This is a genomic window from Bacillus cereus group sp. RP32 (assembly GCF_040459735.1).
Lineage (GTDB): Bacteria > Bacillota > Bacilli > Bacillales > Bacillaceae_G > Bacillus_A > Bacillus_A wiedmannii.
On the sequence record NZ_JARVHO010000001.1, the window covers coordinates 4,553,630 to 4,595,000 of the forward strand.

Genomic DNA, 41,371 nt, shown 5'->3' on the forward strand with positions numbered 1-41,371 from the left:
GAAACCTCCATTGATTCTATTTATATAAATTATTATTTGTACTATACGGAATATAGTCAATTTGATTGACTATATTCCGTATAGTACAATAGGTTTCACATGTAGTCAACTTAATTGACTATAATTACGGAGGTTATATACATGGATCATTCAACATTTAACGAACTAGACCTTACTTCACTTTTATCATTATCTTTCAGTACATTAATTACTGAACTACATGAAAAATTAAGTGAATTAGGATTTGAAGATATTAGGCCAGCACATGGTTTTATGTTCAAACGCATTCTTCCTAATGGAGCAACTGGTATAGAACTCGCTGAGTATTTAGGGATTTCCAAACAAGCTGTAAGTAAAATGGTAGATTCTCTTGAGAGTAGTGGTTACGTTACACGTAAAACGCATCCTACTGATAAAAGAGGTAAAATCATTGTTTTAACCGAACGTGGTTTGTCAGTAATGAAAGCAAAAGAAGAAATAATAGCTGAAATAGAACAGCGATGGATTGAAAACATAGGTGCAGAACGAATGCAAATGCTTAAAGAAGACTTAACAACATTCGTTACTAAAAAAAATACAGGAAAATTATCATCAAATATACGCCCTGTTTGGTAAACAAAAACTCCATATAAAAAACGAATCCATTTTGATTATTCTTTTTCAAAATGGATTCGTTTTCTACAATAATATATTTATTACTCTCATTTCATCTCTAGCATTAACTCTAACTATTTGCGTCTCACCATTTGGCAAAAATATGATATAATTTCCCTTCCTCACATTCCTCCAAATAACTTTTCCTTCTTCATCCGTTCTCCCTATGGAAATCCCAATTTCTTTACTGGGCTCAGGTGATGCATCTTTCATAAGTATAATTTCAAAATCTTTTACCGACTGTTTCTCTTTATTTTTAACATGAAAAGTTACGGAATCAACAACCTTACTACCATTCTCCTCATTATGCACTATAGTCCGATAAGGATACAAAGTTGTATCAATAACTCTAATTCGATCATCTCTTCCTATTACAGAATGTGTAAGGATATTAGATGAATATTTAAAGTTAGTGTCTCTTAATAAATATCCCCAATCCTCTCCTCGATGTTTACGACCTTCAAAAGGATCTGAAATAAGCTCTCTCCTATCTTCATCCTTAATACGCAAAGAATGTTCTTCAAACAGTACCCTGTCTCCCTCATTTGAAACTGATGTCCACGGTACATCTTCTGCATAAACCTTCTGATTCACCAAAAATACTGTACAAAAAAAGATAAAAAGAACACCAAAACTATAAAGAGCCAACCTACATCTTATAGAAATAAAGCTATCCAACATAACTTATCTCCTATACAAATGATAGCGAACAATTGAAGATCTCTTTATAAATTCTAGTTTTTCTTTTTTTAGAAGTCAATGTAATTAATAATGATTATCATTATTAATTACATTGACTTAATAAAACGATAAAATTATTTACATTCTTTACTTTGAGTTAAACATAAAACTTAGATTTTCCAAATAAAAAGAACGGACAAGAAATTCTTTGTCCGTTCTTTTTATTACATCACACATACTTCCGATGCACCATCTTCCCATCATAAGAAAACACAACGCCCTTACTCTCCACAATGGACTCCATATGCACCGTTCTTCCCCATAGCTGATGAAGATACGGTAATACTTTTTCTAAGTATTTTAAATCTAGTTCAATTCCTTCATAGCTATGTTTAATGTACAATTCCCCATTCTTTAAGTAGTCTCCATCTTCTACTACTAAGTACGGGAAACCTCCATTAGTACGCATATTTACAAGTTGATCACGCACATGCTCCCATTCTTTATCAATCACTTTATATTCTTTTCCTTGGCGCTGGAATAAGTACATATCTTCTCTCATTACGAGGTCTTTATTTAAGTAGTTTCTTAAGAACGATACGTCCCACTCAATTTCACGTACTTCAAAAATTTTGTCTCGACCAGATCCTGGTTTTACACCGCGTCGCTTCATTTCTTCTGTCGGGTTATTGTAGCGTTCTTCAATATCTTCGAACATTTTAATACCGAGGTAGTATGGGTTAATGCTTGTTTTTGATGGTTGAACTACACCTGCATTAAGCTTTGCGAATTCAATCGCTTCAGAAGATGTTAAGTCCATTTCACGAAGTATGCGTTGATGCCAGAAGGAAGCCCAGCCTTCATTCATAATCTTCGTTTCAAGCTGTGGCCAGAAATATAACATTTCCTCGCGCATCATCGTTAATATGTCGCGCTGCCACTCTTCTAGCTCACGGCTATATTCTTCAATAAAGAGGAGTAAATCTTTTTCTGGCTGCGGCGGAATTTTCTTCTTTTTATGCATATTAGGTCGTTCCCTCTTTTTGTTTCGATCATCTAAATTCCATAAATCATCGTACTGTGATATCTTTTTCTTTTCTACATCCTCTTCTAAATCTCCAATACTCCAAGCAAGTTTCGGACGCATAAGCGATGGATCAATATGTTCTTGAATGGCAAGTACTGCATCCAAGAACGTTTCTACCTCTTCTCTTCCATACTTATGTTCATACGCCTTCACACGATCTGCTGTCGCTGCCATACTCTCCACCATATCGCGTTTCGTATTAGAGAAACGAATATTATTTTTGAAGAAATCACAGTGCGCTAAAACGTGCGCCACTATTAATTTATTTTGAATTAAAGAATTCGTATCTAATAAAAAGGCGTAACATGGATTAGAGTTAATAACGAGTTCATAAATTTTACTAAGTCCTAAATCGTATTGTAATTTCATTCTGAAAAATTGCTTTCCAAAACTCCAATGCGAAAACCTCGTCGGCATCCCATATGCACCAAATGTATAAATAATTTCCGCTGGACATACTTCATAACGCATCGGATAAAAATCAAGCCCAAATCCAGTCGCAATTTCCGTAATTTCCGCAATCGCATATTGCAGCGCTTTATCTTCACTTGCTCTCATTATTTTCCCTCCTTACACTTTCCCTTAAGAAAGTGTATGATGAGGAACAAGCTTTCATGAGGATTGATTGCATAATAAACAGCATTGTTCATTCATTTTACAAATAAACTTAATTTTCATTAAATACCATTTATTCACAGAACACTAGTATTTTAAATATCCTAAAGTTATACTATTAAATTATTAAAATATTATACAACAAGGAGTTATATCATGAAGAAATGTTATATTTTATTTCTTACTTGTTTCCTTATTCTCTTAACAGCATGTGAAGGAAACGCAAAAGAAACAACACAAAAAACAAATGAAACAAAAAAACAAGAAGAAACAACACAAAATTCTTCTGAAGCTAAGGCAACTACAACTACTGATACAGCAAAGCCCGAACCCAAAAAAGATGAAAGTATTAAATCTGGTATGTATAAAGTTGGTACAGATTTACCTCCTGGTGAATATTTCCTCTTAGCTGATCAAGAGCAAAGTGCTTATTTTGCAGTTCTAAAAGATAGTACTGGATCATCTAACAACATTTTACAGAATGATAATTTTGCAACCTTTAGATTTCTTACTGTAGAAGATGGACAATATTTACAACTAAAGCGTGCTAAAATGTTACCAGCAACTAAAGTAGAAAAAATCCCATTAGACGGTAAAGAGCTAATTCCAGGCATGTACCGCGTAGGAATTGATGTTCCTGCTGGTGAGTATAAGTTGGTCCCAAATGATGGAGCAACAGGATACTACTCCCTACATGCAAATAGTACTGTAAATGGCTTAAAAAACATCATTAGCAATGATAACTTTAAAGAAGAGCGCTATTTAACGATTCAAGAAGGACAATATTTAAAATTAAACCGCGCTTCTCTATTACTATCAAACTAATACATTCCAATAAAATATAAAAAGAAGCACATTCCTAAAATTAAGAATGTGCTTCTTTTACAAACAAATATTAAATTAACCTTCAATAATCTCCATCTTCTCAGTAATCGGTGTACGAGCTTTTCCTTCTGGTGCTTTATCGAAATAGCCAAGGTGAAGAATTCCAACGATGCGTTGACCTCTTGTTAAACCAAGTCCTTCTATAAATAATGGATTGTAGTTTAATCCGCCTGATTTCCAAACACAACCTAATCCGCGTTCCCAAGCAAGCAGTTGGAAGTTTTGCATAAATGCACATGTTGCAGCGTAATCTTCGTCGCGTTGAATTTGACGTGGATCTTCATTAATATAAACAACAATTTGTGCCGGCGTGCTTAAGAAACGATCTGATAAAATTTTGCCGCGTTTCGCTCTTTCTTCTTCTGTGAAAGAGTTTAATACTGCATCTACTAATTTTTTGCGGCCTTCTCCAATGTATAATTTACAATTCCATGGTTCACGGTGTTTATGATTCGGTGCCCACGTTGCGTCGTTTAATAGTTCAATTAATAACTCTTTATCTACAGCTTTATCTGTGAATGTACGTACAGAGCGTCTTTCTTTAATCACATTTGCGATGGAAGTATATGTAGTCATATTTTTCTCTCCCTTATTTTCATCTATATGTATACATTTGTTATTGATATTGATTTTCAATTTCGATTATACCTTAGTTTTTTACTATTAATCAATGTTTTATGTTGGAAAACTTCCAAAAACGTCATTTTATACTGTGAATAAAAAAACTTAACTTGTTCACAAGTATTTCACATTTTATGGAAATGATATGTGTACAGTTTTCCACATTATCCGTCTAGGAGGAGTTTATATGTACAAAAAAATCGCAGTAAGTATGACTATGGCAACATTATTATTCGTGGCAACCGTCTTCCCTACTTTCGCCGCCACGCCAAAAGAAATAACATTGCACCATCATAAGCCTATTTCAGAAGAAGAAATGCAGTCGCTCGAAAAACTCGGCTATAATAAACATGAAATTTGGAAAGCTGCTCACATTGCAAGAATCGGTAAAAAAGAAATAAAAGACGTTTTAGCTTACTATAAACAAAATAAATCTTGGGAGAAAACAGCCGAGCATTTCGGCGTAGATCCAAGTAAGTTGAAAAAGCATCATATGAATAAAGAAACGAAAAAAGCACTACTGCAACAATTAGCAAATATGCAAAAATCTACACCAGACGGACTAAAACAAAAAATGAAAGAATACAATATCGGATTACGTCAGCTCACAGTATTAACAATCATCTCTCAAAAAAGTAATACCCCTCTTGACGATGTACTAAAAATGAAAAAAGACGGAATGGATATGAAACAGATTGCCGAAAAATTAAATGTAAAAAAAGAAGATATACGAACTGAAATGATTAAATTAGTAAAGTCTATTAAGGAAAAGAAAACAACTTAATACGCCAAAAAGGAAGAGATTTTCAATACTCTTCCTTTTCTTTATGAACTTTCAATTTTCAAGTATAAATTCCTGTCTTTCCCAAAAACTAACATAAGCACATGATATATGTTAGGGGTGAGAAAATGTTCGGTTTATCATCTAAGAAATCCAAAAAGACTAGTACAAAAACAATTTGTTCTATTCCAGAATTTATAAAAACCATGAAAGAATCTAGCGATTTTGTCTCTTATAACGTACTTGAAGATGAAACGTTATGCTTGTTTTATTATAAATCTGTCGTGGAAGCACTTATTATTAAACAGTTTATTTTAACTCCTCTAAAAAAGGAATCAGAACATATTCAAAATATCTCTGACCTATGTAATATTGTCTCCATTGAAGATATTATTATTTCTCCCTCTATTGATGATATTCGTGAGAAATTATTAGGCGGATATATTTTAGTACGCTTAAAAAGCAATTCGAATCCCGATCAATATGCTTTAATTCGTGCCGAAAGTACTGTTTTAGGAACACGATTATATAACGATACAGAAAATGAGTATAGCGTAATTGGACCTAAAATCGGTTTCGTTGAAAACCTCGATACAAATATACACTTATTGCGCCGAAATATTGTAACGGAGCAACTCATTTTCAAAGAAGTTATCGTTGGATCTATGTCAAAAACGAAAGTAGCAGTTGCTTATATTGAAGGGGTTACAAATGAACAATTTATCAACACTGCAATACAACGACTAGAAGACATTGACTTTGATGTTCCATTTGATTCGACTATGATTGAGCAATTTATTAGTGATAATAGCAATTCACCATTCCCTGTTCTATTACCTACAGAACGATTAGATCGAGCAGTATTTGCATTAATTAACGGGGAAGTTTTAATTTTAACAGATGGCTCTCCATATGCTTTATTAGGACCGACAACATTACTAGATTTTTTCATTTCACCAGAAGATTATTATTTACCGTGGATGATTGGATCGTTCTTTCGCGTTATCCGTTTTTTCGGAGCTATATTTTCTCTTTTTTCCTCCGCTATTTATACAGCGGCTTTAACATATCATTATCAAATGATTCCTGCTGATTTACTAGGACCTATTATTTTCTCGAGAGCGAACGTACCTTTCCCGCCTATTCTAGAAGCACTCTTTCTAGAGATTACAATCGAATTGCTTCGTGAAGCGGGAGCACGTTTACCGACGAAAGTCGGACAAACAATTGGTATTGTTGGCGGGATTGTAATTGGGCAAGCATCTGTTGAAGCCGCTTTAACGAGTACGATTTTATTAATTGCAGTTGCTTTATCCGCTCTTGCATCTTTCACAACGCCGACTGTAAAAATGTCTTCTACTATTCGGTTGTTACGATTTCCGCTTATTCTTTTAGCTGGTGCATTTGGTGGATTAGGTCTTATTGTCGGGTTTGTGTTTATTTTAGCTCATTTAATTAAATTAAAATCACTTGGATCACCTTATTTATTACCTTTATATCCATTTCGTGGTTTAGGTACAGCGGAAGGTTTTTTCCGTTTACCGTTTAGCCAAACTGCACAAAGGCCTTCTTTCCTTAGACCAAAATCTAAATGGCGCTATAATCCGAACAAAGCGAAGCAAAAACGTGATGGTGATAATGAATGAAAAAACTCTTATTGTTCCTTATTATAACCCTTTTTGTTCTACAAACTGGCTGTACACAAACGTATATAGTGGATACACAGCGTATTATTCATATTGCTGGATTTGACATCACAAAAAACAAAAGATTCCAAGGAACGATCTTATTTCCAGAGTATACACATGGTGTAAAATCGAAACCAGAAACTCAATCAACATCTGCCCGCTCACTTGAAACAATCGCTTCACGATTAAATGCAAAATCCCCCCACAATGTTGTTGTAGGTCAAATGCGTGTCGTTCTATTTGGAAAAGATCTAGGAGAACAAGGAATGGGGGAAATTATTACTAACTTACAACGTGACCCAAATATCGGGCGTGATGTACAACTAGCAATTGTAGATGGATCGGCTGAAGAGCTTTTAAATTATGGAAAAAAAAATGGTTCGTTATACATTGCTGATTTACTTGAACAAAATATACGAAACGAGAATATTCCACAAACCACATTAAACATTTTTTTATATAATTACTACTCTTCTGTATGTGATGCTTATGTTCCTTATATTAAAATGGACGATAATCATTCCGTGGCTGTCAAAGGACTTGCTTTTTTAAAAGGTGATAAAGTCGTTATGTATACAGATAAAAGACATTCTGTTTTAGCAAAATTACTTATTAACCCTACGAAAAATGGACGTTACGAAGCAGCGATAAAGAAGAACAAACATAAAGGTATGGTTGTCATACAAAACTTAGCTGGGGAAAGTAAGTATGATATAGATCAAACTGGTGACATACCAAAAGTGAAAATTCATTTGAAACTAAATGGATTAATTAAAAACTCTCCTACTTGGATTGATTTAAGAAAAAAAACAAATATCAATTATATAAAAAAACAAATTGAAAGAAATGTTGAACAAGACTGTGAAAAATTAATAAAACAATTTCAACAAAAGAAAATTGATCCTTTAGGAATACGCGATGAAATTAGAAGTCATACGAGAAAATGGAATATAAACCAAATTCGAAATATGTATCCGAATGTAGCTGTGGATATAAATCTAGACATTAACATTGTACAATCTGGAATCGGGGAATAGTGAGGTGAAATAAGCAATGAATACAATGAATAAAACAAAAACTGTCTCACCATATTTTGCATTTATTTTATTGCATTCTCTCCAGATCGGTATAGGAATTCTCGGATATCAACGTGTAATTTTAAAAAATGCTGGTTATGATGCTTGGATTTCTCTAATCATAGCAGGCATTGCAACTCACATTGTACTGTTTTGCATGCTAAAAATGTTAGAAAAAGATGGAGATTTGATTAGCATTCATACGACGACCTTTGGAAAATGGATGGGTTCTATATTTTCCGTAATTTTTACTCTTTATTGCTTATTATTCTGCCTTACTGTTCTTCGTACATATATGGAAGTAATACAAGTTTGGATTTTCCCTACTATTAAATTATGGAAACTTACCCTTATGTTTTTATTAGTGACTTACTATATTATAAAAGGCGGGTTCCGCTCTGTAACAGGGATATGCTTTTGGGGCATTGTACTTCCTATTTTCGTTGTGTTCTTTTTAATTTATCCGCTGAAATATGCACATTTCCGTAATATTTTACCTATTTTTACACATTCACCTTTTGACATGCTCATATCAGCAAAACACTCTGCTTTAGAATTTCTTGGTTTTGAAGCAATCCTAATCTTCTATCCATTTATTGAAAAAGGAAAATCCTTAAAAAGATGGGCCCATGCCGGAACTGCTTTTACTACCTTAATCTACGTGATTTTAGCCATCGTATCTTTTATGTATTACAGCGAGGGGCAATTAAATCACACGATTTGGCCTACTTTAACAATGTTAAAAATTATTAAGGTTCCTTTTATTCAACGCTTTGAATACATTATTATTTTTGTTTGGTTTTTAATTATTTTGCCAAACCTTTGCTTAACCATTTGGTCATCATGTCAAACGATGAAGCGTTCATTCCATATTCCCTTTACATTCACATTACCATTTTTTATTTTCATGGTCTTTACAGCTTCCTTATTTTTCACAAACCGTGAAAGTATCAATACATTAAATACGGTACTATCTCAAGCTGGTTTATATATTGTATACGCCTATATCCCAATTTTATTTCTATTTCATTCCGTGCGATGGCGCCTCAAAAATCAGTCGAAAAAATCTTCAACCGATACACCGTAATCTTTGATACAATTTGAGTAATACATTTGTAAAGGGGACAAGCGTATGAAAAAATATGTATTTTCTTTACTTGCAGTACTAAGTTTAATTCTTGCTGGATGCGGAGCTACTAGTACAAATGAAAAAAAATCATCTGAATCAAAGGAAGAGCATGACCACGCATCGCATACTCAGCAAGCTGATATTCAAGAAAAAACAAAAGGAGTCGACACACTTCCTACCTTCTTAGACAAGCTTGATCCACAAATGAAAGATATCTACACTGTCGCTGGACAAAATGCAGAACTATTAGATTGGATTCCATGTTACTGCGGTTGTGGTGATAGTGTGGGACATAAAAATAATAAAAACTGCTTTATTCGTGAAATTAAAAAGAATGGTGAAGTTGTTTGGGATTCCCACGCAACGACTTGCGTCAATTGCTTAGAAATCGCAGTTGAATCTGCTTCCATGAAACAAAAAGGAAAATCAACGCTCGAAATTCGTAACTATATCGACAATAAATATAAAGAGGGCTACGGCAAGCCAACACCTACGCCAATGCCAAAAGCTTAAAAACGGGGACATTCCTCGTTTTTTCTTTTCATTCGCTTTTTTTCTTAACAAATTCTTTCAAGTGTATTTCTCCTTGCTTGTCACACACTATATATAACTCCTCAGTAAGGAGGGTACACAGTGCAAACATATAACGACTATGATAAAGCTCTCTATTACACGTATTGCTGTAATTGGGATAAATTACTCGTTCTTATGGTTCAAACGAACGATCAATTATTTTCTAAGCGTATTGAACACTTTTTACACGCTTATCAATACAGTAAAGAACTACCAGAAGTTGATAAACAATTGCAGCTCCTATTTCAATATATTGACCACGCATCCCAAAAGTCACATATAGATGAATTAGAGCAAATTCAAATGTAAAATATAGCGCTATTCTCTTTATGAGAATAGCGCTTTTTTAAAATGTTTATATCAATAAAAGTTTCCCCTTATAAAACTTTTATTGATAAACATATTTTTTCTTTCTTTTCTGTACTACTTCATACTATAATTTAGTATGTAACTATTATAAGAGAGGTATAAAATATGGGACGAGAAAAAAAGCAAGAATATGCTTTACTTACCGCATGGGGAGCTTCTTTTATCGCTACACTAGGAAGTCTTTATTTTTCCGAAATCATGAAATTTGAACCTTGTGTACTTTGTTGGTATCAACGTATTTTTATGTATCCATTCGTTTTATGGCTTGGTATCGCTGTAGCAAAGAAAGATTATCGCATCGCAAGTTATTCTTTACCAATTGCAAGTATTGGGGCTTGTATTTCTTTATATCACTATGCAATTCAAAAAGTCCCAGCATTTTCAGCTGCTGGAGCAGCTTGCGGCCGTGTACCCTGCACCGGAGAATTCATAAACTGGTTTGGTTTTATTACAATCCCGTTTTTAGCACTTATCGGCTTTATTACAATCGCTGTATGTAGTTTTATTGTAATAAAAAACAAATAAGGAGATGAAACAATGAAAAAAATGCTTATATTTGGTGGTATTATTATCGCCTTATTTGCAGCAATTTTCGCTGTCACACAAATGGAAGAAAAAAATGCTACTAGTCAAAAAATTGATAATGCTACTGATAGTAAAACAGATGGTCCTGACTACTATACAAACAAAATCTCTCTTTCAGATCTTCAAAAGAATTTAAAAGAGAAAAAAGAAGAAACAGTATACTTTTATCAAACATCTTGTGTTCATTGTCAAAAGCTATCTCCTGTCGTAGTACCAATGGCTAAAGACTTGAACGTTGATATGAAAGTGATGGATATTGAAAAAATAGATGCTCCTTGGGATGAATATAAAATTAAAGGAACTCCAACAATCATTCACTTTAAAGATGGCAAAGAAGTAAGTCGTATTAGTGGTGAACAGCCGAAAGACAAATTAAAAGAATGGCTTGAACAAACGAAAAAATAACGAGAAAAGGAAACTCCTTCTACACATGAAATGGGCATAAAGTCCCAAACTAATGTATAAGGAGGGGGTTTTATGCCAGAAGTAAGATGCTCTGTTTCCAATTGCTCATTTTGGGGACAAGGTAACTTTTGTCAAGCAAGTGCGATTATCGTTCAGCCAGATGCGGATGAAACAGGTCAAACTGAAAATGAATCGTATACAAGTGCAGTTTTAACAAACGAGACGCTAGAAAGTTCTGTAGCAACGAGTGTAGAAACTTGTTGTCATACATTTAAGCCAAAATATTAAACATAAAAAGCATACGATTATTCGTATGCTTTTTTACATCCCCCTCCAAAAATCATGCATCATAAAAAAGTACAAAATAACGAGAATAGCTGTCCCGCATAGGGTAATGCGCCGATATATACTCTTCTCACCTTCTCTTGCTTTCACAAATGCCAAAATAAATCCGAAGAACAATATTAAATCAACATATGGAACATAAAAAGAAAAAACGAGAAACGCATACAAATACACGATAAATAAACAGGTCGTTACTAAGAAAACTTTAAAAGCAAATTCACTTTTCATAATGTAACCGCCCCCCTATCTGTACTGTATTATATTCAGCAAAATACAATAGTTGCAGTTAAACTCGAAGTAGAAATAAGCTACCGTATATAATACGGTAGCTTATTACGGAACATTATATTTTCGTTTATATACATTACTTAAAACCGAAGAAGGAATTTGCTCATAACGAATTTTCTCTCCAGTTTCATCCACCATATACAAATTTTTTCCTATATAATATATTCCATCTTTTCGTTTTGAATACACTGAATATCTTTCATTCGGCAATACCGTTTTCACTTTCGTTAACTGCCCATTTGGTTCTTGCCAATATATATCGGCACGGTCTACTAACGTAAGCACGCCAATTTGCTCTTCCTCTACTTTACGACCATTCCAGCTCACAACGCGGTAACCAAGTTTATTCGCTTCATATTCAGGGCTCGTATGAAAACGGGAAATGATTACTTTTGTTTGTAATTGGACTCGGTCATATAGCCACTGTATATCTCTGTCATGCATACGAATACAACCATTTGATTCCCTACTTCCAATTGTCCATTCCCGATTTGTCCCGTGAATCGCATATTCATTTTTATCTAGTCCAAGCCATCTCGTACCAAGAGGATTATTCGGTGCACCACCAGCTATTTTTTTTCGATGGTATTCTTTATTTTTATATTTAGTTATAATACAAAAATTACCTTCAGGCGTAGGGGTACGATCTCTTCCAGTTGTTACGGGGAATGTTTTTGTATAATTTCCATTTTCAAAAAAAGATAATTGGTTTGTCGTAAGGTTCACTAATATTAGATGATCTGTGTCAGCAAAGGCACTAACCGGTAGGATGAAAAATAATAGTATGACGAAACATAATTTTTTCATCTATCTCTCTCCCCTAGCGCTCACTATAATAAGTGGAATTAACTTTACTTTGCTCTTATAAATGAAAACTATCCATTTACAATAACGCCTCCATTTACATGTATCATCTGCCCAGTAACATAGGATGAATCGCCAGACGCTAAGTATACGTATGCTGGCGCTAATTCATACGGTTGACCAGGCCTTTGCATCGGAACATTGCTCCCGAACTGAGCAACTTTTTTCTCATCAAAGCTTGATGGAATAAGTGGTGTCCAAATTGGCCCGGGCGCAACACCATTTACACGAATCCCTTTCTGCACTAACGATTGGGAAAGTGACCTTGTAAAAGCTACGATTGCTCCTTTCGTTGCGGAATAATCAATTAACGTTTCATTTCCTTCATACGCAACGATAGATGCCGTATTGATAATGACATCCCCTTGCTTGAAATGAGAAAGTGCTGCTTTCGTAACGTGAAAATAAGAAAAAATATTAATACGAAAAGTCTTTTCTAGCTGTTCTGCTGTAATATATTCTAGCCCTTGCTGCGGATATTGCTGCGCGACATTGTTTACTAAAACATTTACACTACCTAGCTGCCGGACAGTCTCTTCTACAATATCTTTACAATGCTGTTCATCGCTTAAATCCCCCGGTAACAACACACACTTTACACCTTCTTGTTCTATACGTTGCTTCGTCTCATTCGCATCTCCCTCTTCATCTAAATACGCAATCGCAATATTCGCTCCCTCTTTCGCAAAAGCGATGGAAACAGCACGTCCAATCCCGCTATCCCCTCCTGTAATTAATATATTTTTTCCTTTTAACTTTTCGCTTCCTTTATAGTTTGGATCTTCAAACTGCGGTAGAGGGTTCATTAACGATTCAATACCAGGTTGTTTATTTTGATGTTGCGCTGGCATTGTTACAAAGTTTTTTTGCTGCGGCATATCTTCTTTCAACTCCTTTTCCTTATAATATGTGCACAATAAAAACTGAAATTCACACTTCGTTTTACGATTAATATTCGAATTTAAGACACAAAATATGAATTGTTGTAAACTTTTTATGCAAAACTATTGCAAAATAGTTAAAAAACGAATATTATATATAACTGTTGTGAAAATTATTCGTAAACAGAAAGGATGTTTATATGTTTAACCTTTCAAAACATAAAACTTCTATTAAAACTGAAATTATGGCAGGTATTATTACCTTCTTAACAATGGCATATATCATTGTCGTAAACCCTGTCATCCTTGGGGATGCAGGAGTTCCATTTGAACAAGCATTTACAGCAACCATTATCGCTGCTGTTGTCGGAACATTATTTATGGCGATCTTTACAAACTTACCAATCGCAATTGCACCAGGTATGGGATTAAATGCTTACTTCTCTTACTCTGTTGTAAAAGCTCATGAAGGCATGAATTTCGCAATTGCATTCTCTGCTGTATTCGTAGCAGGTATGATTTTAATTTTGTTATCATTCACATCTTTCCGTACAAAATTAATGGAAGCAATTCCTGAAAACTTAAAACATGCAATTACTGCTGGTATCGGTCTTTTCATCGCCTTTATCGGTTTACGCTTAACAGGTATCGTTACAAAAAACGATGCAAACTTAGTTGGACTTGGTGATCTTCACTCTGCTCCAGTACTACTAGCATTAGCTGGACTTGGAATTACAATTGTCCTTATGTCTTTAAATGTAAATGGCGCACTATTTATCGGAATGCTATTAACTGGTATTATCGCTTTCTTCACAGGACAATTATCATTCTCAAACGGCGTTACATCAATGCCTGGATTACCAGAAGGAATCATCGTTTCAAATCCAATTACTGCTGTATCTGATGTAATTAACTACGGATTATACGGCGTTGTATTTTCATTCTTCCTTGTTACATTATTCGATACAACAGGTACATTACTTGGAGTTGCTCAACAAGGTGGATTTATGAAAGATGGAAAGCTTCCAAAAGCTGGACGAGCTCTTCTATCTGACTCATTCTCAGCAACAATCGGTTCTATGTTCGGAACAACACCATCAACAGCGTACATTGAATCATCTGCTGGTGTTGCAGCTGGTGGTCGTACTGGTTTAACAACTGTTACAGTAGCTGTTCTATTTGCACTAGCAGCATTCTTCGGACCATTAGTAAGCGCCGTTTCTGGTGTATCAGCTATTACTGCACCATCATTAATTATCGTTGGTAGTCTTATGATGGGATCAGTTCGCCACATCGATTGGGACGCATTTGATGAAGCATTCCCAGCATTCTTAGTAATATTAAGCATGCCACTTACATCAAGTATCGCAACAGGTATCGCACTTGGATTTATTTCATACCCACTTATGAAAGTGGCAAAAGGTAAATTCCGTTCTGTTCACCCACTTGTGTATGTATTCGGAATCTTGTTCGCTTATCAATTGATTTTCTTACCACATTAAAATCCCTCATAAAGAGGGATTTTTTTATACATAAAAAAGTAGCGCATCGAAATTCGATGCGCTACTTTCCATTTGTAACAATCCAACGAACTACTTTCAATGCAAGAAGTAAAAGTACCTTTGTGTGTATCTTCTTGATAGTCATTATTCTCATTAGCATAATGCTCTTCCAGATTCATGGGATCCTAATTTGTCCGAAGCGCTTTCAATATATGAATTATTTCCATTTGATTTAATAAAAGAAATTGCTACTGAACAACGAGATGCATTTTGATTCGTAGTTGTTTGAGCTCTGTAAGATAGTAGGTTACCGCTTTTGTGACCGCTTAGAGTTGGATAGAATGCACTTGTTGAGATTGATGTTGCTAATAACACCAAAGTCGTAATCGAAAAAACTTTCCCTTCATTAACAATCACCTCATAAATTAAATAGTTTTGTAGCGCTACATCGTCATAATACCTCTCAAGTAAATTCTCCTCAATAAGACACCCATATGTTTTACAAACTCTTTAAACACTTAAACATTCATACATTTTTAAAAAGTAACGGATAAGCAAGCAATACAAAAAAGACTGCAGAGAAATTCTTCTCCGCAGCCTCATACTTATTTTTGCAAAAACGCCTGCAAATCTGCAAACTGTCTCTTTGCATCTTCATAGCCTTGCTCATATAAACTTTGTAATTTTGCTGTATCTTTTTCCATACGATCTACTTGAAGCGGCACTTCTGGGCGAATAACAAATAAATTCCCGGCTTGCTCTTCTTTTTCAATGTAGTGAAGTGTTTCATTATATACTTCATAACGATTCAACATCGTGTTTACAAGGTTCGGATATTTTTTATATGCTTTCGCTGCCACCCAGCCAAATTTTGATTTCTTTTTTGCATAACCATGATTTCTCGTCAAAATAACGACTGATTTTTTAAACCCATCTTCCTGTGCTTTACGAACTGGAATTGGATCAGAAATCCCGCCATCTAATAACTGCTTACCACGGTAATTTACTACTGGTGCAATGAAAGGTAATGAACTAGATGCTTGTAATAAATTTAGTGCATCATCATTCGTTCCTTCTTTTTCAAAATAAATAGACTTTCCTGTTTCACAATCTGTTGTTCCTACAAGGAAACGCTCTTGGCTATTAAAGTATGTTTCAAAGTCAAACGGTACATGCTTTTCTGGAATTTCATGAAAAATGAAATCCATATCAAATAGCTGACGTTTTCTCCATAAGTTTTTATATGATAAATATTGTGGGTGTGATGCATAATCAATATTGACCGTTTTATTTCTATTTCTTTGTCTGGAAAGATACGACGCTGCATGACAAGCACCAGCTGATACACCAATTACATATGGAAAATATAAATCTTGTTCCATAAAGTATTCTAATATCCCGCCCGTATATACACCACGCATACCGCCGCCTTCTAATACTAACCCCGTATTTTCAAGCATGTTATTCTCTCCTCTTTATATATTGACTCTTTAATTATTCACCATGTTAAGTATCTTTTTCTATTATATATGAGTTCTTTTAGAAATTATATTCAAAAGTCTTGAAATAAAGGAGTTTTTTCTTCCAATTATATTTCCAAATGACCGGAGACATCCTTTATAAACCTTTGAATAAAATCTTGTTCTTCTTTCGTATATCCATCTAAAAGTAACAACCACTTTTCTTCAGCTTGTTTATGCAATTTATCATGAGCTTTATATATTTCATTTCCGCTTTCCGTTAAGCGGAAGAAAATTTCTTTTTGATTATCTAACATTTGCATCTTCTCAACGAATTGCTTTTGAAACAACTTTGTACAAATTTTAGAGATTGCACCCTTCGTCATTCCCATTTCTGTCGTAATAGCAGTTACATTCATCAGAGCATTTTTTCCGATACACTCGATCACATGTAGTTCAGATAAAGACATACCACTTATACCTGTCTCACGAAGAAACTTCTCATTTTGCCCTTTCAAATGTTCTTCTTTTTTATGCAAAAGTGTACGAATGTCCGAAAGTATTTCCATTTGTTTCGTTGCATAATCCAATCCGTTCGCCCCCTAAGTTTCCAAAGAAACAATTTAACTATATACCATTTTAAAATCATTTTTTCATATTTACAAGTGAGAAAAACATGTTAAAATGAATTTAGTTTCCTAGGAAACTAAACGATAAGGAGGTTACATAATGAAAAAATCCAAACTACATTTCATTTTATATGTTGTCTGTATAAGTGCCTTACTCGGTTCCTTCGCTCAAAATATTTACACACCTATCTTGCCTATGATTCAAAGTTCTTTTCACACTTCTCTTTATCTTATAAATTTAACAGTTTCACTTTTCACATTCATTCTTGCGATTATGCAGCTCATATATGGACCTTTAATTGATACAAAAGGGAGAAAATCTGTCCTTATTCCTAGTTTGATCATTAGTACAATTGGTTCAATCGGATGTGCTTTTTCGGCCAACATTTATTTATTTCTATTTTTTAGAGCTGTTCAAGCTATAGGAATAGCGGCTATACCTGTAGTCGCAGCAACGATTATTGGCGATTTATTTGAAGGAAAAGAACGAGGAGAAGCAATGAGCCTGTATCAAATGTTACTTGCTCTCGCACCTGCGATCGGCCCTCTCATTGGTGGTTATCTAGGCAGTATAAATGGCCACGTATCCGTATTTCTCTTTTTATCTATACTTGGCATTCTCTTATTAATGATAAACATTTCACTACTTCCAGAAACAAAACCAACTGTAATTAAACAACCGCAAGCAAAAAAGAATTACTGGTTTATCTTAAAAAATAAAACTGGATTTTCTATTACTCTTATTGGCTTTATTCAATTTTGTATTTACTTTTGTTTCCTCGTTTTTTTACCGAGCATTTCAACAAATTTATTTCACTTAACTGCAAGTAAAATTGGTCTTATGTTTGTACCTATGTCCCTTTCTATTATGTTAGGGAGTTGTTGCTTCAAGCTTTTGCAAAAACGCCTCACAACAAAGCAAGCTTTATTCATCACTAGTTTCTTCAATATTATATGTGTCACTTTATTCTCTTTCACATATAGCATCAATATCTCATTGATCATTATCGTTACATCTTTATATGGTTTTAGTATGGGACTTTCTATGCCAACTCACACTACTTTATTAACAGAAGAATTCGTACAAGAACGCGCAACTGCTATCGGTATGTACAACTTTATTCGCTATCTCGGTATGGGAACAGGACCACTTGTAGGTGGATTTTTTTTATTTAATCAAAATTACTTTTGGATTTTCTTCATAGGTGCAATTATGTTTCTACTCATAATCTTATATGCGATGAAACTGCTACGCTTCCCTGCCACACAAAAAGCAAAATAGAGACCTACAAATGGTCTCTATTCTAAACTCTTTGATCCGCAACGATATGAATATCAATATACTTCGTTTGCCTCATAATTTCATTTACAATTGAACCTTTTCGAATTTCTTCCCATCTTGTTCTTGCTGATTGTCCGAGTAAAATTTGCGTTACTTGTAGCATTTTCGCGACTTCAATAATAACATCCGCTGGCTTTCTTCCTTTTGCCTCTTCTAAAACAAAACTCGCATCAAATTGATTCGTTAGCAACTTCCACTCTTCAATCGTTTGCTTTTTCCTTGCTGAAAGGGACTCTATATTTTCTCTTTCAACATTTAATACATACAATTCAGCGTTTAACCGATCCGCCATGCGCCATCCCCGTCTTATTAATTTCTCTGCTGTTGAACTGTATTGTACACAAACGAGAATTTTTTCTTTTACGCCAATCGGTTCTATAACGGTTTGACTAATTTTCTCGTCCATATCATCTGCCACTTCACGAAGCGATAATTCTCTTAGTGCCCCTAAATTATTAAGCGTAAAGAAATTTTGTAAGCTTTGCTCTATTTTTTCTTCCTTATATATCTTCCCATCTATTAATCTCTTCCTTAATACTTCCGGCGTTGCATCAACGAGCTGAATTTCATTTGCTTTTTGTAAAATAAAATCTGGAATACGTTCTCGCACTTTAACATTCGTAATTTGAGCTACAATGTCATGTACGCTTTCTAAATGTTGAATATTAAACGCTGATAATACGGATATACCAGCATCTAGCAATTCCTGTACATCCATATAACGTTTCTTATTTTTAGATCCAGGAATATTACTATGCGCTAGTTCATCCACAACAACTACTTGCGGTGCACGTTTTATAATTCCTTCTACATCGAGTTCATAAAACACTTTCTCTTTATAATCTATTTCTTTTAAAGGAACCTTTTCTAAATCAGCAATTGCGTCTTCTGTCTCTTTTCTTCCATGCGTTTCAATTAAACCAATTACAATATCCATACCGTCCTTTTTCATCTCTCTTGCATCAAGTAGCATTTTATAACTTTTCCCTACTCCTGGAGCCGCTCCTACGTATAGCTTTAACTTCCCGCGGTTTTGCTGACGAATATATTCTAAATACTCTTCTGGTGTTCGCCTTTGAAACGTTGGTTTATAGTCATCCGCATACAACACACTCACAACCTTTCTTTCGAAACAACACTACCTCAATCCATTAGATTGAGGTAGCACTGTTACTATTTCAGTAGTTTCTGCAATTCTAAATTTAACTTTAAAACGTTTACGCGGTTCTCTCCAAATAAGCCAAGTGCAGCACCTTCTGTTTGATTTTTAATCAACTGATTTAGCTTTTCTTTCGGAATATTCGTTAATTTAGAGATACGATCCACCTGCACAGAAGCTGCCTGCGGACTAATATCAGGATCTAGCCCTGAACCTGAATTCGTCACTAGATCAATCGGCACTTCTGTTACCGGAACAGCCCGATTTTGTTTCTTCCACTCTTCAATACTTTTCTCTACTCGTTTCTCTAAATCTGGATTAGACGGTGCATAGTTATTTGAACCAGATGCTTCTGCCTTATATTCAATACTAGAAACACGCCCATGAAAATAACGTGGATCTGTGAAATTTTGACCGATTAATTTAGAACCAATCACTTCATTTTTATCATTATATATTAGACTTCCATCCGCATTATCCTTCATTACCGCTTGTGCAATACCAGTTACAATAAGCGGGTATACAAGGCCGCACAACACTAAAAATGTAAAAGTAATACGGACAATCGGTGATAGTATACTTTGTTTCTTCGCCATCTTTTTCCCTCTCCCTTATATGAACAAGCCGACAATTATATCAATTACTTTAATTCCAATGAACGGTACAATAACCCCGCCAAGTCCATAAATAAGTAGGTTTCGGCTAAGTAGTGCATTCGAACTCATCGGTTTATATGCGATACCTTTCATCGCTAATGGAATGAGTAATGGAATAATAACTGCATTAAATATTAATGCTGATAAAATCGCTGACAGTGGTGATGTTAGTTTCATAATGTTTAATGCTTCCATTTGCGGAATCGCAAGTGTAAACATTGCTGGAATGATTGCAAAATATTTTGCGATATCATTCGCAATACTAAACGTCGTTAACGCACCACGCGTCATTAACAATTGCTTACCAATCCCTACAACCTCAATAATTTTTGTCGGGTTCGAATCTAAATCAATCATATTCGCTGCTTCTTTCGCAGCTGTCGTACCACTATTCATCGCTAATCCAACGTCAGCCTGCGCTAATGCCGGCGCATCATTTGTACCATCACCCGTCATCGCTACAAGTTTCCCTTTATCTTGCTCTGCTTTAATAACCGCAATTTTATCTTCTGGCTTACACTCAGCAACAAACTCATCTACCCCTGCTTCTTTTGCAATCGTTGCTGCTGTTAACGGGTTATCACCTGTACACATAACCGTTTTAATCCCCATTTGGCGCAATTGCTCAAAACGCTCACGCATACCTGGCTTTACTGTATCCTTTAAATAAATTAAACCGTAAATACGATTATCCACTGCAACTACAAGTGGTGTCCCGCCCTCTTTGGAAATGGAATCTGCTTTTTGATTTACATCTTTCGGAATCGTTCCACCTTGTGACCTAACCCATTCAATTACGCTACCTACAGCACCTTTTCTCACTTTCGTTCCGTCCTGTAAATCAACACCACTCATTCTCGTTTCTGCTTTAAACGGAACAAACTCACCTTGTTCTGCAATTTCTCGATTATATGATATAGATTTCATTTTTACATATTCTATAACTGATCGACCTTCTGGTGTTTCATCTAAAACTGAACTAATCGCAGCCCATTTTCCTACTTGCTCAATCGTTTCATTTCCTACAGGAAGCAATGTATGAGCCATTCGGTTCCCGAAAGTAATCGTACCTGTTTTATCTAAAATGATTGTATTAATATCACCCGCAGCTTCTACTGCTTTACCCGACATCGCTAACACATTGAACTTTGTCACGCGGTCCATCCCGGCAATACCAATTGCTGATAATAAACCACCAATTGTCGTTGGAATTAAACAAACTAACAACGCTACAAGTACAGCTGTATCAATTTGAAACCCTAAATAGTTTGTAAAAATCGGCAACGTCACAACAACGATTAAGAAAATAAGCGTTAAACTCGTTAATACTGTATTTAAAGCAATCTCATTCGGCGTTTTTTGACGAGCAGCTCCTTCTACTAACGAAATCATTTTATCAATAAATGATTCACCAGGATTACTCGTAATGACAATTGTAATCTCATCACTTACGACCATCGTCCCGCCTGTTACGGAACAAAAATCGCCGCCCGCTTCTTTTATTACAGGAGCTGATTCCCCTGTAATCGCAGATTCATCAACAGACGCTAATCCTTTAATTACTTCCCCATCACTCGGAATCATTTCTCCTTGTTTTACAATAACAACGTCATCTTTTCTCAGATCAGTTGCTGAAACTTGAACAATGTCTCCATTTTCTTTTACAACATTTGCAAACACATCTTTCTTCGACTGTTTTAAAGAATCGGCTTGCGCTTTCCCCCGTCCTTCCGCTAAAGCTTCTGCAAAGTTAGCAAATAAAACTGTAAATAAGAGAATGAGAGAAACTGTTATATTAAACCATCCTGGTACACTACTAGAATGACTTGGAAGAAACGATAAAATGAACGTAATGACAAACCCAATTTCTACAACGAACATAATCGGATTCTTTATCATAACTTTCGGATTCAATTTCGCAAAGGATTGTTTCATCGCATGTTTCACGATATCACGATCCATCGTTTTCGCTTGTCTAACCTCATCTTCTATAGCATGTATTTGTGACTCATTTACTCTTTTTTCTTTTACTACTACCGGTCTCATCATTTACCCTCCATTACTTCAATGTAAGAAATTCTGCAATTGGGCCGAGTACTAACATCGGGAAAAATGTTAATGCACCGACAATTATAATTGTTCCGATGAAAATGCCGCCAAATAAACTATTATCCGTACGGAACGTTCCGACTGTTTCTGGCACAACCGTCTTTTCTTTCAAAGAAGCTGCAACAGCTAGCATCGTAATTAAACTGAAATAGCGCCCTAAAAACATAACTAAACCAGTTGTAATATTCCAAAACGGTGTATTATCCGCTAATCCTTCAAATCCAGATCCATTATTCGCAGCTGACGAGGTGTATTCATATACCACTTGCGTTAAACCGTGGAAACCGGAATGAGAAATAGCATCTGTTCCTAAATTTGTTGAAAGCGCTAATGCCGAAAATCCTAAAATAAGCAGTGGATGAAATAGTATTGTTACCGCAATTAATTTCATTTCCTTACCTTCAATTTTCTTACCTAAAAACTCTGGTGTCCGCCCAACCATCAATCCAGATATAAAGACTGCGATAATCGCATACATAATAATGTTTACAAATCCTGCTCCAACGCCGCCATACACTGTATTTAACATCATATTTACAAGTGGTACTAACCCGCCAATTGGTGTTAACGTATCATGCATCGTATTCACAGCTCCTGTTTCCGCAGCTGTCGTTACTGTCGCATAAAGGGAAGAAAATACTGTTCCAAATCGTACTTCTTTTCCTTCCGTACTTCCTTGTACATGTTCGATACCCATTCCATTTAACGTTGGATTCCCATGTAATTCAGATGTCGTAATCGTTATAAACCCTAGCAGAAACACCATGAATAGTGATACGAAAAGGATACGACCTTGTTTTTTATTTCCTACCATTCGTCCGTACGTAAATGGAAGTGCTGTTGGCAATAACATCATAAGCATCATTTGCAAAATATTACTCATTTGCCCTGGATTCTCGAATGGATGAGTAGAGTTTGCTCCGAAAAATCCACCGCCGTTATTTCCGAGTTCCTTAATTGCTACGAATGATGCAACAGGTCCGCGTAAAATACTTTGTTTCGCACCATCAATCGTTTGTGCGGTAACTGCACCGTCTAACGTTTGTGGTACACCAAGTGCGACAAAGACTAGTGCCGCAATAAATGCGATAGGAAGAAACACTCTCGTTAATGCTCTCGTAAAATCAACGAAAAAGTTACCGAGTTCTTTTCCAGCGAGCCCTCTTATAAATGCCATAACGAGTGCTAACGTCGTTGCCGGTGCTGCAAACATTAAAAATGTAATTCCAATTAATTGTGATAAATAAGATAAACCATTTTCACCGCTATAATGCTGTAAATTTGTATCGGCCATAAAACTAATTGCTGTATTAAAAGCGAGCGTAGGCTCCATTCCTTCAATGTTTGCTGGATTTAATGGCAATACTCCTTGCAGTCTGAAAATGAAGTATACGACAACAATCATAAATCCATTTAATAAAACTAATGATAGTGCGTATTGTTTCCACGTTTGATTGTATTCTTTCACACCCATAATTTTAAAAATAAGTTTTTCAAAAGGCCCGAATACTTTCTCTAGCTTTTTACTACCTTGAAAAGCTTTCTCTAAATAAATTCCCGTTGGCTTTGCCACAAGAATAAACAACAGCATTGTAATAACAACTGCGACCCAGATCATAATGAATGACTCCCCCTAATTAAAACTTTTCCGGATTTAATAATGCATACACTAAGTACACCGTAATTGCTGCAACAATAACCGATAAGGCAATCGTCATGATTGCTTCCCTTCTTTCACAACTTTATCTGACCAACTTGCAAGACTTACCATCGATGCGACTAACACAACAACAATCCCGATCATTACAACATCTAACATAGCTATCCCTCTCTTTTGTAAAAATTTACCATTAAATGATCAAAAAAAGAACACTAAGCTCTACTTAGTGTTCGAAATGAACAACACAAAGTAAACCTCCTCTCTAAACGCTTACGAGGTTAGCTGTCGGATTCGGGCCTAAAGAGTAGCCCTACTTTCAAAACTGAAAGATTCACCCCAAGTGACGATGCACAAAATTGGTTCCCCCGCTCCATTTCTGGAACTCAGCGATTTTAGGTTTTTTTGGAAATTTTATGAATGATTTATGAGAGTAAATATACTCCTCTATATTTAACTTGTAAAGAGTCAAATTACTGAAAATAAGAAAATATCCATCTATTTAAACGCTTACATTGAGTGTTATTAATATTATTTCATCTGTTTTCTCGTCTTTTCTTTCTTTTTCACAGAAATGATCTTTTCAATACAAAACAAAAAGAGCGAATGACATGAAGTGCATAGCTTGTTGCACTTAGCATTCGCTCTTTTTTTTTTTTTCACTATTTATTCTCCACGCAAAAACGCGCGCAAATTTCTCCCACGAATATAAACTTGTGACAATTCTGCATGTAGCTGCTCATATTCGATAACATCTGTTTTTAAATATAAAGCGTCTTTCGATGGCAATATGATATAGGGCCTTGGAAAAATGGGATCAAGCACCACCAATTCTTGAACTCGCTCTACTGATACCGCCCAACGATTCGCTATATCTCCTAGTAACAACACCTTCATCTTTTTTCCCCCGCCCTATTCAAAAAATAAAAAAGAAATATTATCACAATTCGTAAACACGACAAATGTAGCTCCAATTGTTTCATAGAGCCTCGCTGGATATCGTTTATTCCTTGTAACAACAGTAATAGGTGCTTGAAAAGAAAAGTGAATGTGTTCTGTGAAGAAACTAATGATTGGAAGCTCATCCCCTAGTAAAATCACCTTCTTAATACACTCACAAATACTAGTAAAATCTTGCGCCTTACTACAGCTATAAGTCCAATCAAACCCACAATTCCTAACTTCAGCAGCTATCTCTTCATTTGCTGTAAAAATAATTAACTCATGTTGAAATGCTACTAAATCTCTTAAACTATTTACCTTGCTTTCTTCCCCAACACAAATAAGTGTTAATTCCATGTACCTCATCCTCCTTAGCATAAAAGAACTCAAACATAAATTGATATTCTCCTATACTAATCAGATCGATGAAGTGATGTATTCATCATGGCACCGTCCTCTCTCAAGACGCTTACGAAGTTAGCTGTCGGATTCGGACTTTGAGAGTAGCCCTACTTTCAAAATTGAAAGATTCACCCCTAGTGACACTGCACAAATTGGTTCCTCCGCTCCATATACTTGGACTCAGCGTATTACAAAAAATATATTCTGGCTGATATATTACTCCTGTATTTGGAAAAAGTAAACAGAAAAAAAGCCAGTTATACAACTGACTTTTTTCTACTTATACATGTGCTTTATTCAATTTATATGCAAAATGATTCGTCGGCCCATGACCACTTCCAATATTCAAAGGCTCTTCAATTGCTATACTAATAAATCGTTTAGCTTCTTGAACTGCCTGTTCAATCGAGTATCCTTTCGCAAGTCCTGCTGTAACTGCAGACGCAAATGTGCACCCGCTTCCATGCGTTTGCTTTGAAGGAATTCGTTCACTTCTAAATTCGATAAATTGCTCACCATTAAAGAGTAAATCAATTACTTCATTACCTTGATACTCTGCATGTCCGCCCTTCATAAGTACATATTTCGCACCTAGTTCATGCAGTACTTTCGCAGCTTCCTTACTATCTTCAACATTATGAATCTCCATCCCGGTTAACACTTCTGCCTCAGGAACATTCGGTGTTACAACCGTTGCTACTGGTAATAAGTATTCTTTTAGTGCTTGTACTGCTTCTTGTTGTAATAATGATGCACCGCCCTTAGCAATCATAACAGGGTCTAGTACAATATTATTCCAGCCAAACTTATTAATATGTTCTGCTACAATTTGAATAATTTCACTGCTAAATAACATTCCTAGTTTCACAGCATCTGGTGTTAAATCCGTACCAATTGAATTCAGCTGTTCCTTAATACCTTCTACTGGAACTGGATATACCCCTTGAACACCAAGCGTATTTTGAGCAGTAATTGCCGTAATTGCCGTCATCCCATACACACCAAGCTCTTGGAATGTTTTTAAATCTGCTTGAATACCGGCACCGCCGCCGCTATCCGATCCTGCAATTGTTAAAGCTTTATTTACTTTCATCCCACTCATCCTTTTCTATCCAAAATAGCGATGATAAATTGTTTTTGCTTCACTTATATCTTTAGTTCCATGTACGAGTACACGTCCATCTTTGAAAGCAACTAATCTCTTTTCTTCAACTGAAAATGATAATAAATATGGATTTACATTTAAATCATTTACGCGATCTTTCAGCAGCTCTTTGTATCGTTCAAAATCCATTTCCTCTTTATGAGGTGGTCTAATTTGAACTGTATTTCTCCCGCATAAAACTGCTGTTTTCGATGTGTTTTCTTTATTTAAATACGGGTATATCGCATTCTCTCCGCACGAAGGACAATTATGCTTACGAAGCTTTTGCACATTCATACATGAATATTCATTCTTCCACACATCAAACGACACAAGTCCATCTCGAAGTGATTCATAATCTTCCACTAACAATTTAAGAGCTTCCGTTACTTGATGAGAAACGACGAGAGATACAGCAGGTGATATAATGCCCGCTGTATCACATGTCGCCCCGCCCAGCGGAATCGATTGTAATAAACAAGATAAACATGGCGTTTTACTAGGAAGAATTGTGTAAGAAAGGCCGTAACTCCCTACACATGCTCCGTAAATCCATGGAATAGAATGTTTTTGCGCTATATCATTCACAATAAAACGTGTTTCGAAATTATCAGTTGCATCAATCATTACATCTACGTTTGTAACAAGCTCTTCTAATTCCTCAGCTGTTACATCTTGAACGAGAGCCTCTACTCTTACTTCACGATTGATCTCTGCTAGACGTTTTTTTGCCGCTACAGCCTTTGGAAGATTATTTTCCACATCACTCTCTGCGTACAATTGTTGCCTTTGTAAATTACTCCAATCGACATAATCTCGGTCAACAATCGTTACTGTGCCAACACCTGCTCTTACAAACATCTCTGCATTTGCACTACCTAATGCACCTGCACCGATAATGAGTACATGCTTTTCTCTTATCTTTCGTTGCCCCTCTTCTCCAATTGGAGAAAATAATTCTTGGCGAGAATATCGATTATTCAACTACGCTCATTCCTTCTAAAGGACTGCTTGCTGTTGCACAACGTTTACGTACAATACGACCTGCTTCAAATCCTAATCGTCCTGCTTCAATACTTAATTTCATTGCTTGTGCCATTTTTATTGGATCTTTTGCTCCCGATACAGCAGTATTTAATAACACACCATCCGCTCCTAATTCCATCGCAAATGCTGCATCAGCCGGGCTACCGATACCAGCGTCAACGATAACTGGCACTGTCGCTTGTTCAATAATGAAACTTAAATTTAACGGATTTACAATACCAAGCCCTGAACCGATTGGTGATGCTCCTGGCATAATTGCATGCACACCTAGTTCTTGTAATTTACGTGCTAATACAACATCATCAGATGTATACGGAAGAACGATAAATCCTTCTTCTAGCAACATTTCAGATGCCTTTAACGTTTCTACTGGATCAGGTAATAACGTTCTATCATCACCAATAACTTCTACTTTGATCATATCGCAAAGCCCCGAAGCTTTTGCTAATTTTGCAATACGAACAGCTTCTTCAGCATTTTTTGCTCCAGCTGTATTCGGTAATAACTTATATTTTTTCACATCAAGTTTCTCTAATAAATTAGGCTGCTTTGCATCAAATATATCCATACGACGTACTGCGAACGTTAAAACCTCAGCCTCAGATACATCAATTGCCTTTTGCTGTACATCAAAATCAGGGAATTTCCCTGTTCCTAATAAAAGTCTAGAATGAAATGAAAATGGTCCAATGTTTAACATAATCAACCGCCTCCTACGAAAGTTACAATCTCAATTTGGTCTCCATCAAAAACAGATGTATCTTTATGATCATCTTTTTGTAAAATATCTTTATTACGCTCTACTACTACAATTCTGTTATCTAACTCTAAATGTATAAGTAGCTCAGCCACTGTTTTTACACTCTCTGGCACTTCCATTTGATTACCATTAATTTTTAAATTCAAACTTCCATCCCCTTTCTAAACTGTTTTAGAAAGCAATGAATCTAGCAAGTGATTCTCCTGCTTTCCTTCTATTAAATCAGCCATATACTGACCAGAAACCGGGCTTAATAAAATGCCGTTTCGATAATGTCCAGTACAAGCATATAAACCTTTTATTTCTTCATGCTCTCCCATATAAGGAGCTTCGTGATTTGATTGTGGCCTTAATCCTGCCCATGTGTTTTCCCACTCTGCTTCTTTTAAAGCTGGCAATATTGTATAAGCACGCTCTAATATAGAAGTAATACTTTCTGGTTGCACTGTTTTATTAAACGTATGAGGCTTCATCGTTGCTCCAATTACGTAACGTCCACCACGCTTTGGGGCAATGTAAAATCTTTCTTGGAAAATAGGTGCCTTTAAAAGTGGTTTTCTACTTCTTACCGCTACTACTTCTCCTTTAACTGGATATGTACCCCATTCGCGGTGAAAATAACCTAGTAACTTCGTGCTCCATGAACCGCCCGCAATAACAACTTTCTCGCATGCTATAATACCTTCGCTCGTCACAATCCCAGTCACTTTATTATTTTCAATACGAACATCAAACACTTCTGTCTGTTCATATATATCAGCACCTGAAAATGATGCGGAATGTGCGAATGCTTTCGTAAGCTCCGGTGCAATAACATGACCGTCTTTTGGATAATATACAGCACCTATAATTGACTCCGATAGAAACGGCTCTTTCTCTCGTAAAAGATCTCCTGTTAGAAAATAAGAATCTTCCCCTGTTTTCTGCTGCCAATCCATAATGTGAAGAATTCTTTCCTTCTCATCTTCATTTTGGGCAATGCGATAAATGCCTTTCTCTTCATACCCAATATCGATACCTGTTTTTTCACGTAAAACTGCTGCAAGTTGTGGAAATATAGCACGGCTTTCTCTCGCAAGTTCAAATAGTGGGTCATATACATCCCATTCTGCCTGAACCCCAAGTAAACCAGCGGCTGCTTTCGAGGCTTCAGATGCAATTCTTTGCTTCTCTATAATCGCTACTTTATGTCCTCTTTCTGCTAGAAAATGTGCAACTGAACTACCAATTACACCACCGCCAATTATCGCTACATCATACTTCTTACACATGTTTTTCCGCCCACTTTCTTATTGATTCCTTATAAGACTTCGCTTTGCTATACGGGTTATTACTACTTATAATCCCAGACATAACAGCAATACCACTGACACCGTTAGCAAGAACATCCCCAGTGTTTTCCGTGGTGATTCCTCCAATTGCTGTAATCGGTATGGATAAACACTTTGCAATGACTGAAATTTCTTCAAGCCCTCTCGCTGGTACACCTTTTTTACAATCTGTCGGAAATACATGACCATAGACGAGAGAATCCGCTCCATTCTTAAATGCATCGATCGCTTCTTCTAAAGAATGCACAGAATAACCGACATGCAAATAAGAAAACTTTTCTTTCACCGACCTTACATCTGCGCTTCGATATCCGAGCTGCACGCGCGGAATGTTTAATAAAATAGCAATATCAATTCGATCATTTATTACTATCTTCGATGCTGGAAAGCCTTTCTTCAAAAGACTTTCCACACCTTCATACAAATCCTTCGTACTTTTCTCACGCTCACGAATATGCAAATAATCAATCTCACTTTCAATTTGCATCGCTACATTCACTAACTCTTCGAATGACATGTGACCATTTGAGATTACATGAAGCTCATTTTTCATATTCATTCGCCTACTTTAAAATGTTTTCGAATAATTCCTCAGCCGGAACGATTTCTTTCGTCATTCCTTTATCTTTCAGCCATTTATTTTGTTTCTCCCATGACTCTTTTGAATCCGATAAGAATGGCTCATCTTTCGTTTCCATCTTCTCTAATAAAATTTTCATGCTCTCTTTTTCAACTTCTGGTACAAGCGGGAAGTTTTCTTTTTCTTGATGGTTTAATAAAATATTTAATGCTTCATCTGGATTTTTCTTCATGAAATCATAGCCTTTTTTCGTACCACGTAAGAAGGCTTGTAACGCTTCTTTATCTTTTTTCAACGTTTTATCACCTGTTACAAATACAAGCTCATGGTAATTCGGTACACCGTAATCTGCTGGGTTAAAGTATGCTGGTTCATGACCTTCATGACGCATAACAGGTACTTCATGGTTAATATATGCCCCTGTTACCGCATCCACTTTTTTCGTAATTAATGCCGGTACTAAATCAAAGCCAACATCGACTACTTTCACTGTATCTGGATTACCACCAGCTTCTTTTACCATCGTTTTTAAATACATCTCACTTAAAGGTGTTCCAGAATAGCCAACTGTTTTCCCCTCTAAATCTTTTGGCGATTGAATGCCTGCTGATTTCAGCGATACAACATGATTTAATGGTGAACGTACGACAGCTCCAATTGATTTCACTGGAATTTGTTCATTTGCTTTTGCCATGACAACATCTGGCTGATAATATAAGCCAACCGTTACTTTTCCTGCAGCTGCTAAAGTTAATGGATCAGTCGGATTAGAAGGGAATTTTATATTCACCTTTACTCCTTCTTCTTTAAAATAGCCTTTTTCAATTGCTGCATAAATAAAGCTATGTACCGCATTTGGGTACCAATCAAGCATGACCGTTATTTCTTTTTCCTTTTTACCCTTATCTGACGCTGAATTACTAGAACATCCAGTAATCATTGCAACTAATAATGTCAACACAAAGATGCGTTTTAAAAATTTCATGACTACTTCCTCCAACTAATAAATTTCTTTTCTAATACTGAGATAAGTATGACGAAGAAAATGGCTAATAATGATAACAATACAATGGGTGCAAAGACACCTGCTCCGTCTAACTGCGTCATCATTCTTTTACTGAAATATCCAAGCCCAGCTTGTGCACCGAGCCATTCACCGATTGCTGCCCCAATTACACTAAGCGGAACTGCAATTTTTAAAGCTGAGAAAAAATAAGGAAGAGCAGACGGCAATTTTAATTTAAGAAAAACATCTTTTTTCGTTGCCCCATACGTAACTAATAGCTCCTCCCATTCTTTTTTCGTACTGCGTAGTCCATCATACGTATTGACCACAATTGGGAAAAACGTAATTAAAACAGTAACAACAACCTTACTCCAAATCGTATATCCAAACCATAAAACGAAGAGCGGAGCAAGCGCTGTAATCGGAATCGTTTGTGAGGCAACTAATAGTGGATAAAATGCTCTCTCCATCCAATTACTCGCATTCATTAACACCGCTAGCCCTACCCCAAGTACGATAGAAATAGCCACCCCTATTAAAACGACGGATAAGGTTGCCGGCAAATGAACCGTAAATAATATATCTTTTAGTTTCCATATCTTCATCACAATTGCAGACGGTGACGGTAAAATGTACATTTCGTCTACGATTCTTGCGCCTACTTCCCAAAAGGCAAGTAAAATACTAGTAAGTGTAAGGGCAGGTAATAGCTCCTTCAACCGGTTCATCATACGAGTACCTGCCTTTGTAACATGCTAAGAAGCTCATCTTTAAGCGCTAACACTTCAGGCTTATATAAATCTTTTCTTGTTCGATTACGATCAAGTGGTACAACCCTCTCGGTTAAAGTAGTTATCGGTTGCTGCTCTACTACTAAAATTCGATTAGAAAGAAACAACGCTTCTTCCACATCATGAGTGATAAATAAAATTGTTTTTTCCCACTCTTTCCATTGTTCAAACAGCCATTCTTGCAAAGATGCCTTCGTTAAAGCGTCCAACGCGCTAAACGGTTCATCTAACAACAATATCTCCCCGCCTGTTAATAAAGTTCGAATGAAAGATACGCGTTGCCTCATACCACCAGATAAATCTTTCGGATATTTTGTCTCATACCCTTGTAAACCAAATTTGTGTAACAGTTCCTTTGCCTTTATTTGCGCTTCTTTCTTCTGTACACCTTGGCACTCTAGCGGCAGGGCAGCATTCTCAATAATCGTTCTCCATGGCAGGAGCATATCTTTTTGGGGCATATAGCCTACAGGATGGCTCTTTGTTTCTGTCAGCTCTATCTGTCCAGTACACACCTCTTCTAAACCTGTAATAAGGCGAAATAAAGTACTTTTCCCGCATCCACTCGGTCCGATAATACTTACAAACTCTTTATCTTGTATAGAAGCATTTAATTCATTGATGATTGGTTTCTCATCATAATGAAAAGAAACATTATGAAACTGTAGTATGTTCTTGCTCCTCAAATCCCCACATCTCCTTACGATAGGACATATCCCAGAATAAATATTCAAATCGACTGGAATATAGGAATATCTCCTCTAATCGATCTAACTCTTTGTCAGACTTTCCAACTGCCATTTCATTTAATAAATCTATTAACCAAATACAAAGGCTACCGTATTCTTCTGAACTATATCCTTGAATCCACTCACCAAAGAACTCATGATCTCTTGCTCCAGGAATATCGTTTAAACGCTTTCCAATTTCCCAGTAACTCCACATACATGGAAGAAGTGCTGCTATTAATTCCGCAAGTGTGCCATTTTGAGATACAGACATCATGTAATTTGTATAGGCTAAATTTTTAGCAGATGGTTTTGCAGATTCTATCTCCTCTATAGAAATACCAAGTCTTTTTGCATATTGTTTATGGATCGTCATTTCTCCATTTAATATGCCATCAATTTGTTCAGCAAATTTCCCCATTACTTGTGGATTCGTTGCTTTTACAACACCAATCGCATATAGCTTTGCATAATCTAACAAATATAAATAATCTTGAATAATATAATACTGAAACTTATCTTTTTCTAACGTGCCATCTCCCATACCTACTACAAACGGGTGATTATGACTCATCTCCCAAACTGGTTGTACAGTTTCTAATAATCTATCGCAAAATTTCATTTCTCTATCCCCTTTCAATTTATATATCTAAATAAAAAACCACTTCTAAATAAGAAGTGGTTACAGCAAATAAAATTATAATTTATTCGTTGTTCCACTTCCCTTCGCTAGTATTACCTAGATCAGGTCTGTAAGGGTTAAGGATTATTCCTCTCTCAGCACAACAAGCACCCCTAGTGGTTTCAATATGAAATTTTCAAACAAAAAAGCCCCGTTTCTATACGCAAAGAAACGGGGACTCATTATTAGTGTCCGAATTGCTTCCCTACGCTAGCATAATCTAGATCAGGTAATGAAAAGGATCAAAGGCTTACGGCCTACTCTCAGCTGGCAACACCAGCTCTCCTAGCAAACTATGAAATTAACACTGTCAGTATAACATCGTAATAAGACATCATCAACTGTTTTAATTTTCCCAATTGTCAACAAAATAACAAAACTATATAATACTTATATTCTATCTTAGAAATTATTATCCTAATTAATTGGATAAAAAGGAATCATTATCCTCAAAAAATTTATTTTTATATTGATTTCATATTACATTTATGTGAATACACCCACTATATTATATCTTTATACTATAATAAAATTACAACTATACAACTAGAGGAGGTCTCTATTATATGAATATGAAAGCTACTGCTTTAACAGCAACTACTGTCGCAATTGCCTCTTTACTTCCTTCTATGGGAGAAACAAATGTACAAACAGCCAACGCTGAACAATTATCTAATGTGAAAACTGGATATGTCAAAGTCGATCAAGTAGCCTTACATACAAAAGATAACGCAAATAGCTCATCAATTGATACAATTCGCTTTAATACGAAGGTAAACATACTTGAAACAACTAATGGCTGGTATAAAGTATCTGTTAATAATAAAGTAGGTTACGTACAAAAAGATGCTATTCTACTAAAAAACAAACTTCAATCTAATAATCAATACATCGTTAATGCCAATGCATTAAACGTTCGTTCTGAACCTAATTTAGAATCTTCAATTTTAGATGTATTACCAAATGGGAAATTCGTTACCATTCAAGAAGAACAAGGCGAGTGGTATAAAATTTTACATAATGGCAAAACAGGTTACGTACAAAAAGCATTCGTATCCAATGGTTCACAGCCTTTAGTAAAAGGCATCACAGTTCAAACTAATATGAAATACACAGTTGCAACACCTAAACTTAATGTACGTGGCAACGCTAGTACAAGTGGTGCACTACTTGGTTCATTACAAAATGGTACACAAATACAAGTAGTGGAAACTGTAGGAACTTGGTATAAAATTCGTTTTGGCACAGGATACGGATACGTGGCAAAACATTATGTGGTGCAAAATCAAATGCAATCACAAGCTCAAACGGCTCAACCTACTTCCATTCCAGCAGTTTTCAAATTCCCTACTCAAGGAAGAATTAGCTCAACCTTTGATATACGTTGGGAACAAATGCATTATGGTATAGATATTGCGGCTCAGGGTAATGTCTCAATCCAGGCGGCAGCTGCAGGTAAAGTTGTGAAATCATATTATTCAGCTAGCTATGGCAATGTTGTGTTCATCGCCCATCAAATAAACGGGAAATTATATACAACAGTCTATGCACACATGAAAGATCGCACTGTACAAGCTGGTGATCAAGTACAAGCTGGACAATTAGTAGGTCATATGGGAAACACAGGTCATTCATACGGGCAACATCTTCATTTTGAATTACACAATGGAGAATGGAATTTTGAAAAAACAAATGCAGTAAACCCACTGCCATATTTAGTTAGGTAAATTGTATGCAACGCAATATCAATATACCTCTCTTAATTGAATACTTCGCCTTTTTAGGTTTAATCTGTTGTTTAATCATTTACAATACAAACACTGTATTTTTATCTATTATCATTGCTTTTGTTGCTTTAGAAATTATGATGGAATCCTTTCAAGTACAACTAAAACAAAAAATTGCTCATATATATAATGCCATCTTTCTATTAAGTGCCCTAATAACAAATATTATTAGTAATGGTTTTTATTTATCTACCGTATTTCCTGTATTCTTTATGGCTGTTTTATTATTCATAGCTAGATACATTCATGTCCCTAATACCAAAAAACACGAACAAGAAGCTTAGAAAGAGGAGACACTGTGTACCGATCTTTCAAAGATAATCCGATAAAATATATATTGAATTTATACACAAAAATAAGTACTTTTTTTGGTATACAAGGAAGTAATACGGCACAATTTCTCCTTTATGGAATGTTATTTCTCGTCTTAATTGCGTTCTCCTTGCTTTACTAATAAAAAAAGGATCTCACATAAACTTGAGATCCTTTTTAATTTATATAAATTTTTTATATAGAAAATGCTCTTTATCCACAAGCATATTTTTCATAAATAAAGCTAAGATTATATTTTTTCTCTAAACTCATTCTTTGTTCATCATCACACCAATAGAACAAAATGTCATGAATCGTTGCATAACGCTTATTTTTAAGAAATAGTTTAAAGAATGATGGTAAACAATCATGTAATTGTATAAATATATAATTGCGTAATATTTCTTCTTTATATTCAATGCCCTTACAAATATACAGCAATTCTTCACAATAATATGCATGTTGTGGAACTTGAATCATTTCGAAAAATGGTACATATGATAATAACTTCCCGATAAAATGATCATATCGATCCATTATTCCTATCGTCATATGCTCCATCATTTCTTTCATTACATATAAATAATCATCTACATGAGTAGTTTTCAATGGGTCTAATCGATCTGAAATTTGAGAAAGTACAGCTCTTTGACAAGCTAACACCGCTTGACTAGGTCCATAATATGATAGGAAGTCTGTACACTTACGATATTTTCGTAATAGGTCATGTGTGTATAAGTCATACACAAACGTATTACAATACATCGCTAGACTCATCATATCACTATTTAATTGCTCTTTTGATAGTAATTTAGCTCTCTTACACATATAAAAGAATGTAAATTCCAATACTTCTTTATGAGATAATAGATGTTTACAATCCGTTATACATTTCTCATTAAATTTAACCCTATCCCAAATTTCTACATCCCCATCAGTCAATTCACCAATACGATATTTAATAATTAAATAGTTTAAAGCGACCGCTTGCGTCAAAAGATCCCACGTTTCATATTCCAATGAAGTGTGAACAAACTCAGCTAGCCCTTGAGTTATCATAAAAGTATTTGCTTCTTCATACCAACCAATCTCTTGGCATAAGCGAAGAATACGTACTAGAGTTGGAATTTCATCTTTATGAAACTGCGGCAAATTCTTTACTTTATCCATTCCATATACGATAAATGCCGCTAAATTTTCTTCTTTATAAAATTCTTTTTCTTTCCACACTAATATAGTTCGTTCTTTCCCTTCACCTTTCGGATGACAAGGTACAAGCAAAGAAAATAATTCAGCGAAATTATTTGGTTCTATATATGTATCTGTAACCAAATTCCAATTTGGATTGCGCTGTATAGCCCTCATATAATTCCCCTTCCCTTTTGTCTACATAGGAAATATTAATCCATTATTACATCATTAACAATGAATATTGTTATATTCGAAATCTATCATAATACTTATATCTATCAGTATAACATTTTTTCTCTTATTTAAAATTAGGAATGAAAAAATTAAATAAACTGTCGAAATTACTAACTGTATACTTATTATATAATGGCTCAGATACATCATGCTAACATATTAGTTTAATCCTATATACTAGAATAATGTATCTGATTTTTATACGTAACTTATCCGACTAATGAAAGACTCTCTTCATTCCAAATGCTCCGAAATTTCACTTAAAGCAAATCCAGCTTGATCATCTGCGGATTCTCTTATAGCTAAATCACCTAGTGCTAGCATCCCAACGAGTTGACCATCCTCAACTACTGGTAATCGTCTAATTTGATACTGTGCCATTAACTCTGTAGCTTTTTCAATAGAATCATCTGGAGAAACTGAAACAATGTTTGTTGTCATTACATTTGTAATTTTATTAGATCCAGGATGTTTCTCAGCAATCCCACGAACAACTAAATCTCGGTCCGTAACAAGCCCAACAACTTGCTCATTTTCAACAACTGGAATCAATCCAATCGATTCTTCTTTCATCTTTACAGCAGCCTCATATACATTGTCTAGCGGTGTACAATGTACAACATGAGTACTCATAAAGTCTCTCACTCGTGTCATTTTTGTCTCCTCCTTTTTATACATACCATAGCTTTTCCTAAATCCCTTTATTTATTTCAGGAAAATCAGTTGATAAAGGAGGATTCCACAAAATAAAAAAGAGTCAGCATATTGCTGACTCTTTTTTTTATGACCCGTACGGGATTCGAACCCGTGTTACCGCCGTGAAAGGGCGGTGTCTTAACCACTTGACCAACGGGCCATGGCTCCGCAGGTAGGACTCGAACCTACGACCGATCGGTTAACAGCCGATAGCTCTACCACTGAGCTACTGCGGAATAATATATGGTGGGCCTAAATGGACTCGAACCATCGACCTCACGCTTATCAGGCGTGCGCTCTAACCAGCTGAGCTATAGGCCCATACACTTTTACAGGGGCAGTAGGAATCGAACCCACACTGGAGGTTTTGGAGACCTCAGTTCTACCTTTAAACTATGCCCCTAAAGGATGCCGACTAGAGGACTTGAACCCCCAACCTACTGATTACAAGTCAGTTGCTCTACCAATTGAGCTAAGTCGGCATAAAAAAATGGTGGCTCGGGACGGAATCGAACCGCCGACACGAGGATTTTCAGTCCTCTGCTCTACCGACTGAGCTACCGAGCCAACATAAATGGCGGTCCCGACCGGGGTCGAACCGGCGATCTCCTGCGTGACAGGCAGGCATGTTAACCACTACACCACGGGACCATTTGGTTGCGGGGACAGGATTTGAACCTGCGACCTTCGGGTTATGAGCCCGACGAGCTACCGTGCTGCTCCACCCCGCGACAATATAATGTTTTTAAAAAAAATGGAGGAGGTAGAGGGATTCGAACCCCCGCGCGACTCTCGCCGCCTGTCGGTTTTCAAGACCGATCCCTTCAGCCGAACTTGGGTATACCTCCATGAAAGGAAAAATAAAAATCTTATTATTATATGTATCTAAACCACTTAAAAAGAAAATGGAGGAGGTAGAGGGATTCGAACCCCCGCGCGATTCTCACCGCCTGTCGGTTTTCAAGACCGATCCCTTCAGCCGAACTTGGGTATACCTCCAAGACATATAATAAATAAAGTGGAGCCTAGCGGGATCGAACCGCTGACCTCCTGCGTGCAAGGCAGGCGCTCTCCCAGCTGAGCTAAGGCCCCATGTTTTTGGGAATATCGGGAAGACAGGATTTGAACCTGCGACCCCCTGGTCCCAAACCAGGTGCTCTACCAAGCTGAGCCACTTCCCGTTAATAAAAGCGCGCCCGAGAGGAGTCGAACCCCTAACCTCTTGATCCGTAGTCAAACGCTCTATCCAATTGAGCTACGGGCGCATATGGTGCCGAGGGCGGGGGTCGAACCCGCACGGTGGTCACCCACCGCAGGATTTTAAGTCCTGTGCGTCTGCCTGTTCCGCCACCCCGGCATGTCATATTGAAAATTGGAGCGGAAGACGGGATTCGAACCCGCGACCCCAACCTTGGCAAGGTTGTATTCTACCACTGAACTACTTCCGCAAGACATGTTTGAGTTATTTTATTAAAAGTGCGGGTGAAGGGAGTCGAACCCCCACGCCAAAGGCGCTAGATCCTAAGTCTAGTGCGTCTGCCAATTCCGCCACACCCGCATATTTATTTAAAATGGTGAGCCATGAAGGATTCGAACCTTCGACCCTCTGATTAAAAGTCAGATGCTCTACCAACTGAGCTAATGGCTCTTAATGGCTGGGCTAGCTGGATTCGAACCAGCGCATGACGGAGTCAAAGTCCGTTGCCTTACCGCTTGGCTATAGCCCATTAATTAAGAATGGTGGAGGGGGGCAGATTCGAACTGCCGAACCCGAAGGAGCGGATTTACAGTCCGCCGCGTTTAGCCACTTCGCTACCCCTCCGACATATATGGTGGAGGATGACGGGATCGAACCGCCGACCCCCTGCTTGTAAGGCAGGTGCTCTCCCAGCTGAGCTAATCCTCCATTTTGCCTGGCAACGTCCTACTCTCACAGGGACAAGGTCCCAACTACCATCGGCGCTAGAGAGCTTAACTTCCGTGTTCGGTATGGGAACGGGTGTGACCTCTCTGCCATCATTACCAGACTATATTCATTTAAGACAAGAATCATTTTAACTTATTTAACTTTTAAAGTCAACAAGTTTTTTATATTCTTTCAAAACTAGATAACATTGCTTCATATTATATGGTTAAGTCCTCGATCTATTAGTATTCGTCAGCTCCACATGTCACCATGCTTCCACCTCGAACCTATCAACCTGATCATCTTTCAGGGATCTTACTAGCTTACGCTATGGGAAATCTCATCTTGAGGGGGGCTTCATGCTTAGATGCTTTCAGCACTTATCCCTTCCGCACATAGCTACCCAGCTATGCCCTTGGCAGAACAACTGGTACACCAGCGGTGCGTCCATCCCGGTCCTCTCGTACTAAGGACAGCTCCTCTCAAATTTCCTACGCCCACGACGGATAGGGACCGAACTGTCTCACGACGTTCTGAACCCAGCTCGCGTACCGCTTTAATGGGCGAACAGCCCAACCCTTGGGACCGACTACAGCCCCAGGATGCGATGAGCCGACATCGAGGTGCCAAACCTCCCCGTCGATGTGGACTCTTGGGGGAGATAAGCCTGTTATCCCCGGGGTAGCTTTTATCCGTTGAGCGATGGCCCTTCCATGCGGAACCACCGGATCACTAAGCCCGACTTTCGTCCCTGCTCGACTTGTAGGTCTCGCAGTCAAGCTCCCTTATGCCTTTGCACTCTACGAATGATTTCCAACCATTCTGAGGGAACCTTTGGGCGCCTCCGTTACACTTTAGGAGGCGACCGCCCCAGTCAAACTGCCCACCTGACACTGTCTCCCGGGTCGATAAGACCCGTAGGTTAGAATTTCAATACAGTCAGGGCGGTATCCCACCAGCGCCTCCACCGAAGCTAGCGCTCCGGTTTCAATGGCTCCCGCCTATCCTGTACAAACTGTACCAAAATTCAATATCAGGCTACAGTAAAGCTCCACGGGGTCTTTCCGTCCTGTCGCGGGTAACCTGCATCTTCACAGGTACTATAATTTCACCGAGTCTCTGGTTGAGACAGTGCCCAAATCGTTACACCTTTCGTGCGGGTCGGAACTTACCCGACAAGGAATTTCGCTACCTTAGGACCGTTATAGTTACGGCCGCCGTTTACTGGGGCTTCAGTTCAGAGCTTCGCTTACGCTAACCCCTCTCCTTAACCTTCCAGCACCGGGCAGGTGTCAGCCCCTATACTTCGCCTTACGGCTTCGCAGAGACCTGTGTTTTTGCTAAACAGTCGCTTGGGCCTATTCACTGCGGCTTTCCGTTAAGAAAGCACCCCTTCTCCCGAAGTTACGGGGTCATTTTGCCGAGTTCCTTAACCAGAGTTCTCTCGCACACCTTAGGATTCTCTCCTCGCCTACCTGTGTCGGTTTGCGGTACAGGCACCTTTTATCTCGCTAGAAGCTTTTCTTGGCAGCGGGGAATCAAAGACTTCGCTCCATAAGGAGCTTCCCCATCACAGCTCAGCCTTCACGATAAGCGGATTTGCCTACTTATCAGCCTAACTGCTTGGACGTGCACAACCAATCGCACGCTTCTTCTATCCTTCTGCGTCCCTCCATTGCTCAAACGATAAAGAGGTGGTACAGGAATATCAACCTGTTGTCCATCGCCTACGCCTGTCGGCCTCGGCTTAGGTCCTGACTAACCCTGAGCGGACGAGCCTTCCTCAGGAAA

The 41,371-nt window shown here is 36.9% G+C and carries 43 protein-coding genes, 20 tRNA genes, 2 rRNA genes, 2 pseudogenes and 4 riboswitches (1 of these 71 only partly in view); of the genes and pseudogenes, 15 read left to right on the plus strand and 52 right to left on the minus strand.

The annotated features are described in order from the left end of the window. Positions 1-141 precede the first annotated feature (141 nt). Positions 142-615: a MarR family winged helix-turn-helix transcriptional regulator gene (locus tag QCI46_RS23480; RefSeq protein WP_060487586.1), complete on the plus strand. Its 474-nt coding sequence runs from the start codon at positions 142-144 to the stop codon at positions 613-615. A gap of 63 nt (positions 616-678) precedes the next feature. Here the strand turns inward: QCI46_RS23480 and QCI46_RS23485 are convergent, their stop codons facing one another. The 3 genes and pseudogenes from QCI46_RS23485 to spoVR all read right to left on the minus strand — a co-directional run bounded on the left by QCI46_RS23485 (position 679) and on the right by spoVR (position 2,980). Further along, positions 679-987: a DUF2606 family protein gene (locus QCI46_RS23485; protein ID WP_483299032.1), complete on the minus strand. Its 309-nt coding sequence runs from the start codon at positions 985-987 to the stop codon at positions 679-681. Beyond that, positions 961-1,335, minus strand: a pseudogene (locus tag QCI46_RS29925) (trypsin-like serine peptidase); the annotation flags it as partial. The pseudogene QCI46_RS29925 and the gene QCI46_RS23485, both read right to left, overlap by 27 nt. Positions 1,336-1,564: 229 nt before the next feature. Next, positions 1,565-2,980 (minus strand): stage V sporulation protein SpoVR, encoded by a 1,416-nt coding sequence (gene spoVR, locus QCI46_RS23490; RefSeq protein ID WP_001202728.1) that lies wholly within the window; start codon positions 2,978-2,980, stop codon positions 1,565-1,567. Between the two features lie 213 nt (positions 2,981-3,193). Between spoVR and QCI46_RS23495 the strand changes: the two genes are divergently transcribed. Next, complete coding sequence (locus QCI46_RS23495) at positions 3,194-3,862, plus strand: Rv1352/Rv1906c domain-containing protein (RefSeq protein WP_353841556.1); 669 nt, start codon at positions 3,194-3,196, stop codon at positions 3,860-3,862. Positions 3,863-3,937: 75 nt separating this feature from the next. On the opposite strand, the gene QCI46_RS23500 is transcribed toward QCI46_RS23495, so the two are convergent. After that, a complete protein-coding gene (locus QCI46_RS23500) occupies positions 3,938-4,498 on the minus strand; it encodes a nitroreductase family protein (protein WP_000214808.1) in 561 nt (186 codons plus the stop codon). 232 nt (positions 4,499-4,730) lie between these two features. On the opposite strand from QCI46_RS23500, the gene QCI46_RS23505 reads away from it, so the two are divergent. From QCI46_RS23505 to QCI46_RS23545, 9 genes are all read left to right on the plus strand, one after another. After that, positions 4,731-5,327 carry a hypothetical protein gene (locus QCI46_RS23505; RefSeq protein WP_353841557.1) on the plus strand — a complete coding sequence of 199 codons (597 nt, stop codon included), beginning with the start codon at positions 4,731-4,733 and terminating at the stop codon, positions 5,325-5,327. Between the two features lie 125 nt (positions 5,328-5,452). Beyond that, positions 5,453-6,970, plus strand: a complete 1,518-nt coding sequence (locus QCI46_RS23510; RefSeq protein ID WP_353841558.1) for a spore germination protein — start codon at positions 5,453-5,455, stop codon at positions 6,968-6,970. Next, complete coding sequence (locus QCI46_RS23515) at positions 6,967-8,049, plus strand: Ger(x)C family spore germination protein (RefSeq protein WP_353841559.1); 1,083 nt, start codon at positions 6,967-6,969, stop codon at positions 8,047-8,049. The genes QCI46_RS23510 and QCI46_RS23515 overlap by 4 nt, the downstream gene beginning before the upstream one ends. 16 nt (positions 8,050-8,065) lie before the next feature. Next, positions 8,066-9,175, plus strand: coding sequence for a GerAB/ArcD/ProY family transporter (locus tag QCI46_RS23520; protein WP_353841560.1), 1,110 nt, complete (start codon positions 8,066-8,068; stop codon positions 9,173-9,175). A gap of 45 nt (positions 9,176-9,220) precedes the next feature. Continuing rightward, positions 9,221-9,730, plus strand: a complete 510-nt coding sequence (locus QCI46_RS23525) for a PCYCGC domain-containing protein (RefSeq protein WP_097840864.1) — start codon at positions 9,221-9,223, stop codon at positions 9,728-9,730. A 120-nt stretch (positions 9,731-9,850) separates the two neighbouring features. After that, entirely contained in the window at positions 9,851-10,099 is a 249-nt protein-coding gene (locus QCI46_RS23530; protein WP_353841561.1) for a YhdB family protein, read from the plus strand. Positions 10,100-10,264: 165 nt separating this feature from the next. Continuing rightward, positions 10,265-10,684 (plus strand): disulfide formation protein C, encoded by a 420-nt coding sequence (locus QCI46_RS23535; RefSeq protein ID WP_000532264.1) that lies wholly within the window; start codon positions 10,265-10,267, stop codon positions 10,682-10,684. 12 nt (positions 10,685-10,696) lie between these two features. Beyond that, on the plus strand, positions 10,697-11,149 hold the full coding sequence (locus QCI46_RS23540) for a thioredoxin family protein (protein ID WP_353841562.1): 453 nt from the start codon (positions 10,697-10,699) through the stop codon (positions 11,147-11,149). A gap of 72 nt (positions 11,150-11,221) precedes the next feature. Continuing rightward, positions 11,222-11,437, plus strand: coding sequence for a DUF1540 domain-containing protein (locus tag QCI46_RS23545; protein ID WP_001115486.1), 216 nt, complete (start codon positions 11,222-11,224; stop codon positions 11,435-11,437). 33 nt (positions 11,438-11,470) lie between these two features. On the opposite strand, the gene QCI46_RS23550 is transcribed toward QCI46_RS23545, so the two are convergent. The 3 genes from QCI46_RS23550 to QCI46_RS23560 form a co-directional block, all read right to left on the minus strand. Then, entirely contained in the window at positions 11,471-11,722 is a 252-nt protein-coding gene (locus tag QCI46_RS23550) for a hypothetical protein (protein ID WP_342718237.1), read from the minus strand. A 105-nt stretch (positions 11,723-11,827) separates the two neighbouring features. Then, the gene (locus QCI46_RS23555) at positions 11,828-12,589 is read right to left on the minus strand and encodes a L,D-transpeptidase (RefSeq protein ID WP_353841563.1); all 762 of its coding nucleotides are present in this window, start codon (positions 12,587-12,589) and stop codon (positions 11,828-11,830) included. A 68-nt stretch (positions 12,590-12,657) separates the two neighbouring features. Next, positions 12,658-13,524: an SDR family oxidoreductase gene (locus QCI46_RS23560; RefSeq protein WP_353841564.1), complete on the minus strand. Its 867-nt coding sequence runs from the start codon at positions 13,522-13,524 to the stop codon at positions 12,658-12,660. A gap of 203 nt (positions 13,525-13,727) precedes the next feature. On the opposite strand from QCI46_RS23560, the gene QCI46_RS23565 reads away from it, so the two are divergent. Continuing rightward, the gene (locus QCI46_RS23565) at positions 13,728-15,029 is read left to right on the plus strand and encodes an NCS2 family permease (protein WP_353841565.1); all 1,302 of its coding nucleotides are present in this window, start codon (positions 13,728-13,730) and stop codon (positions 15,027-15,029) included. A gap of 104 nt (positions 15,030-15,133) precedes the next feature. Here QCI46_RS23565 and QCI46_RS23570 read toward each other — a convergent pair. The 3 genes and pseudogenes from QCI46_RS23570 to QCI46_RS23580 form a co-directional block, all read right to left on the minus strand. Beyond that, positions 15,134-15,443: pseudogene (locus tag QCI46_RS23570) on the minus strand (hypothetical protein); the annotation flags it as partial. A 191-nt stretch (positions 15,444-15,634) separates the two neighbouring features. Continuing rightward, positions 15,635-16,489 (minus strand): patatin-like phospholipase family protein, encoded by an 855-nt coding sequence (locus QCI46_RS23575; RefSeq protein ID WP_353841566.1) that lies wholly within the window; start codon positions 16,487-16,489, stop codon positions 15,635-15,637. A 128-nt stretch (positions 16,490-16,617) separates the two neighbouring features. Continuing rightward, positions 16,618-17,079 (minus strand): MarR family transcriptional regulator, encoded by a 462-nt coding sequence (locus tag QCI46_RS23580; RefSeq protein ID WP_353841567.1) that lies wholly within the window; start codon positions 17,077-17,079, stop codon positions 16,618-16,620. A gap of 139 nt (positions 17,080-17,218) precedes the next feature. Here QCI46_RS23580 and QCI46_RS23585 point away from each other — a divergent pair, with 139 nt between their 5' ends. Next, positions 17,219-18,400, plus strand: a complete 1,182-nt coding sequence (locus QCI46_RS23585; protein ID WP_353841568.1) for an MFS transporter — start codon at positions 17,219-17,221, stop codon at positions 18,398-18,400. Positions 18,401-18,422: 22 nt separating this feature from the next. On the opposite strand, the gene kdpDN is transcribed toward QCI46_RS23585, so the two are convergent. From kdpDN to tenA, 18 genes are all read right to left on the minus strand, one after another. Further along, a complete protein-coding gene (gene kdpDN, locus QCI46_RS23590; RefSeq protein ID WP_353841569.1) occupies positions 18,423-19,577 on the minus strand; it encodes a KdpD-like non-kinase potassium sensor in 1,155 nt (384 codons plus the stop codon). 56 nt (positions 19,578-19,633) lie between these two features. Next, positions 19,634-20,215, minus strand: a complete 582-nt coding sequence (kdpC, locus tag QCI46_RS23595) for a K(+)-transporting ATPase subunit C (RefSeq protein ID WP_087985834.1) — start codon at positions 20,213-20,215, stop codon at positions 19,634-19,636. Between the two features lie 15 nt (positions 20,216-20,230). Beyond that, complete coding sequence (gene kdpB / locus QCI46_RS23600; protein ID WP_353841925.1) at positions 20,231-22,321, minus strand: potassium-transporting ATPase subunit KdpB; 2,091 nt, start codon at positions 22,319-22,321, stop codon at positions 20,231-20,233. Positions 22,322-22,334: 13 nt separating this feature from the next. Beyond that, the gene (gene kdpA, locus QCI46_RS23605; protein WP_353841570.1) at positions 22,335-24,002 is read right to left on the minus strand and encodes a potassium-transporting ATPase subunit KdpA; all 1,668 of its coding nucleotides are present in this window, start codon (positions 24,000-24,002) and stop codon (positions 22,335-22,337) included. 19 nt (positions 24,003-24,021) lie between these two features. Next, positions 24,022-24,102: a K(+)-transporting ATPase subunit F gene (kdpF, locus tag QCI46_RS23610; RefSeq protein ID WP_000150656.1), complete on the minus strand. Its 81-nt coding sequence runs from the start codon at positions 24,100-24,102 to the stop codon at positions 24,022-24,024. Beyond that, positions 24,099-24,203 carry a signal peptide protein gene (locus QCI46_RS23615; RefSeq protein WP_353841571.1) on the minus strand — a complete coding sequence of 35 codons (105 nt, stop codon included), beginning with the start codon at positions 24,201-24,203 and terminating at the stop codon, positions 24,099-24,101. Before QCI46_RS23615 ends, kdpF begins: the two co-directional genes overlap by 4 nt. A gap of 94 nt (positions 24,204-24,297) precedes the next feature. Then, positions 24,298-24,443: riboswitch (cyclic di-AMP (ydaO/yuaA leader) on the minus strand. 264 nt (positions 24,444-24,707) lie between these two features. After that, on the minus strand, positions 24,708-24,938 hold the full coding sequence (locus QCI46_RS23620) for a hypothetical protein (protein ID WP_000866315.1): 231 nt from the start codon (positions 24,936-24,938) through the stop codon (positions 24,708-24,710). A 15-nt stretch (positions 24,939-24,953) separates the two neighbouring features. Continuing rightward, on the minus strand, positions 24,954-25,340 hold the full coding sequence (locus QCI46_RS23625) for a hypothetical protein (protein ID WP_048545796.1): 387 nt from the start codon (positions 25,338-25,340) through the stop codon (positions 24,954-24,956). A gap of 93 nt (positions 25,341-25,433) precedes the next feature. Then, positions 25,434-25,581, minus strand: a riboswitch (cyclic di-AMP (ydaO/yuaA leader). Positions 25,582-25,665: 84 nt separating this feature from the next. After that, the gene (gene thiD / locus QCI46_RS23630) at positions 25,666-26,487 is read right to left on the minus strand and encodes a bifunctional hydroxymethylpyrimidine kinase/phosphomethylpyrimidine kinase (RefSeq protein WP_353841572.1); all 822 of its coding nucleotides are present in this window, start codon (positions 26,485-26,487) and stop codon (positions 25,666-25,668) included. 6 nt (positions 26,488-26,493) lie between these two features. Beyond that, positions 26,494-27,513: a thiazole biosynthesis adenylyltransferase ThiF gene (gene thiF, locus QCI46_RS23635; RefSeq protein ID WP_046960253.1), complete on the minus strand. Its 1,020-nt coding sequence runs from the start codon at positions 27,511-27,513 to the stop codon at positions 26,494-26,496. Continuing rightward, positions 27,506-28,276: a thiazole synthase gene (gene thiG, locus QCI46_RS23640; RefSeq protein WP_353841573.1), complete on the minus strand. Its 771-nt coding sequence runs from the start codon at positions 28,274-28,276 to the stop codon at positions 27,506-27,508. Before thiG ends, thiF begins: the two co-directional genes overlap by 8 nt. Positions 28,277-28,278: 2 nt before the next feature. Continuing rightward, complete coding sequence (gene thiS, locus QCI46_RS23645; protein WP_353841574.1) at positions 28,279-28,482, minus strand: sulfur carrier protein ThiS; 204 nt, start codon at positions 28,480-28,482, stop codon at positions 28,279-28,281. Between the two features lie 15 nt (positions 28,483-28,497). Then, positions 28,498-29,607, minus strand: a complete 1,110-nt coding sequence (gene thiO / locus QCI46_RS23650) for a glycine oxidase ThiO (protein WP_353841575.1) — start codon at positions 29,605-29,607, stop codon at positions 28,498-28,500. Beyond that, on the minus strand, positions 29,600-30,220 hold the full coding sequence (tenI, locus tag QCI46_RS23655; protein WP_353841576.1) for a thiazole tautomerase TenI: 621 nt from the start codon (positions 30,218-30,220) through the stop codon (positions 29,600-29,602). The genes thiO and tenI overlap by 8 nt, the downstream gene beginning before the upstream one ends. A gap of 10 nt (positions 30,221-30,230) precedes the next feature. Then, entirely contained in the window at positions 30,231-31,232 is a 1,002-nt protein-coding gene (locus tag QCI46_RS23660) for an ABC transporter substrate-binding protein (RefSeq protein ID WP_098110422.1), read from the minus strand. Between the two features lie 2 nt (positions 31,233-31,234). After that, positions 31,235-31,981 (minus strand): ABC transporter permease, encoded by a 747-nt coding sequence (locus QCI46_RS23665; RefSeq protein WP_353841926.1) that lies wholly within the window; start codon positions 31,979-31,981, stop codon positions 31,235-31,237. Next, the gene (locus tag QCI46_RS23670; RefSeq protein ID WP_327959522.1) at positions 31,981-32,730 is read right to left on the minus strand and encodes an ABC transporter ATP-binding protein; all 750 of its coding nucleotides are present in this window, start codon (positions 32,728-32,730) and stop codon (positions 31,981-31,983) included. The genes QCI46_RS23665 and QCI46_RS23670 overlap by 1 nt, the downstream gene beginning before the upstream one ends. Beyond that, positions 32,699-33,394, minus strand: coding sequence for a thiaminase II (tenA, locus tag QCI46_RS23675; RefSeq protein WP_000666832.1), 696 nt, complete (start codon positions 33,392-33,394; stop codon positions 32,699-32,701). Before tenA ends, QCI46_RS23670 begins: the two co-directional genes overlap by 32 nt. Positions 33,395-33,476: 82 nt before the next feature. Then, a riboswitch (TPP riboswitch) is annotated at positions 33,477-33,579 on the minus strand. Between the two features lie 60 nt (positions 33,580-33,639). Beyond that, positions 33,640-33,751: riboswitch (TPP riboswitch) on the minus strand. A gap of 269 nt (positions 33,752-34,020) precedes the next feature. Between tenA and QCI46_RS23680 the strand changes: the two genes are divergently transcribed. Both QCI46_RS23680 and QCI46_RS23685 read left to right on the plus strand, forming a co-directional pair. Continuing rightward, a complete protein-coding gene (locus QCI46_RS23680; protein ID WP_353841577.1) occupies positions 34,021-35,181 on the plus strand; it encodes an SH3 domain-containing protein in 1,161 nt (386 codons plus the stop codon). Between the two features lie 5 nt (positions 35,182-35,186). Then, positions 35,187-35,525 (plus strand): hypothetical protein, encoded by a 339-nt coding sequence (locus tag QCI46_RS23685; RefSeq protein WP_075312195.1) that lies wholly within the window; start codon positions 35,187-35,189, stop codon positions 35,523-35,525. Positions 35,526-35,766: 241 nt separating this feature from the next. Here QCI46_RS23685 and QCI46_RS23690 read toward each other — a convergent pair whose 3' ends face one another. The 24 genes from QCI46_RS23690 to QCI46_RS23805 form a co-directional block, all read right to left on the minus strand. Continuing rightward, positions 35,767-36,918: a DUF3965 domain-containing protein gene (locus QCI46_RS23690; RefSeq protein ID WP_353841578.1), complete on the minus strand. Its 1,152-nt coding sequence runs from the start codon at positions 36,916-36,918 to the stop codon at positions 35,767-35,769. Positions 36,919-37,212: 294 nt separating this feature from the next. Further along, positions 37,213-37,632 (minus strand): CBS domain-containing protein, encoded by a 420-nt coding sequence (locus QCI46_RS23695; protein ID WP_048545823.1) that lies wholly within the window; start codon positions 37,630-37,632, stop codon positions 37,213-37,215. A gap of 130 nt (positions 37,633-37,762) precedes the next feature. Further along, positions 37,763-37,834, minus strand: a tRNA-Glu gene (locus QCI46_RS23700). A gap of 1 nt (position 37,835) precedes the next feature. Further along, a tRNA-Asn gene (locus QCI46_RS23705) sits at positions 37,836-37,910 on the minus strand. Positions 37,911-37,918: 8 nt separating this feature from the next. Then, positions 37,919-37,995 (minus strand) — tRNA-Ile (locus QCI46_RS23710). Positions 37,996-38,006: 11 nt separating this feature from the next. Next, a tRNA-Trp gene (locus QCI46_RS23715) sits at positions 38,007-38,077 on the minus strand. 6 nt (positions 38,078-38,083) lie between these two features. Continuing rightward, positions 38,084-38,156, minus strand: a tRNA-Thr gene (locus QCI46_RS23720). Between the two features lie 9 nt (positions 38,157-38,165). Beyond that, a tRNA-Phe gene (locus QCI46_RS23725) sits at positions 38,166-38,241 on the minus strand. An 8-nt stretch (positions 38,242-38,249) separates the two neighbouring features. Then, a tRNA-Asp gene (locus QCI46_RS23730) sits at positions 38,250-38,325 on the minus strand. A 3-nt stretch (positions 38,326-38,328) separates the two neighbouring features. Further along, positions 38,329-38,405 (minus strand) — tRNA-Met (locus tag QCI46_RS23735). A gap of 24 nt (positions 38,406-38,429) precedes the next feature. Then, a tRNA-Ser gene (locus QCI46_RS23740) sits at positions 38,430-38,522 on the minus strand. A gap of 58 nt (positions 38,523-38,580) precedes the next feature. Continuing rightward, a tRNA-Ser gene (locus QCI46_RS23745) sits at positions 38,581-38,673 on the minus strand. 20 nt (positions 38,674-38,693) lie between these two features. Then, positions 38,694-38,766: transfer RNA gene (locus QCI46_RS23750), tRNA-Ala, on the minus strand. A gap of 15 nt (positions 38,767-38,781) precedes the next feature. Continuing rightward, a tRNA-Pro gene (locus QCI46_RS23755) sits at positions 38,782-38,855 on the minus strand. A 10-nt stretch (positions 38,856-38,865) separates the two neighbouring features. Next, a tRNA-Arg gene (locus tag QCI46_RS23760) sits at positions 38,866-38,939 on the minus strand. 3 nt (positions 38,940-38,942) lie between these two features. After that, positions 38,943-39,031, minus strand: a tRNA-Leu gene (locus QCI46_RS23765). A 16-nt stretch (positions 39,032-39,047) separates the two neighbouring features. Beyond that, positions 39,048-39,122 (minus strand) — tRNA-Gly (locus tag QCI46_RS23770). Between the two features lie 29 nt (positions 39,123-39,151). Next, positions 39,152-39,232, minus strand: a tRNA-Leu gene (locus tag QCI46_RS23775). 14 nt (positions 39,233-39,246) lie between these two features. Then, a tRNA-Lys gene (locus QCI46_RS23780) sits at positions 39,247-39,322 on the minus strand. A gap of 4 nt (positions 39,323-39,326) precedes the next feature. Then, positions 39,327-39,401: transfer RNA gene (locus tag QCI46_RS23785), tRNA-Gln, on the minus strand. Positions 39,402-39,412: 11 nt separating this feature from the next. Then, positions 39,413-39,496: transfer RNA gene (locus QCI46_RS23790), tRNA-Tyr, on the minus strand. Positions 39,497-39,504: 8 nt separating this feature from the next. Continuing rightward, positions 39,505-39,580, minus strand: a tRNA-Val gene (locus QCI46_RS23795). Between the two features lie 5 nt (positions 39,581-39,585). Next, positions 39,586-39,701 (minus strand): 5S ribosomal RNA (gene rrf / locus QCI46_RS23800). Positions 39,702-39,802: 101 nt separating this feature from the next. Next, a 23S ribosomal RNA gene (locus QCI46_RS23805) occupies positions 39,803-41,371 on the minus strand; it runs 1,353 nt beyond the window's last position.

Bases quoted from the DNA above. Each gene is read 5' to 3' on its own strand.
- QCI46_RS23480 (WP_060487586.1), top strand. From the start codon at position 142: ATGGATCATTCAACATTTAACGAACTAGACCTTACTTCACTTTTATCA.
- spoVR (WP_001202728.1), bottom strand. From the start codon at position 2,980: ATGAGAGCAAGTGAAGATAAAGCGCTGCAATATGCGATTGCGGAAATT.
- QCI46_RS23495 (WP_353841556.1), top strand. From the start codon at position 3,194: ATGAAGAAATGTTATATTTTATTTCTTACTTGTTTCCTTATTCTCTTA.
- QCI46_RS23500 (WP_000214808.1), bottom strand. From the start codon at position 4,498: ATGACTACATATACTTCCATCGCAAATGTGATTAAAGAAAGACGCTCT.
- QCI46_RS23505 (WP_353841557.1), top strand. From the start codon at position 4,731: ATGTACAAAAAAATCGCAGTAAGTATGACTATGGCAACATTATTATTC.
- QCI46_RS23510 (WP_353841558.1), top strand. From the start codon at position 5,453: ATGTTCGGTTTATCATCTAAGAAATCCAAAAAGACTAGTACAAAAACA.
- QCI46_RS23515 (WP_353841559.1), top strand. From the start codon at position 6,967: ATGAAAAAACTCTTATTGTTCCTTATTATAACCCTTTTTGTTCTACAA.
- QCI46_RS23520 (WP_353841560.1), top strand. From the start codon at position 8,066: ATGAATACAATGAATAAAACAAAAACTGTCTCACCATATTTTGCATTT.
- QCI46_RS23525 (WP_097840864.1), top strand. From the start codon at position 9,221: ATGAAAAAATATGTATTTTCTTTACTTGCAGTACTAAGTTTAATTCTT.
- QCI46_RS23535 (WP_000532264.1), top strand. From the start codon at position 10,265: ATGGGACGAGAAAAAAAGCAAGAATATGCTTTACTTACCGCATGGGGA.
- QCI46_RS23540 (WP_353841562.1), top strand. From the start codon at position 10,697: ATGAAAAAAATGCTTATATTTGGTGGTATTATTATCGCCTTATTTGCA.
- QCI46_RS23545 (WP_001115486.1), top strand. From the start codon at position 11,222: ATGCCAGAAGTAAGATGCTCTGTTTCCAATTGCTCATTTTGGGGACAA.
- QCI46_RS23550 (WP_342718237.1), bottom strand. From the start codon at position 11,722: ATGAAAAGTGAATTTGCTTTTAAAGTTTTCTTAGTAACGACCTGTTTA.
- QCI46_RS23555 (WP_353841563.1), bottom strand. From the start codon at position 12,589: ATGAAAAAATTATGTTTCGTCATACTATTATTTTTCATCCTACCGGTT.
- QCI46_RS23560 (WP_353841564.1), bottom strand. From the start codon at position 13,524: ATGCCGCAGCAAAAAAACTTTGTAACAATGCCAGCGCAACATCAAAAT.
- QCI46_RS23565 (WP_353841565.1), top strand. From the start codon at position 13,728: ATGTTTAACCTTTCAAAACATAAAACTTCTATTAAAACTGAAATTATG.
- QCI46_RS23575 (WP_353841566.1), bottom strand. From the start codon at position 16,489: ATGCTTGAAAATACGGGGTTAGTATTAGAAGGCGGCGGTATGCGTGGT.
- QCI46_RS23585 (WP_353841568.1), top strand. From the start codon at position 17,219: ATGAAAAAATCCAAACTACATTTCATTTTATATGTTGTCTGTATAAGT.
- kdpC (WP_087985834.1), bottom strand. From the start codon at position 20,215: ATGGCGAAGAAACAAAGTATACTATCACCGATTGTCCGTATTACTTTT.
- kdpB (WP_353841925.1), bottom strand. From the start codon at position 22,321: ATGAGACCGGTAGTAGTAAAAGAAAAAAGAGTAAATGAGTCACAAATA.
- kdpA (WP_353841570.1), bottom strand. From the start codon at position 24,002: ATGATCTGGGTCGCAGTTGTTATTACAATGCTGTTGTTTATTCTTGTG.
- kdpF (WP_000150656.1), bottom strand. From the start codon at position 24,102: ATGACGATTGCCTTATCGGTTATTGTTGCAGCAATTACGGTGTACTTA.
- QCI46_RS23615 (WP_353841571.1), bottom strand. From the start codon at position 24,203: ATGTTAGATGTTGTAATGATCGGGATTGTTGTTGTGTTAGTCGCATCG.
- QCI46_RS23620 (WP_000866315.1), bottom strand. From the start codon at position 24,938: ATGAAGGTGTTGTTACTAGGAGATATAGCGAATCGTTGGGCGGTATCA.
- QCI46_RS23625 (WP_048545796.1), bottom strand. From the start codon at position 25,340: ATGGAATTAACACTTATTTGTGTTGGGGAAGAAAGCAAGGTAAATAGT.
- thiD (WP_353841572.1), bottom strand. From the start codon at position 26,487: ATGAGTGGGATGAAAGTAAATAAAGCTTTAACAATTGCAGGATCGGAT.
- thiG (WP_353841573.1), bottom strand. From the start codon at position 28,276: ATGTTAAACATTGGACCATTTTCATTTCATTCTAGACTTTTATTAGGA.
- thiO (WP_353841575.1), bottom strand. From the start codon at position 29,607: ATGTGTAAGAAGTATGATGTAGCGATAATTGGCGGTGGTGTAATTGGT.
- tenI (WP_353841576.1), bottom strand. From the start codon at position 30,220: ATGAAAAATGAGCTTCATGTAATCTCAAATGGTCACATGTCATTCGAA.
- QCI46_RS23660 (WP_098110422.1), bottom strand. From the start codon at position 31,232: ATGAAATTTTTAAAACGCATCTTTGTGTTGACATTATTAGTTGCAATG.
- QCI46_RS23665 (WP_353841926.1), bottom strand. From the start codon at position 31,981: ATGAACCGGTTGAAGGAGCTATTACCTGCCCTTACACTTACTAGTATT.
- tenA (WP_000666832.1), bottom strand. From the start codon at position 33,394: ATGAAATTTTGCGATAGATTATTAGAAACTGTACAACCAGTTTGGGAG.
- QCI46_RS23680 (WP_353841577.1), top strand. From the start codon at position 34,021: ATGAATATGAAAGCTACTGCTTTAACAGCAACTACTGTCGCAATTGCC.
- QCI46_RS23685 (WP_075312195.1), top strand. From the start codon at position 35,187: ATGCAACGCAATATCAATATACCTCTCTTAATTGAATACTTCGCCTTT.
- QCI46_RS23690 (WP_353841578.1), bottom strand. From the start codon at position 36,918: ATGAGGGCTATACAGCGCAATCCAAATTGGAATTTGGTTACAGATACA.
- QCI46_RS23695 (WP_048545823.1), bottom strand. From the start codon at position 37,632: ATGACACGAGTGAGAGACTTTATGAGTACTCATGTTGTACATTGTACA.